This window comes from Pseudanabaena sp. UWO311 (assembly GCF_006937785.1).
Classification (GTDB): Bacteria; Cyanobacteriota; Cyanobacteriia; order Pseudanabaenales; family Pseudanabaenaceae; genus Pseudanabaena.
This window is the reverse complement of sequence record NZ_SJEE01000022.1, coordinates 1-57,671: the sequence shown is the minus strand read 5'-3', so window position 1 is coordinate 57,671 and position 57,671 is coordinate 1. Positions and strand designations below refer to the sequence as shown.

At 41.7% G+C, this 57,671-nt stretch carries 49 protein-coding genes and 1 pseudogene (1 of these 50 running past the window's edge); 19 read left to right on the top strand and 31 right to left on the bottom strand.

Annotated features, from left to right (window positions below):
- A protein-coding gene (locus tag PseudUWO311_RS16380; RefSeq protein WP_142656318.1) for a SpoIIE family protein phosphatase crosses the window boundary here: on the top strand, positions 1-307 show its 3' portion. 830 nt of this gene lie to the left of the window's left edge; the window shows 307 of its 1,137 coding nt (coding positions 831-1,137); the start codon falls outside the window, past its left edge; it ends in the stop codon at positions 305-307.
- Between the two features lie 201 nt (positions 308-508).
- Here PseudUWO311_RS16380 and PseudUWO311_RS16375 read toward each other — a convergent pair whose 3' ends face one another.
- The 13 genes from PseudUWO311_RS16375 to PseudUWO311_RS16315 form a co-directional block, all read right to left on the bottom strand.
- On the bottom strand, positions 509-826 hold the full coding sequence (locus PseudUWO311_RS16375; protein ID WP_142656317.1) for an STAS domain-containing protein: 318 nt from the start codon (positions 824-826) through the stop codon (positions 509-511).
- A 38-nt stretch (positions 827-864) separates the two neighbouring features.
- A complete protein-coding gene (locus PseudUWO311_RS16370) occupies positions 865-2,859 on the bottom strand; it encodes a glycosyltransferase family 2 protein (protein ID WP_142656316.1) in 1,995 nt (664 codons plus the stop codon).
- Between the two features lie 64 nt (positions 2,860-2,923).
- Positions 2,924-4,009, bottom strand: a complete 1,086-nt coding sequence (locus PseudUWO311_RS16365) for a hypothetical protein (protein WP_142656315.1) — start codon at positions 4,007-4,009, stop codon at positions 2,924-2,926.
- A gap of 146 nt (positions 4,010-4,155) precedes the next feature.
- Positions 4,156-8,169 carry a DUF3131 domain-containing protein gene (locus PseudUWO311_RS16360; protein ID WP_223807611.1) on the bottom strand — a complete coding sequence of 1,338 codons (4,014 nt, stop codon included), beginning with the start codon at positions 8,167-8,169 and terminating at the stop codon, positions 4,156-4,158.
- Positions 8,148-9,659: a DUF3131 domain-containing protein gene (locus PseudUWO311_RS16355; RefSeq protein ID WP_142656314.1), complete on the bottom strand. Its 1,512-nt coding sequence runs from the start codon at positions 9,657-9,659 to the stop codon at positions 8,148-8,150. Before PseudUWO311_RS16355 ends, PseudUWO311_RS16360 begins: the two co-directional genes overlap by 22 nt.
- Before the next feature lie 102 nt (positions 9,660-9,761).
- The gene (locus PseudUWO311_RS16350) at positions 9,762-10,952 is read right to left on the bottom strand and encodes a hypothetical protein (protein WP_190303535.1); all 1,191 of its coding nucleotides are present in this window, start codon (positions 10,950-10,952) and stop codon (positions 9,762-9,764) included.
- A 23-nt stretch (positions 10,953-10,975) separates the two neighbouring features.
- Positions 10,976-12,244 carry an SGNH/GDSL hydrolase family protein gene (locus tag PseudUWO311_RS16345; RefSeq protein WP_142656312.1) on the bottom strand — a complete coding sequence of 423 codons (1,269 nt, stop codon included), beginning with the start codon at positions 12,242-12,244 and terminating at the stop codon, positions 10,976-10,978.
- Positions 12,231-13,511 carry a DUF3131 domain-containing protein gene (locus PseudUWO311_RS16340; RefSeq protein ID WP_142656311.1) on the bottom strand — a complete coding sequence of 427 codons (1,281 nt, stop codon included), beginning with the start codon at positions 13,509-13,511 and terminating at the stop codon, positions 12,231-12,233. Before PseudUWO311_RS16340 ends, PseudUWO311_RS16345 begins: the two co-directional genes overlap by 14 nt.
- 2 nt (positions 13,512-13,513) lie before the next feature.
- Entirely contained in the window at positions 13,514-14,665 is a 1,152-nt protein-coding gene (opgC, locus tag PseudUWO311_RS16335; RefSeq protein WP_142656310.1) for an OpgC domain-containing protein, read from the bottom strand.
- A 78-nt stretch (positions 14,666-14,743) separates the two neighbouring features.
- A complete protein-coding gene (locus PseudUWO311_RS16330; RefSeq protein ID WP_142656309.1) occupies positions 14,744-15,361 on the bottom strand; it encodes a pentapeptide repeat-containing protein in 618 nt (205 codons plus the stop codon).
- 371 nt (positions 15,362-15,732) lie between these two features.
- The gene (locus tag PseudUWO311_RS16325) at positions 15,733-16,914 is read right to left on the bottom strand and encodes a hypothetical protein (protein ID WP_190303534.1); all 1,182 of its coding nucleotides are present in this window, start codon (positions 16,912-16,914) and stop codon (positions 15,733-15,735) included.
- 110 nt (positions 16,915-17,024) lie between these two features.
- Positions 17,025-17,369, bottom strand: a complete 345-nt coding sequence (locus PseudUWO311_RS16320) for a hypothetical protein (RefSeq protein ID WP_142656307.1) — start codon at positions 17,367-17,369, stop codon at positions 17,025-17,027.
- A 73-nt stretch (positions 17,370-17,442) separates the two neighbouring features.
- Positions 17,443-17,802, bottom strand: a complete 360-nt coding sequence (locus PseudUWO311_RS16315; RefSeq protein WP_142656306.1) for a hypothetical protein — start codon at positions 17,800-17,802, stop codon at positions 17,443-17,445.
- Between the two features lie 251 nt (positions 17,803-18,053).
- Between PseudUWO311_RS16315 and PseudUWO311_RS16310 the strand changes: the two genes are divergently transcribed.
- Entirely contained in the window at positions 18,054-20,012 is a 1,959-nt protein-coding gene (locus PseudUWO311_RS16310) for an ABC1 kinase family protein (RefSeq protein WP_142656305.1), read from the top strand.
- A gap of 33 nt (positions 20,013-20,045) precedes the next feature.
- On the opposite strand, the gene PseudUWO311_RS16305 is transcribed toward PseudUWO311_RS16310, so the two are convergent.
- On the bottom strand, positions 20,046-20,918 hold the full coding sequence (locus PseudUWO311_RS16305) for a hypothetical protein (RefSeq protein WP_142656304.1): 873 nt from the start codon (positions 20,916-20,918) through the stop codon (positions 20,046-20,048).
- Positions 20,919-20,985: 67 nt separating this feature from the next.
- Between PseudUWO311_RS16305 and PseudUWO311_RS16300 the strand changes: the two genes are divergently transcribed.
- Positions 20,986-21,696, top strand: coding sequence for a DNA alkylation repair protein (locus PseudUWO311_RS16300; RefSeq protein ID WP_142656303.1), 711 nt, complete (start codon positions 20,986-20,988; stop codon positions 21,694-21,696).
- Between the two features lie 23 nt (positions 21,697-21,719).
- Here PseudUWO311_RS16300 and panB read toward each other — a convergent pair whose 3' ends face one another.
- The gene (gene panB, locus PseudUWO311_RS16295) at positions 21,720-22,490 is read right to left on the bottom strand and encodes a 3-methyl-2-oxobutanoate hydroxymethyltransferase (RefSeq protein WP_142656302.1); all 771 of its coding nucleotides are present in this window, start codon (positions 22,488-22,490) and stop codon (positions 21,720-21,722) included.
- 154 nt (positions 22,491-22,644) lie between these two features.
- On the opposite strand from panB, the gene PseudUWO311_RS16290 reads away from it, so the two are divergent.
- The 8 genes from PseudUWO311_RS16290 (at position 22,645) to PseudUWO311_RS16255 (ending at position 29,472) form a co-directional block, all read left to right on the top strand.
- Complete coding sequence (locus PseudUWO311_RS16290; protein ID WP_142656301.1) at positions 22,645-22,839, top strand: DUF2862 domain-containing protein; 195 nt, start codon at positions 22,645-22,647, stop codon at positions 22,837-22,839.
- 48 nt (positions 22,840-22,887) lie between these two features.
- Entirely contained in the window at positions 22,888-23,196 is a 309-nt protein-coding gene (locus tag PseudUWO311_RS16285; protein ID WP_142656300.1) for an HU family DNA-binding protein, read from the top strand.
- Positions 23,197-23,282: 86 nt separating this feature from the next.
- The gene (locus PseudUWO311_RS16280) at positions 23,283-24,344 is read left to right on the top strand and encodes an ArsA family ATPase (protein ID WP_142656299.1); all 1,062 of its coding nucleotides are present in this window, start codon (positions 23,283-23,285) and stop codon (positions 24,342-24,344) included.
- Between the two features lie 391 nt (positions 24,345-24,735).
- Positions 24,736-25,092 carry a ComEA family DNA-binding protein gene (locus PseudUWO311_RS16275; RefSeq protein WP_142656298.1) on the top strand — a complete coding sequence of 119 codons (357 nt, stop codon included), beginning with the start codon at positions 24,736-24,738 and terminating at the stop codon, positions 25,090-25,092.
- Between the two features lie 7 nt (positions 25,093-25,099).
- Complete coding sequence (locus PseudUWO311_RS16270; RefSeq protein WP_142656297.1) at positions 25,100-26,029, top strand: FTR1 family protein; 930 nt, start codon at positions 25,100-25,102, stop codon at positions 26,027-26,029.
- Between the two features lie 88 nt (positions 26,030-26,117).
- Positions 26,118-27,611, top strand: a complete 1,494-nt coding sequence (locus tag PseudUWO311_RS16265; protein ID WP_142656296.1) for an Ig-like domain-containing protein — start codon at positions 26,118-26,120, stop codon at positions 27,609-27,611.
- A 153-nt stretch (positions 27,612-27,764) separates the two neighbouring features.
- Positions 27,765-28,328 carry a Uma2 family endonuclease gene (locus PseudUWO311_RS16260; protein ID WP_142656295.1) on the top strand — a complete coding sequence of 188 codons (564 nt, stop codon included), beginning with the start codon at positions 27,765-27,767 and terminating at the stop codon, positions 28,326-28,328.
- A complete protein-coding gene (locus PseudUWO311_RS16255) occupies positions 28,312-29,472 on the top strand; it encodes a beta-ketoacyl-ACP synthase (protein WP_142656294.1) in 1,161 nt (386 codons plus the stop codon). The genes PseudUWO311_RS16260 and PseudUWO311_RS16255 overlap by 17 nt, the downstream gene beginning before the upstream one ends.
- A gap of 15 nt (positions 29,473-29,487) precedes the next feature.
- Here PseudUWO311_RS16255 and PseudUWO311_RS16250 read toward each other — a convergent pair whose 3' ends face one another.
- Both PseudUWO311_RS16250 and PseudUWO311_RS16245 read right to left on the bottom strand, forming a co-directional pair.
- Positions 29,488-30,192, bottom strand: a complete 705-nt coding sequence (locus PseudUWO311_RS16250) for a hypothetical protein (protein WP_223807610.1) — start codon at positions 30,190-30,192, stop codon at positions 29,488-29,490.
- Positions 30,189-30,431, bottom strand: coding sequence for a DUF4926 domain-containing protein (locus PseudUWO311_RS16245; protein WP_142656293.1), 243 nt, complete (start codon positions 30,429-30,431; stop codon positions 30,189-30,191). The genes PseudUWO311_RS16250 and PseudUWO311_RS16245 overlap by 4 nt, the downstream gene beginning before the upstream one ends.
- Positions 30,432-30,651: 220 nt before the next feature.
- Here PseudUWO311_RS16245 and PseudUWO311_RS16240 point away from each other — a divergent pair, with 220 nt between their 5' ends.
- A complete protein-coding gene (locus PseudUWO311_RS16240; protein WP_142656292.1) occupies positions 30,652-33,117 on the top strand; it encodes a BsuBI/PstI family type II restriction endonuclease in 2,466 nt (821 codons plus the stop codon).
- Here the strand turns inward: PseudUWO311_RS16240 and PseudUWO311_RS16235 are convergent.
- The 3 genes from PseudUWO311_RS16235 to PseudUWO311_RS16225 form a co-directional block, all read right to left on the bottom strand.
- Positions 33,108-33,485: a hypothetical protein gene (locus tag PseudUWO311_RS16235; protein ID WP_142656291.1), complete on the bottom strand. Its 378-nt coding sequence runs from the start codon at positions 33,483-33,485 to the stop codon at positions 33,108-33,110. The two genes, PseudUWO311_RS16240 and PseudUWO311_RS16235, sit on opposite strands and share 10 nt — an antisense overlap.
- A 64-nt stretch (positions 33,486-33,549) precedes the next feature.
- Complete coding sequence (locus PseudUWO311_RS16230) at positions 33,550-33,795, bottom strand: DUF433 domain-containing protein (RefSeq protein WP_142656290.1); 246 nt, start codon at positions 33,793-33,795, stop codon at positions 33,550-33,552.
- A gap of 57 nt (positions 33,796-33,852) precedes the next feature.
- A complete protein-coding gene (locus PseudUWO311_RS16225; RefSeq protein ID WP_142656289.1) occupies positions 33,853-34,104 on the bottom strand; it encodes a type II toxin-antitoxin system ParD family antitoxin in 252 nt (83 codons plus the stop codon).
- A gap of 155 nt (positions 34,105-34,259) precedes the next feature.
- Here PseudUWO311_RS16225 and PseudUWO311_RS16220 point away from each other — a divergent pair, with 155 nt between their 5' ends.
- Both PseudUWO311_RS16220 and PseudUWO311_RS16215 read left to right on the top strand, forming a co-directional pair.
- Positions 34,260-34,478 (top strand): hypothetical protein, encoded by a 219-nt coding sequence (locus PseudUWO311_RS16220; RefSeq protein WP_142656288.1) that lies wholly within the window; start codon positions 34,260-34,262, stop codon positions 34,476-34,478.
- The gene (locus tag PseudUWO311_RS16215; RefSeq protein ID WP_142656287.1) at positions 34,478-34,738 is read left to right on the top strand and encodes a Txe/YoeB family addiction module toxin; all 261 of its coding nucleotides are present in this window, start codon (positions 34,478-34,480) and stop codon (positions 34,736-34,738) included. The genes PseudUWO311_RS16220 and PseudUWO311_RS16215 overlap by 1 nt, the downstream gene beginning before the upstream one ends.
- A 6-nt stretch (positions 34,739-34,744) precedes the next feature.
- Here the strand turns inward: PseudUWO311_RS16215 and topA are convergent, their stop codons facing one another.
- On the bottom strand, positions 34,745-37,015 hold the full coding sequence (gene topA / locus PseudUWO311_RS16210; RefSeq protein WP_142656286.1) for a type I DNA topoisomerase: 2,271 nt from the start codon (positions 37,013-37,015) through the stop codon (positions 34,745-34,747).
- Between the two features lie 37 nt (positions 37,016-37,052).
- Entirely contained in the window at positions 37,053-37,253 is a 201-nt protein-coding gene (locus tag PseudUWO311_RS16205) for a hypothetical protein (protein ID WP_142656285.1), read from the bottom strand.
- Between the two features lie 109 nt (positions 37,254-37,362).
- On the opposite strand from PseudUWO311_RS16205, the gene PseudUWO311_RS16200 reads away from it, so the two are divergent.
- Positions 37,363-39,273: a DNA polymerase III subunit gamma/tau gene (locus PseudUWO311_RS16200; protein WP_142656330.1), complete on the top strand. Its 1,911-nt coding sequence runs from the start codon at positions 37,363-37,365 to the stop codon at positions 39,271-39,273.
- A 315-nt stretch (positions 39,274-39,588) separates the two neighbouring features.
- Here the strand turns inward: PseudUWO311_RS16200 and PseudUWO311_RS16195 are convergent, their stop codons facing one another.
- The 5 genes from PseudUWO311_RS16195 to PseudUWO311_RS16175 form a co-directional block, all read right to left on the bottom strand.
- Positions 39,589-40,188 carry a MotA/TolQ/ExbB proton channel family protein gene (locus PseudUWO311_RS16195; protein WP_223807608.1) on the bottom strand — a complete coding sequence of 200 codons (600 nt, stop codon included), beginning with the start codon at positions 40,186-40,188 and terminating at the stop codon, positions 39,589-39,591.
- Between the two features lie 25 nt (positions 40,189-40,213).
- Positions 40,214-40,618 (bottom strand): 30S ribosome-binding factor RbfA, encoded by a 405-nt coding sequence (gene rbfA / locus PseudUWO311_RS16190; RefSeq protein ID WP_142656283.1) that lies wholly within the window; start codon positions 40,616-40,618, stop codon positions 40,214-40,216.
- A 74-nt stretch (positions 40,619-40,692) separates the two neighbouring features.
- Complete coding sequence (locus PseudUWO311_RS16185; RefSeq protein WP_142656282.1) at positions 40,693-40,983, bottom strand: DUF6464 family protein; 291 nt, start codon at positions 40,981-40,983, stop codon at positions 40,693-40,695.
- Between the two features lie 70 nt (positions 40,984-41,053).
- A complete protein-coding gene (locus tag PseudUWO311_RS16180; RefSeq protein WP_142656281.1) occupies positions 41,054-41,257 on the bottom strand; it encodes a DUF751 family protein in 204 nt (67 codons plus the stop codon).
- Between the two features lie 52 nt (positions 41,258-41,309).
- On the bottom strand, positions 41,310-42,050 hold the full coding sequence (locus tag PseudUWO311_RS16175) for a DUF4337 domain-containing protein (protein ID WP_142656280.1): 741 nt from the start codon (positions 42,048-42,050) through the stop codon (positions 41,310-41,312).
- A gap of 271 nt (positions 42,051-42,321) precedes the next feature.
- On the opposite strand from PseudUWO311_RS16175, the gene PseudUWO311_RS16170 reads away from it, so the two are divergent.
- Both PseudUWO311_RS16170 and PseudUWO311_RS16165 read left to right on the top strand, forming a co-directional pair.
- Complete coding sequence (locus tag PseudUWO311_RS16170) at positions 42,322-45,582, top strand: CHAT domain-containing protein (protein ID WP_142656279.1); 3,261 nt, start codon at positions 42,322-42,324, stop codon at positions 45,580-45,582.
- Complete coding sequence (locus tag PseudUWO311_RS16165; protein WP_142656278.1) at positions 45,579-47,231, top strand: leucine-rich repeat domain-containing protein; 1,653 nt, start codon at positions 45,579-45,581, stop codon at positions 47,229-47,231. Before PseudUWO311_RS16170 ends, PseudUWO311_RS16165 begins: the two co-directional genes overlap by 4 nt.
- Positions 47,232-47,278: 47 nt before the next feature.
- On the opposite strand, the gene PseudUWO311_RS16160 is transcribed toward PseudUWO311_RS16165, so the two are convergent.
- Positions 47,279-51,589, bottom strand: coding sequence for a hypothetical protein (locus PseudUWO311_RS16160; RefSeq protein ID WP_190303533.1), 4,311 nt, complete (start codon positions 51,587-51,589; stop codon positions 47,279-47,281).
- A gap of 288 nt (positions 51,590-51,877) precedes the next feature.
- Here PseudUWO311_RS16160 and PseudUWO311_RS16155 point away from each other — a divergent pair, with 288 nt between their 5' ends.
- Entirely contained in the window at positions 51,878-52,510 is a 633-nt protein-coding gene (locus PseudUWO311_RS16155; protein WP_142656276.1) for a Uma2 family endonuclease, read from the top strand.
- Between the two features lie 12 nt (positions 52,511-52,522).
- On the opposite strand, the gene PseudUWO311_RS16150 is transcribed toward PseudUWO311_RS16155, so the two are convergent.
- From PseudUWO311_RS16150 to PseudUWO311_RS16145, 3 genes are read right to left on the bottom strand one after another with little or no spacing between them, the layout of a single operon-like run.
- Positions 52,523-56,260, bottom strand: a complete 3,738-nt coding sequence (locus PseudUWO311_RS16150) for a hydantoinase B/oxoprolinase family protein (protein ID WP_190303532.1) — start codon at positions 56,258-56,260, stop codon at positions 52,523-52,525.
- A gap of 33 nt (positions 56,261-56,293) precedes the next feature.
- Positions 56,294-56,437: a hypothetical protein gene (locus PseudUWO311_RS24095; protein WP_190303531.1), complete on the bottom strand. Its 144-nt coding sequence runs from the start codon at positions 56,435-56,437 to the stop codon at positions 56,294-56,296.
- A 29-nt stretch (positions 56,438-56,466) separates the two neighbouring features.
- The gene (locus PseudUWO311_RS16145) at positions 56,467-57,342 is read right to left on the bottom strand and encodes an alpha/beta hydrolase (RefSeq protein ID WP_142656275.1); all 876 of its coding nucleotides are present in this window, start codon (positions 57,340-57,342) and stop codon (positions 56,467-56,469) included.
- Between the two features lie 142 nt (positions 57,343-57,484).
- Between PseudUWO311_RS16145 and PseudUWO311_RS16140 the strand changes: the two are divergent.
- Positions 57,485-57,671 (top strand): annotated as a pseudogene (locus PseudUWO311_RS16140) (transposase); the annotation flags it as partial.

Below are 57,671 nucleotides of genomic sequence, written 5' to 3'. Positions count from 1 at the left end.
TCCTCAAATTCAAGAACTGCCGAGTTTAGATATGCCTGTAGGATTTTTCCCAGATGTTGAATACACTAGTGCGGAGATATCGGTTCCTCCAGATAGTAGGCTCTATATTTTTAGTGATGGTATTTTCGAGGTTACTCAAGAAAATGGCAAAATTTGGGGTGTGGCAAAATTTTTCGATCTCTTGAAAGAGAAATTTGCCGTAGATGAAGAAGTCAACGCAAGTTTAGTTCTTCAACAGATCCGTACCGAAACACCAACTGCTAAGTTTGATGATGATGTTTCATTATTGAAAATAGATTTCCTATAGAAATAGATAGAGCAGCGCTTTGCACAGTCAAGTCAAAATATAGTTGCAGCAGCAACTATATTTTGACTTGGCTGACAAAACTGTTGGAATCCGCATTTTACCGTAGGGGCAGGTTTTGCTAAAAGCTTTGCTGTAAGCCAATCACGGATCTACTAAACCTGCCCCTACAGCGATCTGTCAGTCAATCAGCTATTTCGACTTTTAGGCGATCAATGCATCAAATGCGGCGCGGTCTGGCAAAATATCAAAAACCTTATCCATTTTGGTTAATTCCAAAATGATTTTGATCTGATCGTTGAGAGAGCAAAGATATAACTTAGCTCCTTTTGATCTAACTCGTTGCAGTGTCACCACCATCGCCCCCAGACCAGAACTATCCATAAAAGAAATATTGGTAAGGTCAATCAAAATTGTCTCAACTCCAGCCTCAAGGCGATCGCCAACATCTTGACGAATTTGATTACCACCAACACTATCGATAATACCTTCTGGCTGAAATACACTGATCGATTCATTCATTACTTAATCCTCACTAAATCAAGTGGCGTAAAAACTGCTTATACTTTTGGAGATTCTTCTTTCGGTTGCCACACAGCTGCCTTGACAACGACACTGAGTAAGCAAACATTATATATTGCCCAACCACTATTGAGAAGGTGAACCCAAGGGTCAGACAATGTACCCATCATAAATCGAATTAAGCTCCATGTCATTCCCAAAACAGAGAGAGCAATAATTGTTAATTGTGGCACAACAAGGTAAAGATAATTACCTGACTGACGCTGTTTTGGAGTGACTTGAAAACTCAGTGGGGTTCTAGAAAAAACACTCCAAACAGATTGAATAAACAAAGGGAACAGGGCGATCGCATATTGCTCAGAGCGCCATAGCTCTCCCGCAGGAATCCCCCAAGTTGCCGCAAGGAAGGTTAGGCGATTAATCACGAAAGCAGGAAAGAAATGAATTGCAAAGTCAGCGCCATAAGAACTGACAGGAGCAATATCTGTAAAGAAAAAGATAATGGGACAACAGATAAAAATTACGGTGAAGAATCCAGAAAAGTAGCTATACATGGTCTGGAAATATTGCAGTCGCTGCCAAAAAGATAGCCCAGGCTTAGTTATTGGATTTTCTTGCAGAAGTACCTGAATTGTTCCTTGTGCCCATCGCAGCCGTTGCTTCAGGGTCGAGACTAGATCGTCAGGAGCCAGCCCTTTAGCTAATAACTCATTATGATAGACAGATTTCCAGCCAGCACTATGCAATCGCATGGCAGTGTTCATATCTTCGGTAATGCTGCTGCTGGACATCCCACCAATTAAATTAAATTCGTTAATGCGATCGGCATCTTTGTCTAAAGATTCTGAGAAGTATTGTAAACCGACGCTTAGTAACGCTTCTCGGCGCAAAATTGCATTTGTGCCTGTATAAAAAGCTGAGTTCAAGCCATCTTTACCTTGCTGAATTGGGCCATAGAACAAATGTGCTGAATGTCCATAGGGATCACCTTCAGGCAAGTTGTAAAAATCTTGAGGCGTTTGTACAAAGGCGATCCTATTACTGTCGTATTTTCCATTCCACTGATTATAACTAAAGAAGTAAGGGAGAATACGCTTGAGAAATTGGGGTTTAGGAATATGGTCAGCATCAAGAGTAAGAATAAATGCACCATGAGTTTCTCCAGAAAAGATGGCATGGTTGATATTACCTGCTTTAGCATGGTGAGCCTTGCCCTTTGCTTTGATGCGTCCAATGTAACGACAACGGGCAAGATCGCCTAGTTCTCTTTGCTTTTGAGCGATCGCTTTTTCTAGATGTTTTTGTTCGCTGGCTAAGCGATCGCTGACACTGACTTCACTCTTAGTCGCGCTGCTGACAATCATTAGAGAATCTCGCATTGTTTGCAAGAACTTCACCGCAGGATGAGAATCGGGGGGATTTTGAAGAAACAATTCAGCGGATTGAGTATCAGGTAAGAGACTTTGTAATTTCTGGAGTTTTTGCTCTAGGTCATTAAGTTCGCTGCCCAGCCTTTCGGCTTCTACTTGATTTTTCGGCGATCGCAAATCGGCGATCGCCAGCATTTGCGCCATATTTCTCATATCGTCTGACCTGCCATCATCGAGGATGTATACTCGCAGCTTACTCACTGGATAGTCCATAGCTAAGGCAGCTTTTGCCGTTTCTTCAACCATTTCGACAGGTTCGTTGTAGCAGGTGATGAATATATCAACAGTAGGGAAATCATCTGCTGGTAACGCAGGACGCATTTGGTCAAGTGATCGCACTTCGCGTTCGAGCGGTCTCCATAGCCCAATAGTGAACATCGTGCCGCCGATAAAACTATAAAGCTCTGCCAGAATTAAAGGAATCGATATCCAGAGCGCATTGAAATTTATAGAATGGCTAAATCGCCAAGATATATACCAAGCTCCTAAAATAATATTGATTTCAGCAAGATAGCGAAATAGTAAAGTGCGATCCTTTAGACGCGATCGCATGTTTCCGATAAAGCTTGGGGCGTTCTCAAGAATCGTAGTGGGTGAAGTCATAAACTACCTGCATTTAGTAATTAAAAAATTAAAAAAGATCTGACAAGTAAAAAATTGGAGGGATCTAGAACTTGATTAGCGATTGAAAAAATTGGGACATATTTTGAGGCTCGATGTATCCATATGTTTTATCAGCGACACTTTCCCTATAGTTTCTAGTCGTGTTTTGACTTTGAGAGTTTAAAGCCCAATCACACTCTTTTTGGATATTGAAATAGATGATGGCTTGTACAGATTGAGAAGCAGCAAAATATTTGTAAGTGTCATATAACCAATTGTCTTTGGCTATGTTATTGGAATTTTTAGGGCTTGAGTAGCTACTAGAAGCAATTTGGGTAATAAAAATTGGTTTATTTGGGGCAAGCTTTTGCATTCTCTTGATAAAAGGCTCATAGACATGTTCAGGTTTGTCCCAGAGTTTTCTTTGATTAAGTGGGCTCTCACAATATCCCCAGTTATAACCACTAAAACCGACGATATCAACTTGGGCATCACTCGGATAATAGTTCTCGAAGTCGTGATTGCGAACTCTGCTAAAACCATTGGGAGAAAACACCCAAAGTACAGATTTTGGAGGGATGTCGAATTCCGCAAAAATTTGCTGAAATCTTTTATAAGCAAGTTTGAAATTTTCAGGATCGAGGCTATAAGCTTCACCACTGATATTCATTTCTTGCAATGGAGCAATGAACATCATCCGTTCATCACCTTTTTTTGTCCAATCAGCAACAGCATTTGCTACTCTGCGTATGTCTTGATCTAAATCTCCTCTGGCGATCGCCGCAGCATTATAAGTAGATTTGAGATTGATGAATGCAGTATAGCCATTCTCTCGAAGGAGTTCCAATCGATGACCAATGTTGTAGTCAGGATTTTCGTCTTGAATGTCCATAAAGATACCCACGATCGCATGTTTTTTACCTGCCCATTCCTCTAATTCACGAAGTTCACGATTAATCACGCTTTGTTCTCCTACATAACCACTGGGATAAAGACCAAGTAAAATAGGAGGCTTGATGGCAGCTTTAGCTGTTGGTAAAGCTTCGATTGCTTCCTTGGGAGAGGAGTTAATATGAGGTCTAGACTCAGCATCACTAACTCCATATAGAAATAGGCTCAAAATCGGACTAAAGAGAAAGGATAGTTTCATCAATCGATTTTGCGACTGATTTTTTTTATGGAAGGTTGGAGATAATTTAAAAGATTTAAACATAGTGATTATTGAAAACTTTATTAGTAGAGTAAATCAAGCAATTTTGACCATGAAGTAATAAATTGAACTCTCAACCAATACTTTTAGACAATAAGTGGAACCCTGCCTCTCGCCTTGAACAATATGCTTTCTAAAACGATCGCATTAGTATTGACATCCGCTATGTTGTTCACTCCTAAGTTAGGGTCTTCATACCTCCCAGAGAGATAACCGAGATTTTTGTCAGCTAGAAAACTTACAGTTTCGCGTAGCTTAATAGCATAGTCATCAGTTTTGAGAACGCTCCAACCAAAGGCTGCCTTGGTGCTGGCAAATTTTAATTCAGGATGGGGATTGCCTTTGCTATCAATAGCTTGCCAAGGTTGTCCATTGACAAAAGCACTGTAGTAAAGGAAGTAAGGCGGTCGATTAATGGAATCTTCATTGATGCAGGTAACAATTTTGGTTCGTTCATAGCGTTGCTTTTGCAGTTGATATAGAGTCTCGGCTTGGCGCTTACCCATTTCATTCCAGCCAATTTCTAAGCCCCATAAGACATAAGGATCATTAGTGAGATGATTGCTTGCACCTGAGCTTTGAAGATCGCGTCGATCTGTATCTAAACTGATGCCATCGACTTGTACAGTTTTGATCGGAGGATTATTAAGTGCATTCTTGGCTTCGATATCCCAAAGTTTGAGACAGCTTGCAGCATATTGCTCATAGCCGAGTCGTCCCTCTTGAAGATATTGCAGGCGATCGCTAGAGTCGGGATGTCCACCATAAAGTAAACCATCTCTGACTAATTTGGCTAATTGCCAACGCTTGACGATGTTGTTAATGCGCTCACTATAGATAGGATGATGAACCCGCATGATATGCATTGCACCCAAAAAACGCGCTGTATCCAGAGCCGACCATCCGCTGATGCCATTAGGGTCAGGGGTATTGTCGAGCTGAAACATAGCAGCAGAGATAGTGCTATAGGCTTTGTTTGGTAAGCCATGTTTAGGCAATGACAGTTTTTCGAGGGTGTTAAGGAGCGTATTAAGACGCTGCTGAAAAATTTCTGGCGAAATTATGCCAAGCTGCTGTGCAGCATGTAAGCCGAGTAAAGCACTGCCTTGATCCCAAAGTGTTGTCCATGCATAGCCATTAACCGCATTGACCAGTCCTGTCTGCGGATTGGAGTTATTCTCAAAATATTTCCATGCTTGCCTTGCGGCGATCGCATCGCTGTCAGATAAAGAGATCGGTTGAGCTTTAAGCGGCGGCGGTATAACTGGATCAACTACTGGTTTGACGGTTATAGGAACGGGTTGTTTGATGACAGCAGGAATATCTGGTGGTTTTGGAATGCTTGCAACTTCAACATTTAGTGATACCCAGAAAGTATTAGTTCCATCGGTAACAAGTTTTGCAGTTGGAATTTTGCTGTTTGGTAATCCTCGGCTCATATCGTCGGAGGCGATCGCTTGCCACCAAGGAGAATTATTTGACGTAGGGCGTAAAAGCGGCTGGCGATTGGTCGCCCGATAGAGCATCGCTTGCAAAATCAAGCTATTGGTATTGGCGGTTTGATTGTTTTCGCGATTGCCAGAGCTTTCGTAAAAACCCTCGTAAAATCCAAGTTGCGGATTATAAAGATCGGTAACAGATTGCCAAAGTTCTCGACTATAGGGATCGTCAGGAAAAAGCGCATACATCGCAAAAGCTACACCTGTACTGACGAGGCGATCGCTCTTTACCGATTTACCCTCATCATCGAGGTTTGCCCAGCCCTGACCATTACCGACGATCGTGCTATGCAAAACAAATGGAGGGGTATTGATTGCCGCCGTATTGGCTGCGGTGAATAACTTCGTGCGTCGATAGCGTTCTGCTTGCGCTTTAAAAATCGGCTCAGCTAAAGCTCTCATCTGCGGATCAAAGCCAAATTCTAAGCCATAAAGCAAAAATGGTTCACTAACCGTATAAATTGTCTCCTTTGATTTTGGTGCATCATTTCGTTGCACAGGTACTTCCATGCCTTCGATATTGGCTTTGGTATATTGAGTTCCGACTACGGAACGATCAACATCAAAGCCCCATAACTGAAATGCTCTGGCGGCATATTCGCTATAGCCTAAACGAGTTTCAGGTTGTGCCCGAGCCAAGCTGCGACCTGCATTATCTCTAGTGACAGTGCCGCTAACTAAAGCGCGATCGCGAACTACACGCAAATATGACCAATCTAGTAAAGTGCGATCGACAGCATCAGTGTATTGAGGGTAGCAGGACTTTAAGCCATGCAAAGCCGATAGAAATCGACCTAGATCGGCAGCCGACCAGCCTGTCCCATCGGTTGGATTGCCTCCATAGTCTACAGGTTGCAGTGACCAAGGATCGTAAGCGCGGTTAGGTAGCTCGCCGCCAACTAAGGGAAGTTGCTTGACCGTTCCCAGTAATTGCCTCACATAGCGATCAAATTCATCTTGAGGAATGATCTCTAAGACCCTTGCCGATCGCAGAGCCGCAAGGTAATCTCCCAATCCCCAGAGAGTTACGCCCTTAAAATCACTGCGATCGTTGATTAAACCCGTTGCTTGGGAATTAGTGCGAAAATATTGCCAAGCAGCTAGAGCATAGCGTCGTTCAGAGATCGACAGAGGTTGGTTCAGCTTAGGGCAAGGTGTGGACTCCGCAGGAACTGGCGCGATCGGTTCTGGTATTGCTGCCGCAGTTGCATTAGCGTTATCGCCTGTCTCTGAACCTGTGGCGGCTGGAGTTGGTTTTAAATCTCCGCGATCGACGATGGGACGATTTCCTCTTGCTTTGTAATAAAGGATTTCTAAAATCAACCCATTCGTATTTCCTGTTAAAGACTTATTAGGAATTTTTGAGGCTTCATAGATACCTGCATAAAAACCTTCGCCTTTTTGACTGCGTAGCCCTTTGACTGCATCAAAAACCTTTTTCGCATAGGCATTGGTGGGATAGAGATAGTGCCAACCAAAAGCAGCTTTAGTACTGATACTGCGAAATTGTGGGATCGGCTTATTCTCATCGGTAATCGCCGCAAAGTTTACCCCATTGGAATAAACCGTATTGTAAATAAAGTAAGGCGGCGCATCAAGGTTATCTTCGGTTACGGCAGTCAACTGCCCCGTATTGGAATAGCGACGACGTTGTACTTCCAATACTCTACCCGCATAATCTGCTAGTTCTGCATCCCATCCAAACTCAATTCCATCAAGGATATAAGACTCGCTGACCACATAATTATTAGCATTGGTACTTTGGAAGTCACGTAAATCCACAGGGATCTTGATGCCATAGATATCTACAAATTTAAATGGATGATTGGATTTGGCTTTGTCTGCTTTAAATCCCCATAGTTCGTAACCGCGCACGGCATATTCTTCATAGCCTAGTCTTCCTTCTTGGACTAGCATGGTTTTGCCGTCGGGTGTTATCGTTGCTCCGTAGAGTTGATCGTTTAGGAGCGATTGTGTCAGCTTCCAATTCCCCAAAATCCCCTTCATCCAGTCATTATACTTAGGATGACAGGTACGAATAATATGAAACGCTGCCAGAATTCTGCCAATATCTAAAGCTGACCAACCAATACCACGTGGGGTCGGATTGTTGCCATAATCTACCATTGCACCATTAGCTGAGTTGTAGACCTTGTTTGGCAAAGTACCATCAAAGAGTTTAAGTGAACCTAAACCTACTAGGAACTTATTGAACTTTTCATCAAATTCTTTTTGAGAAATTAAGTCCAGCCAACGGGCTGTATTTAAGGCAACTAGGTAATTTCCATAATCCCATAATGTCCCCGAAGGATATCCTCCCGTCGCATTCACAAATCCTGTGGCAGGTTGATAGTTCTTCGCAAAATATTGCCAAGCGGCTCTAGCATATTCCTTCTCTTCACTATTGAGTAGTGCTGGCAAAACTGCACAAGCGTTACCTGAACTACTAGGGATCGTCCGATCGCGATTACGTTGATTTTGGGCGATCGCTAGCTCAATCTGAACTTGCGAACATAAAATCGCCAGCATCACACCAATAATGAAACCTGATACTAATCTGACCCAGCGTGGATAGATGCTTAAGGAGAAATTCCTGCCCATACACTTAACGGTTGTCCCACTTTTTTATAGAGCAAACTTTCTAAAATCACACCGTTGTTATTAGCTGTCAGCGACTTGTTAGGTTCACCTAATGCCTCATAAAAACCGTTATACCAGCCCAGATCGGCTTTGAGATTTGCGGTCACAAATCCAAATAGCTTTTGGGTATAGGCGCTGTCATAAAGCACATGCCAGCCGATCGCAGCCTTAGCACTCAAGAAGCGCAAATCATTGCGAGTTTCGCGAGTATCGGTAATGGTCGCCCATGCGCTCCCATTTACAAACAAAGTGCTGTAAACAAAATAGGGAGCACGATCTAAATTATCTTCAGTAACAGCCGTAAGTATCTTAGTGGCTTTATATCTCCCTTCTTGGGCAGCCAATACGCGATCGGCATAGGCTTTGGGTAATGACTGAAAACCAGTTTCTATGCCATCAAGAATGAAGGGCTCACTCAAAACATAGTTGTTTGCCTCGGAGTTCTTATAGTCCCGCTTGTCATAGGGAACCCCCTGTCCATAGAGATCAACAAAGGCTACCTGAGATTTTGCATCAATTGCCTTAGATACATCCAGACCCCAGAGTTTCAACCCATAGGCAGCATAGTTTTCATAACCCAATCGACCTTCTTGGTTATAAGACTCCTTGCCCTTATCAACACTAGTGCCGTACATCTGTCCATCTTTGGTGAGACGCTCCACTTTCCAGCTTTTCCAAACTGCTTCCGCATCTTCAGTGAGACTTGGATATTTGGTTGCAACGATCTTCAGCCAGATCGCCATTCTCCCGATATCCAGAGCTGACCAGCCAATTTCTTCTGACTGATCTAACTTTCCATAGTTAACAGGAATCAGGGTTTTAGAGTTATAGACTTTATTGGGTAATTCGCCTTTGTAAAGTTTTAACTTAGCTAAAGTTTGCAATGAGCGCCGCATCTTTTTCTCGAAGTCTGCTTCAGTCACAAAGCCAAGTTCCTTGGCGCTAACCAAAGCTGCGATCGCTGCTGCCTGATCCCATAATGTGACTGCGGGAAACCCATCAGCAGAATTGACTAAGCCCGTGTCTTCATTCCAATTCTTTTCAAAATAACGCCATGCTTGCTTAGCTGTCGCCATTTCTTCGGCAGTGAGTTTACCAACTTTGGGCGCGATATATGGCGGATTACTAATTTCTTGTTGTTCTACAGCTACGGCTTGTCCAGCTAATTTCATAGATTCATTATCAAGTTTCGTGATCGCCTGAATTTCCTGCGCCGATAATGGCTTTGCAGTAGAAGTAGGGGTTGGGGTTGGCAGCCTTACTGGCTGAGTTGGTGGCTGAGTTGCTTTTTCGGTTGGTGTCGCGATCGCTGTTGATGAAGACAGTAAAGGCTGCTTAAGATTGCTGGAAAGTTGTTCCATCCCGAAAATAATTGCGATCGCGGTGGCTACTCCCCCAAAAGTTGCTAGCAAGACCCATTTTTTTGGTGGTGGCTCAAAATCGTTATTCATATTTGAATTCCTGTAATACCCCATAAGAACTTGGTAGAAATCGATAAACGTCGCATTGCGTCGCTAACTATAATCATAAGGCTAAAGATCATTAAAGTATCATTAGAATTTCATTCGCAGCTGCCCAGAAATGGTTTCGTTTTTTGAACTATCCCCTGTATCAGACTTACGCACATTACTAAAGGCATAGCCTAAATCAGCCTCAATATTTGGAGAAACTTTGACTACACATTTCGCTTGATAGCTACTTGCAGGAGAAAAAATAGCGTCTACCCTTTGTTCTCCACTACTAATGGCTAATCGACAGTTTAAGAAATTAAATATATCTCCTTGCCAAGATAGTTCACCAGTGTATACGAGAAAATCTCGTGGTGAAAAGTAGGTATTTGGCGTAGCTTCTCGTTCGTAAAACCAAGTAAATAAATTGGCAGCGATCGCAAACTGACCAAACTTACGTTCTAATCGGCTAAAAGACTGTTGATCGGTATTACCATCATTGTAGTCACCCCACCGATATAGAGAAAACAAAGCTGTATTTGGATCGATTTGCCAATAAATATTTGGTCCAAATCTGCGAATTTTGATTTGATTCTCAAGCGTGTTTACATTTGATTTATAAGGTCTTTGCTCAAAAAAGCCAAATAGGGTTACACCATTTAAGACAGGAATACTCGCATTTACTTCTATATTTGCTGTTGTTGCTAAGCGATCATAAATGTCGATTCCAGCACGCAAATTAAGGTTGACAGAGCCTAATTTTTTCCCAATTCCAAACTGTAATGGGGTATTATATATTGATCGTTTTTTCGATAAGTTAAAGGAATTAAATCCTGTTTGAAAACTGATAACAGTATCGTCTTTAAAACGCAATTTCCAAGTTGGTTCAATAATTTGATTATATTGACCATTTTTATCATCATCGGTTTGGTAATTGATAATCATGCTCTCAAGTACTGCATAATCCGTCATTACTAGTTCTTTTTTGGGTGATGCGATAAACTCTTCGATAGGTAATGACTTTCGATCTGACATTTTCATGCTGGGGCTTACGATTAATATTTTATCTGCTATTTTGTTCAAGTCTTCAATCTCTTTTAGAGTGGCAAACTGCAAATTATAAATATCCTTATTTAAGAGAGTTTTACTTTCTTGATTTTCGTCAGAATTTATTTTTTCAATATTTTCAATATAAAGCTGCTGCTCTTGTGCAAATAATGATGCTTCTGTAATACTAATAAATAGCCAGAAGTAGAGCGTAAAAAAAGTAGATTTTAGTAGTTTAGAAAGCCGCATCGATTTATTAAAGGGAAAACATTTTATGAAGTCCATATAGCAAGCTTGTGATCATCAGCACGAATACTACTAGACTTAACATCTGAAATTGACATGTCTTGCTTTATTTCGATCGCTAAATGATGAATTGCAGTCGTCTCAGTAGACTGCGAACCCAGACAATTTCCGTCAGTCCATACCGCCAAGCGATCGCCTTCTAAAACCCACCAACGCGGAACTTTTGTTTCGGTAATGTCCTTAGATACAGCAAATTTAGGTGTGCGATAAATTAGCTCGTAGCCGCCACGTCCATCGGGACGCATGAGAGCGAATCTAGCTTGACCAGAAGTCAGCCAACGCGCTGAAATAGATCGAATAACTCCAAAAGATAGCGGGCGATCAACGTCAATCCGCAAAAATCCGCCAGATAAAGCTTCTCTGGCTTCGGGTATGTTATTCCCACCTTTGGCCATGGGAGGAGGAGTCACAACCCCTATATCGATAAGCTTTCCTGCTATATAGGAAGCCAACGCAGCATGTCCAAGATTATTTAAGTGCAGTCCATCAGCGGAATAGTTGGATAACTCGTCAATGGGAAAGGCTTCTTGTCCTGCATCAATAAAATTAGCCCCAATCTTATTAGCTCCTTCTTTTAGAGCAAGGTCATAAGGCGATCGCCGATCGCGAGTAGCTTGATTTGGCTGTGGGGTGACAACGACTAAGCGATCAGGGCGCAACACTTGAGCCATACCTGTAAGCATAGTTTCCAGATCGCCGCGAAAAGTTGCTGGTTTGGGGTTAACCTCATCGCCCAAGGGCAATTTCCAATAGGCATCATTGACTCCGTATAACATCACAACTAAATCAGGATGTCGCGGTGTGATCGCTTCACGCCAACGCTGCACAGCCGCTGTCGTGCGTAAAGGCTTGCCATCGCGAGATGCCTTCGATAAAGTGGAGCCAGAGAGACTCTCATTGATCTCCTGCCAGCCCATATAGCGAGAAAGTAAAGTACTCCAACGGCGATCGCCTCTGGATGCCCATAGTCCCACAGTTGTGCTAGAGCCAAAAAACACGACTTTAGGTGGCGTAGTCATTTGATTAATCGGGAAGGCTTTGCTCAAAACTTGAGAATTTATAACAGGATTGGAAATTCCCTTTTCAACAATCCCCAACTCGCAAGCAAAACTTAGCAATAGTCCTAATACTAAAATTTTTAAGACCCTTTGCTTTGAAGTATCTCGATCCCCCAAAAAATTGTGCAGTAATCTTTTGGGGAATTGAAGTACCTGAAACAATTTAACGAGGTGCATGAGCCCATTCCTCCAATGGTTTACCGACGTGACTATATAGTAATGCTTCTAAAATGATGCCATTGGTATTTATCGTAAGCGCTCGATTTGGTTCTTGGCTTTCTTCGTAGTATCCAGCAAATACGCCACGCTCTGGATCAGCTAGCCAGCGCATCCCTTTATAAACTCGCTCAGTATAGCTAGTACGAAATAGCATATTCCATCCGACCGCAGCCTTAGTGCTGCTACCACGAAAAGCAGAAGCATCTTTACCTGAGGAGTCGAGAGTTTTCCATGGCTGACCATCGACAAAGATGTTGTTATAGACAAACCAAGGAGCGCGATCAAGATTATCTTCTGACCAAGCAGTTAGCTGATTGGTTGCCCAATAACGTCGTTGCTGCACTTGCAATATACGAGCCGCAAACTCGGCGGGCAATGCCTTAAAGCCACTTTCTAGTCCGTCTAAAACATAAGGCTCGCTGGTCACGTAATTGTGATAGGTAGTACGGCGATCGACAGGAACAGCAACACCCAGAATATCAAAGGTAGTCATTTCTGTATTTGGATTTAGGGATACTGTTGGCTGAAGCCCTAATTTTGCTAAACCGTAAGCTCCATATTGTTCATAGCCAAGTCTTCCTTCCTGTTGCCATTCTTCTTTGCCATTACGTGCATCAGTACCCATCAGTTGTCCCTGCTTACTTAAGCGAGTGAGATTCCATTGGGACGTTACTGTTTTGATGGCACTGGCATGCTGAGGATAGCGAGCAGAGATTATATCAAACCACATTCCCAATCGCCCCATATCTAAAGCTGAAAAGCCAATTTCCTGATAAGTATCGAGTTTGCCATAGTTAACAGGTTGAAGCGTCGCAGCATTGTAGGCTTTATTCGGAAGTTCGTTGTTGTAGAGTTTTATTTTAGCTAGAGCCTCCAAAGACTGAGCCATCCAACGATCAAATTCATCGGCAGGTAGCAATCCTAATTCACGGGCAGCCGTCATGCCAGCAAACTGACTGCCGACATCCCACATTGTGGTTGCAGGAAAAAATGCGGCTGAGGAGACTAACCCTGTCGGTTGGCGATTTAGTTCAAAATAGCGCCATGCACTTCGAGCCAGTTGGCGATCTTCTTCGCTTAAGGGAATACGATGCACTACAGGTTTAGGTACGGCTGTGCTTTGATGCCAAAGTATAATTTGGTGAGTTCCCCAAGCTGCCAGAAAAATAAAGCCACAGAGAATGAAAGACCAAAAACGTTGACCTTGAGAAGATAAAACTTTCATGATTAGCGAGGGATAACATTGAATAGGACTTTATATTTCACAGCAAACCAGAAACCCGCGATCGCGATCGCCTGTAATAATGTCGTTAGCCAAGCACTGCCTTGAACAAGTCCAGGAACTAGAAACCAAATCACGGTTACGGGAACATGTGTAGTGTAGATGTAAAGAGAGTTTTGCCCTAAAGGAACTAGTAAATTTCCTAGGGTTTTATAGAGTGGTTGCCAACAAGCATCGATGAATGAAAATAGCAATGAGAATAATGCTACGAGCGTTACTAGGCGAACTGGCCCGTTGATACTGCGATCAGTGAGGTTTAGCCATAATGCGCGATCGTTAACTTTGGTTGGCCAAGTGCCTAGCTGCAAATCATATTGAGCCGCCACGATCGCCCCAATAGCGATCGCTCCCATCGCTAATAAAAATGGAATTTTAGGAATCCGATTCCAAATCTTGCCCACAGATTCTTTGTGATAGCCCATTGTCAGACCATGCACATAGAGCAGTTGCCAAGTGGCAAAGGTGAAGTAAGGATGATCGCGATCAATAGGATGAAAACTAAATACATGGGGATGAAACTGATTTAGTCCCCACAATGACCAAGATATAGCCAGAAGCGGCATCCAGAAACCTCGTCTCAGCAACCAAAACATGACTGGAGAAGCAAGTAAACAGAGCACATAGAGCTGCAAAATATCGATTACTGGAGGAGCTAAATGGAAAGTTGCCGCCGCCAATAAAATTTGCCACCAAGCGCCTGGAGCTTGCTCAAAACATGGCAATGTCCAACCTGGAGCAATAATGCTTAATAATCCTAAAACTGCCATCAGTGTAAAGCTGGTCACATAGAGAACTAGCGATCGCTCTACTAGTTTTTTCATGGCTTCTGTCAAGCCCAATTTGCTAATCCGCTTTAAAGTAACCATTCCCAGTACAAAACCTGAGAGGAATACAAACCCTTCGGCAGCGCTGGCATAGATATGCCCCTGTGTCACATTATTGAAATAAGAATTACTCTCTAAATGGTTTACGACCATAAAGACGATCGCAATTCCCCGTAAAAAATCAAGGCGAAAATCACGCTTTTCATCCATCGTTGGATCATAGCGCCAAGGAACACGAAGGAAGTCAAAAGGTGTTTTAGGTAAATTAAGCATAGGAATCAAGAAATAATAATTGGTTATTTAGAGATGCAAATTTAATAAAGATGAGTTTCTATATCCTCAAAGTTCCGACTAATCTAGTCCTTTCGTACCAGTTAGATTAGCTCCTTGAAAATTAGTGTTATCCAATTTGGCTCCACGTAAATTTGCATCACTCAGATTTGCCTCGCTAAGATTGGCTCCATTTAAGTTGGCTTCACTTAAATTAGCTCCATTAAGGTTCGCCCCAGTCAAATTACTGCCGCTTAAAACAACTCCACTCAAATTAGCTCCACTTAGATTAGCTCCAACCAAAATGGTTCCAAGCAGAAGTGAGCATCCCTTTAAATTGACTTTAGTTAAGTCAGCCTTGCTAAGGTTTGACATACTTAAATTAATGCCTACCAAAGTTGCTTCACTGAGGTTTGATTCTACCAGATTTGAGTCTACAAAAGTAGCTCCGCTCAAATCGGCTTTACTGAAATCGGTCTCCTTAAAATTGGATTGGATCGCAGAAGCTGCAATCAACTGAACTCCTGACAGGTTGGCTTTGCAAAATTCAACGTTATTGAGCTTTGCGCCCATAAGATTCGATCCAGATAAATTTATCTCATTCAAACAAGTGTTAGACAAGTCTACTCCTACTAAATTTATGCCAACAAACTCTCTTGCCCCCAACTCATATTGTTCTTTGATCTTTTTGTCATTCATATTTGTTCTTTATTACAAAATGATTCTTATAGAACTTACGCAAAATCTGCATCGCAATGTATAGGCAAGACATGAATTGCCTTTACAATACATTTTCTTGTGTAATACCAATTCACAAAAGTGTGACGACACTTTTGTAAATTAAAAACCAAATCCAGTAAGGGGTTTAAAAGCACAAAATGTCTACGCCATTTTGTGCTTTGGTATAAGTTCTGTTGCAATTGGCTAGCTTGCGTCAGAATTAGTGGGCTTATTATTAAAGAAATAGCTTAGTCAATTAATACTATTCCCTTAATATTGATAAATTGCGTCAGCATTTTTGCTTACTACCCCCCCCTTTTTTTTTGTTTATTTCCACTATTTTATCTTGTCTAAAATTTCATTCTGACCTGCCCCGATACTGACTCGCTATTAGAGCTAAGTCCTGTATCTGGCTTGCGGACATTGCTATGTGCATATCCCAAATCCGCCTCAATGTTTGGGGAAATCTTTGCAGTACACTTAGCTTGGTAACTATTTGCAGGCGAAAAATTACCTGCTCCTCTCTGTTCTCCAGCATTTAATGCTACCCGACAATTTAAAAAATTAAATATATCCCCTTGCCACGATAGTTCACCTGTATAGACTAGAAAATCTCTTGGTGAAAAATAAGTATTGGGTGCAGATTCTCGTTCGTAAAACCAAGTAAATAAATTAGCAGCGATCGCAAACTGTCCCCATTTCCGCTCTAACCGACTGAAAGACTGTTGATCCGTGTTGCCATCGCTATAATCACCCCATCTATACAAAGAGAATAAAGTAGTATAGGGATCAATTTGCCAATAAACATTAGGTCCAAATCTGCGAATCTTGATTTGGTTTTCGATGGTATTTACGTTTGACTTATAAGGCTTTTGTTCAAAAAATCCAAACAAAGTCACTCCGTCAAAAACTGATAGATTAGCATTCACTTCTATATTTGCTGTGGTTGGTACGCGATTAAAGATATCAATTCCCCCTCGCACATCAAGATTCACTGGTCCAATTCTTTTTGCAACTCCGAACTGTATCGGGACATTGTATATAGACTCTTTTCCAGCTAATTTAAATGAATTAAAGCCTGTCTGAAAGCTAATAACAGTTCCATCTTTAAACCGCCATTTCCAAGTAGGTTCAAAAATCTGGTTGACTTGTCCGATTTTATCATCATCACCTTGGAAATTTGTCGTCATGCTATCAAGGACAGCATAATCAGTCATTACTGACTCCAGTTTAGGAGGCGAAATGAATTCTTGAACAGGAATTATCTCTGGTTCGGGTGTTTGCAAACTAGGATTCAATCTACTAGGTAATGCTAAAATTCTATCTTGGCTTCTATTTAGTGATTTTTCAATCTCTTGAAGTGGCAAGATGTTTGAGCTATCTTTAATACCGAGAAGATTGACCTGATTGTTTTGTTCTTGATATGTCCCTTTCTTGTCCTGCATATCTTCTGCTCTCAATGCAGGAGATATGCTACTCATTGAGGCGCAAATTAAAATTGAGAAAGATAAAAGTTTAGAAGAATTACTCATTATTGTTTTGCCAATTCCTTGAGCCTCTCATTCCTTAGCACTAGACTTCTCTTATAGAAATTAGCTCTCAAAATACAAAAAAAATAAAAAATAAGGGTTGTGATGAAATACTAATATTCAATAGTCATACTTTCGTAGGTTGTCCCATGAGTTGTTTGAATTCTCTCAGTAGGCTTGGCTTTAATCTTATTCACAAATTGCGCTTCAGTCATCTCAGCATTTACAGCACTATTCTCAACGTCAAGATCTAGTTGAGCGAGGTTGCGATCAAGTTCAGCAAGGCGATTTACTATTTGTTGCTGGCGATCGCATACTCGCACTAATTCTTCTTGCAGACGCTCTTTTTCATTGGCGAGTTGATGCATCTGAATATATAACGCTGAAGGCGTTTTACGCAGTGGCATCGAACGTAACTTCGGCTGGATTGGTCTTCTAGATGCTCGAGAAATAGTCATAGGATTTAGTCCTGATGGGCATGGTTTGGAAGGTTAAGAATGTGCGGCGCAAAGCGCCGCACATTCTTAATTATTATGAATTAGTTGGACTTGGCTCAAAGAATACTTTATATAAAATAAATCCGACTAGCGCCATAATGCCGATGGAAATCGCAGCTGCAACTAGTTTAAAGATAAAACTCAGGATTGTAAAGGAAACCAAGCCGATTACTACTATCGCAGCGACTTTGGTTGCTCCAGTTAGGCTATTGACCCAAGCAATCAGGCTGCCTAATCCAGTTTTAGCTGCATCAACGCTCTGACCAATAGCAATACGTTCTGGCTCAGCACGTTTGTTGGGGTCGTGAGTTTGACCACTTGCTTGTTGTTTATTGCCCATCACTTCGCGCTCTAGCTCACGAAAGCGTTCTTCTAGGTTATCGGGTTGACTCATAGCAGCAAATGAATAAAAAACTATGTTTCATTCTACTGCATACCTTGGAATACCTAAAATTTAAGATAATCCTATAGCAATTCAAGAGATAGTTAGAATATAAAACCCAAATAAAAGAGGCGATTTTATTTGGGTTTTATATTCTAGGAAAATATTGCAAACATAAGTCTAGAGAGCTATCCCGAATTTTGTTACAAATTGTTAAAATAATATGTAAACTAAAGTCTACAAGATGAGTCTCCAAAAATCCTATGCCTGCAACCAAAAAAGACTTTGCGTTAGATCGTTATGATGTCGATGCGATCGCAGACTACTATCGCAACCAACCTTTGCGAGTCTGGTGGCGGTGCATAGTGATTTTTGTGCCATTAATCTGGTTGTTTCTGAGACTGCGCCTCAATGCTAAAGCTTCAGCAAAAGAATTAAAAAAATTAGCGATCGAATCGCGTAAGCTGCTTACCCGTTTGGGCCCTGCATTTATCAAAATCGGTCAAGCACTTTCCACTCGTCCTGACATCGTGCCGCCTGTGTTCATGGATGAACTCGCTGAACTGCAAGACCAGCTACCACCGTTTCCTAATGAAATCGCCTTCCAATTTATTCGTGATGCACTGGGAGCCGATCCATTAGAAGTTTATGCAGAGATCTCCGACAACCCGATCGCAGCTGCTTCCCTCGGGCAAGTTTATAAAGGCAAGCTCAAAACAGGTGAACTCGTTGCTATCAAAGTGCAGCGCCCTGACATTGCTGCGGGTATCGCCCTTGACATGTATATCCTGCGCGGTATTTCCGTATGGCTCAAAAAGACCTTTAAATTCGTTCGCACAAATTTAGCAGCGATCCTTGATGAGTTTGCTAGTCGCATCTTTGAAGAAATGGACTACACCTTTGAAGGTCAAAATGCCGAGAAGTTTGCTAAGTACTATGGAGGATTAGACGAGGTTTATGTTCCCAAAATCTATTGGCAATATACCGCTAAACGGGTATTGACAATGGAATGGATTGAAGGCATCAAATTAACTAATGTGCTTGCAGTAAAAGAAGCAGGCTTTGATAGCCGCCACATCATCGAAGTTGGCGTGCAGTGCTCTCTGCGTCAGTTACTTGATTATGGCTATTTTCATGCAGATCCTCATCCAGGCAACTTATTAGTAATGGGTGATGGCAAACTCGCCTATTTAGACTTTGGGATGATGAGCCAAGTTTCGGCTGAACAGCGCTTTGGACTAATCGAAGCGATCGTGCATTTAGTCAATCGTGATTTTGTGGCTTTATCTAAAGACTATGTGCGTCTAGGATTTTTGACAGAAGATATTGACTTTGAAGGAATTGTACCTGCTCTATCGGAGGTCTTTAATCCACCTGAAGGTCAGAGCCTGACTCAAATGGATTTCAAAGACATGACCGATCAACTTTCGCAGATCATGTATGACTATCCTTTCCAAGTACCAGCCTATTATGCACTGATCATTAGATCGCTAGTTACTCTAGAAGGGATTGCTTTGAGCGTCGATCCCAATTTTAAAGTTTTAGCGGTCGCCTATCCCTATGTGGCAAATCGTTTGCTAAATGACACTGCCCCAGAATTACGTATGGCTCTGAAGGATTTACTATTCCGCGATGGTGAGTTCCGTTGGAACCGTCTAGAGAATTTGCTGAGCAATGCTCAAGAAAACCCTGACTATAACTTGAATGGAACTCTCGACAAGGGCATTGATTTCTTACTGTCAGATCGCAGTGAGTTCATGCACGATCGCATTATTGATGAAATCGTTAAAGGTATTGAAGTTGAGACTAGCAAGCGTTTACCAGAAAGATTGCGTTCTTCTCTAATTGGCGATATTGTGATTGATCCTAAAGTCAAAGTATCAATATCTACAACTGAGGCTCCTTCAAGTTTGGGTTATATTGCCAGACTATGGACAATTCTTCAAAAAGATAAGGCGATCGCACCGTTCGATATTTTGCCTTTAGCGACCCGCATACTCAGCAAGCGACAGACTCTCACCATTGGACGTGATGTAATCTCTAAACTAGCTCAGCGATCGCTAGTAAGAGTAGTGCGTGAAGTGTTATTACGCGACGAGAAGAAATATCAAGATGATCAGCAGCAGGATTTGGTCAATAATTCTATTCGCAATCCTCAAGGTGAAGAGCGAGAACTAGTTGGCTCTGGTTTAAGACGACCTGTAAATGGTCGTAGTTGGTAAAACAAAAGGAGCGCTAAACGCTCCTTTTGTTTCTTAAAAGAAAAGTTTTATTCCTGACTCTGTACAAGCAGTCTCCAGCAAATCACTTAAACTCAGCTCCCCAGACCATTTTTGCAAATAATCAAAATCAAGGCGATCGCCCTGAATTTTTAGCACACCCAAAACATCGCGCCATTGCCTCTGTGATTCATTCTTAGTCATCCGATACCAGACTAGTTTTTGCAAAATGATATCTTCAGGAGTGGGCAAGACTAGCATTTGATCGGGGTTTTGCCGAACTAGTTGCGATCGCCGACGTTGAAATTCAATTTGAGGAAAAGGATTATCTTTAAGTACAAAAACATCTATTTTCCCCAGAGAGTCATTATCAATAAGATTAAAAGAACGTTTAAACCTAATTGCATCTCGAACCGCATCTTCAGACACATAGAATCTCGGTTGAAGAGCTTGCAGTAGTGGAATTAGTTTTCCTATTTCTAAATCAGCAACAATATCCACATCTTCGGTTGCTCTCGGCTCTCCCATCAATGTACTTGCAACTGAGCCACCGACTAAATAGGGAATATCTAAATTATTAAAAACAGTGGCTATATCCAGCGCTAGTGAAATTGGATCAGTAAGCATAAGCGGTTGAGCGTATTCAGAAATATTTTGATAGACAAGATCGGAAAAATTAGATTTTAATGTAGCTTTAGCAAATTCATATCGCAATTCCTCTAAGCTTGCTTTTGGATAACGTTGTTGAAGACCAATTAAACAAAGTTCTAAGCATCCTTTTGTCCAACTGGTTGCCCTTTCAGCTTTTTGAATTAGAGTTAGTGCTTTTAACCGACTAAACAGATATATCTCTGCATCAATGCTGGTGTCAATGGATTGGGTTTTGTATCCTACAGGAGCGCTTAGCATGTGATTTTACCTGTCCATCTGACTAGGGCAAACAAAGGTTAATATAAACGAAAACACCCTGTAAATTATGCTAACACAAGACGATCTAAAGAGTGAGCTAGATGCATTGGCTAGTCCAACAAAAGCGATCGCGCTTTCTCGCTTTTTTAAAACTGGTAAAGGCGAGTATGGAGAAGGCGATCGCTTTTTAGGTATTACCGTGCCAGAGCAACGCCAATTAGCCCAAAAATTTATCAGTCTAAGCTTTGATGAGATAGAACAACTTCTCCAAACTGATATTCATGAATACCGTCTTACTGCGCTGTTGATTCTCACCTATCAATATCCTAAAGTCGATGTTTTTAAAAGAGAAGCAATATTTAATTTCTATCTCAAACATACCAAGTGGATTAACAACTGGGATTTAGTAGATGTCACCTGTCGTCAAATTTTGGGCGTACATTTACTTAATCAAGACCGTAATATTCTTTACGAATTAGCCCGATCGCAAAATCTTTGGGAACAGAGAATCTCAATTGTTTCTACCCTAGAATTTATCAAACATCAACAGTTTGCCGATACTCTCGAAATTGCCATAATTCTGCTAAATCATTCTCACGATCTCATTCATAAAGCAGTTGGCTGGATGTTGCGTGAAGTTGGCAAACAAGATCGTCAGATTTTAGTAGGTTTTTTGGATATCTACTATCAGCAAATGCCCCGCACGATGTTGCGCTATGCGATCGAGCATTTTGATGAACCAAACCGAAAAGCATATTTGTCAAAGCCCAAGAATTGAGTGACGGCATTTCGTGCCGTCACTCAATTCTTGGGCTTTCGCACATCTTGGCAATATTGTTTAACTGCTTCCGTAATTATGCTGTTTAGGTCTACATACTTGTTTGCAAAAGGCGGTTGCCAATCGGATAAGCCCAAGACATCGTGGGTTACAAGGATCTGTCCATCACAGCCTTGCCCCGCACCAATGCCAATTGTAGGAACAGGAATCAGTTTCGTAATCTGGGTCGCTAACTCCGCAGGAATATTTTCTAATAAGAGTGCAAAAATACCAGCTTCAACTAAAGCTTTGGATTGATGTAAAATTTCTGAGGCTGCATCAGGAGTACTACCTTGAACCCGATAACCGATTCGATGTACAGATTGTGGCGTTAATCCTACATGCCCCATCACAGGCATTCCCGCTTGCACTAATTTGTGAATAGTTGCCACCATATCGGGATAGCCACCTTCGAGCTTAATACCCCGCGCATCGGTTTCTTTAAAAATACGCCCAGCCGATAGCATCGCTTCTTCAGTACTAACTTGATAGCTAAGAAATGGCATATCGACAATTAGAAAAGCATTTTCGACCCCGCGCCCAACAGCTTGAGCATGATGGATCATTGCATCAAGAGTAACGGGAAGCGTGTTTTTATATCCAAGCGTCACCATCGCCAAAGAATCACCCACCAAAATCATATCCACGCCAGCTTTATCAAGCAGTTTAGCGATCGCATAGTCACTTGCTGTCAGCGCCGTGATCGGCTTTTTTTGCTGTTTCAATTTTTGCAATTGGGCGATCGTTACTGACATCGGGGCATTCCTCGCAAGTATTAAAGAACCAATTTGTTGTTGCTCTGCCGCGCCACAACAAATTGGTTCTTTATTTTATAGGGCTAACATCTAATGTAAACTTTTTAAAGCAAACGCAAAAGATTTATCGAGTTCGGTACGAGAAGCAAACATTATGCAAGTTGGTCAAAAAGTTCGTGTTCGTAGTTTCAAAGATGGTAGCGGTAAGGCGATCGCTAATAAAGTCGGCGAGATCGGAGTCATTAAAGAAGAAAAGATTATGGATGGTAGTAAATGGGGCTTCGTTGTCAAATTCCCTGACAGTACCAAGTCTTGGTTTTTTGCAGATGAGTTAGAATCAGTAGTCTAAAACTGTCATGATGTCGCGCAATGCGCGACATCATCGTTGATAAGCCCTATGGCAGATATTAATCGTCAAGATATTATTCGGGGCATGATGGCTGAGGTTGATGGATTAAGCTATAGCATGGCTTCAGCTAGTCTTGAAGCAGCTTTAGCTTGCGTCACCAAGGCTTTAGCCGACCACCAGTCAGTCATCTTAAGTGATTTTGGCAAGTTTGGAGTGCGTCATCGTCGAGCCCGTTTAGGTATGCATCCTCGTACCCATCAGCCAATTCAGATTCCCGAAGTTAATATTCCCCATTTCACCCCAAGCCCTAATCTAAAAAAGCTGGTGCAAAAGCCTAAGGAAGTGGAGGTAAAATAAAGAACCAATTTTTAGTGGCTTGGCTTTGCTAAGCCACTAAAAATTGGTTCTTTATTAAATTTCAAAAGCCTAACTAAGAAGATCCAATGAGCCTAATTCTGACATTTATCGGTAAGGGCGGCGTTGGCAAAACGACAACTGCGATCGCTGCTGCGCGTGCTTTTGCCGCCGAGAACAAAAAAGTTTTATATGTTGGTCAACAAGCTGGTGATACTCTCAGCATGAGGCTCGGCGTAGATCTGAGCAGTGAGCCACAATTGGTCGCGCCAAATTTTGCAGCCGTACATTTGCAATCAACTGTTTTGCTGGAAAAATATTGGGACAAAATGAAAGGGCTGGAAAATCAGTACCTACGTACTCCTTTTTTTAAAGAGGTTTATGGTCAAGAACTTGGCATTTTGCCAGGTATGGATTCAGCTCTAGGCTTGAGCTTTTTGCGGGAACGTGATGCCGAAAGCAAATATGACGTAATTATTTACGATGGCATGGGCGATCTTGAAACCTTAAGAATGTTAGGGATGCCAGAAATTTTAGGATGGTATTTACGTCGTTTTAAACAGGTATTAACAGGTTCTGCGATCGGTCAAGCAATATCACCTTTTGTTGAGCCAATTTTAAGAAGCATTCTGCAAGTTTCTAGCACCGATGATATTTCGCAACAGGCTGGTGAAATGTCTTCAGTATTAACACGCGGTCAAAAAGCTGTGAACGATCCGAGTCGCGTAGCGGCTTATTTGGTCACAACTGGAGATCCCTATGCGATCGCTACAGCCAAATATCTATGGGGCAGTGCACAGCAAATTGGCTTAACCGTTGGTGGTGTATTTTCTAGAGATCAGATTACCGATTCAGATTTTGAACCTCTTGCAGTATGCCAAGTTCCCGATCAGGTGACTGAGTTAACAATTCCTGAGAATCTTGCTAATCTTGCACCAAAACCCATTGAAATAAATGCAGTAACTAAGCAAGTCAAGTTGTTTTTGCCAACATTCAATAAAAAACAGGTCAAACTAATCCAGTTGGGGCCAGAAGTCACCATCGAAGCAGGCGATCAACGCCGCAATATTTTCTTGCCAAACGAGCTGTCAGGCAAACAAGCTACAGGTGCTAAGTTTCAGGATTCCTATCTCATCATTTCCTTTGGCTAATACTGCCTTCTCAGTGAATAATTATGCGTGCACGGCAAAGCCGCGCACGCATAATTATTCACTTTAATAATGACCATTTTTTTGGGTGGGAAGGGAGTAGCTTCGTGCTGCCCCATCTTTTTAGACATAAAACCCAAAGGATAGTTGCAGCACTTCAAACGCAACTATCCTTTGGGTTTTGATTTGTCCTAGTACACTTGGCGACAGCTACACATAGATAAAGATTTGCAATAACTAAAATAAATTTATTGAAACTATTGCAAGTAATTCTCTTTAGTGTATAAATATAGTTAACCAGCAAATAATTTGATTAATGCTCCTAACAATCGATTTGTGAGCAACAAAGACAAATTTCTAATACTAAATTTTTTTACTTGGCATATTTTCTGTGATGAAACCCATTTTTTTTTATGCTCCTCTAATACTTTCAGGGCTTGTTTTTTGTTTAGTGACGGGCTGTAGTGGCACAAGCACCCCAGAAGCTGCTAAGTCTGGAGCTAATACTACTCCAGCGTCACCTACTGCGGTAACGCCTACGGCATCTAAATCCAGCAAAATTGATATCAACACAGCTCCAATTGCGGAACTTGACAAATTAGAGCTTCCAGGAACAAAACCTTCGTTATCGGAAAGGATTCAAGGTGGCAGACCCTATAAACAAATTGATGACCTCGTAACGAAAAAGGTGATCTCCGTAGAAGAATTCAAGCTAATTCAAAATCTAGTTACCACTGAAACCACCAAGTAGAAAAAGTATGGATTTTAGTAGCGCACTGCCGACTTTCTTAATCACCCTTAGAGAAGGAACAGAGGCAACTTTGGTTGTGGGAATAGTGTTAGCTTACTTGATACAGGCAAAGCAATCTAACCTACAAAAATGGGTTTATTTAGGGGTGGCGGCAGGTTTGTTCGTCAGTAGCATCATGGGCGCGATCGCTCAGAAGCTCCTTGGTGGCTTTAGCGGTACGATCTATTATTTGACTAAAGGTATTTTTTCGCTAGCGGCGATCGTGATGCTGAGTTGGATGTTGATTTGGATGACTCAACAAGCTAAAACTATGCGCCATCAAGTTCAAGCCAATCTCGAAAAAGCAATTAACTCGACAGAAACGCGCAAAGCAGGTTGGGGCGTATTTACCTTAATTGCGGTTGCAGTTTTGCGAGAAGGCGCAGAAACAGTTCTATTTATTACAGGTACATTGTCTCCTGACCAAACTGTATCAGGGATGGCTCAGTATGCACCAGCGATCGGTTGTGTTGCAGGAATTTTTGCTGCGATCGCAATCGGGCTAGCTATTTTTAAGTTTGGGGTCAAGCTAAATATTCGCGCTTTCTTTCAAGTTTTAGGAGTTATCCTGTTACTAATTGTTTCAGGATTAGTCATTACTTCTCTTTCAGCATTTGATCTGGCAAATACGATTGACAAAGTTTTCAATCCCATAACTCAATCCTATGAGTTTCTCGATCCACCTCGTCGAGTCATAGAATGGTTTACCCTAGGCTCACAGGTTACAGATACTTCATCAATATTACCTGCCGATAAATTTCCTGGGATTATCTTCTCAACTTTATTTGGCTATTCTGATAAGTTATACGCCAATCAGGTTGTCAGTTATTGTATATTTCTATCAACGATGGGAACCATATATTTCCGTTCTCTAGAAGGTAAAAAGCTTTTTCGCTAAAACAAAAAAAATAAAGGGGGGCGCGATGCGCTCCTTTTTACGATTTACTTTAAATAATATCCGTGTCTTTTGGTATAAATAAGCTGACATGCAACTTAGCCCTCGATTTAAATGGTTTTCTCAACCGCTCGATCGCTATGCGATTGGGCTAGCAGCATTGTTAGCAGTAGCGATCGCCATACTTTTATGGGTAGGCGATCGCACAGCACCACAGGTGAGAGAGTTTAGCTGGCAGGGACAGAGGATTGATGCTACTAATATCTCTTTTTCTCTAACATTTAATCGTCCAATGGATCGCGATAGCGTTGAGAAAAACCTCAAATTTGATCCACCGCTCTCAGGGAAAACCAGTTGGTCATCACGGCGGATGTCCTATACGCCCTTAGCGCCAGCCACCTATGGTAAATCCTATACAGTTAAACTAGAAAATGCCTATGATCGCTTTGCTAGTGAATCTGGTAATAAAAAAGTGATCGAACCATTTACTGGTAGTTTTACGACACCAAATTCTTATTTTGCATATATCGGCTCACAGGGAGAAGAAAAAAGTCGCCTTATAATTTACGATGTGCTACAAAAGAATAAGCGCATTCTAACACCTGCTAATCTGGCTGTTATAGATTTTCGGATTTATCCTGATCGCCAAAAAATCCTTTTTGGGGCGATTGAATCGGTGGGGCAAAGCTTACTTGATCAAAAACTTTATCTGGTAACAACGGGAATCGATCGCGAAGATCGCTTAACGCCAAATCCGCCAGAAATCAAACCTATACTTGGTAGTGATGACTTTCAAAACTTTAAATTCGATCTCTCGCCCGATGGCAAAAACATCTTGGTGCAGCGCCTTAGCCGCCAACAAGTCGGGCGATATGGACTCTGGCTTATCAAAGATAACGAACAACCAAGATCGCTTGATAATCAGCCAGGAGGCGATTTTATGTTTACGCCCGACAGCGCGTCGGTGGCAATCGCTCAAGGCGAAGGAGTTGCGATTTTGCCTCTTGAGCCACAAGCCCCACCGCTGGACTTTCTCCCAAGATTCGGTACGGTTTTAAATTTTGGTAGAAGCGGTACGCAAGCAGCCACGATTAAATTTAATAAGGACTATACGCGATCGCTATATTTGGTAAATAACCAAGGAGTACAAAAGGAACTCACGAAAATTAATGGGTCAATTCTTGGTGCTCAGTTTGATCCTCAAGAAAAGACTATATATTGCTTACTCACTGATGTTGAACAAGATACTGCCAAAAATATATTCCGTGAGAAGCCATATCTCGCTGCCATTAATTTAGAAACAACTGAATTGCGAAGACTTTTAGAACTTCCACCACAAAGAGAAGTTCAATTTAATATTGCTCCTGATGGTCAATCAATCCTCTTAAATTCTGCAATTCCCAGTGACAAAAACACCTCTAATTCATCACCTATTCCCGAAGATTCTGCTCAAGCTTCTAGAAACACCCGCGCTCCGCAAGTGCCAACCCAGTTAATTATGTTGCCGATTAATAATCAAGGAGCAAATCCTCTGCAACCCGAAGTATTGCCCATGTTCGGCACAGTTCCACGCTGGTTGCCATAGACTACGGCAATTTTCGGAACGAAATAAAAGAAAATCCTATAAAGTGTTGCTTCGCAACACTTTATAGGATTTTCTTTTTTCTGGGTTGAGCGCAAAGCGTTGTAACAGCATAATTTAAGGTTAAAATACAATCAGTTCCACGGAGGTAAATATATGCCAGCTACATCAGTACTTAAGCGCCTCTTCAACGTGAAAGAATATGATCGGATGTCTGAATCTGGAGTGATAGCTGACGGTGAGCGCGTAGAACTAATTAGAGGAGAAATAATTAAAATGTCACCCATTGGTAGAAGACATGCAGCTTGTGTAATTCGATTGTCTGATGTTTTTACAAGAAAATTAGGTGATCGCATTTTACTAAGTGTGCAGAACCCTTTAGCTTTAGATAACACTTCTAAGCCTGAACCAGATGTAGTGTTGTTAAAGCGTAAATCTGATTGCTATGAGTCTGGACTACCACAGCCTGCTGATGTATTTCTATTAATCGAGGTGGCGGATAGTACTGTTGATAGCGATCGCGAGTTAAAAATTCCTCTCTATGCTGAAGATGGAATTACTGAAGTTTGGTTAGTTGATATTAATAGTGCTTGTATAGAAGTTTATCGTCAGCCCACTGCGAATGGTTATCAAGAAATCCAGAAATTCTATCGTGGTCAAAACTTATCTATTCTTGCTTTTCATGAGGTAAGTATTACTGTCGATGAAATCTTGGGATAGAGAAGCTGATAGAACAACAGTTGTTGTGACAGGTATTGGCATGATGACAGCGATCGCATCGGGTCGTGAAAATACTTGGCAAAAACTTTTAGAGAACAAATCAGGAATTAAGTTTGACCATCAATTACAACTTCCTGTTGCCAGAATTAATTGTTTAGAGAATTCTCATTCATCGCGATCGCAAGATTTATTAGAAAAAGCTACTTTAGAAGCGATCGCTGATGCAAATCTAGAAATTCCATTACTGAAATGCGGGGTAGTCATTGGTTCTAGTCGTAGTAACCAAAGAGAATTAGAATTACTTCTAGATAAACCTGACCAGATCTTAATTGAGAATAAATGGTGGCAATGTCAGCCAGCGAATTTATCAGCACAAATTGCTAATTTATTGCAAACTCAAGCTCCTGTATTCGCGCCGATGGCAGCCTGCGCAACTGCTAACTGGGCGATTGCTCAAGCTTGTCAATTAATCCGTTCAGGTCAATGTGAAATGGCGATCGCAGGTGCAACCGATGCGGCGATTACACCACTCACGATCGCAGGATTTCAAAAAATCAATGTATTAGCTAAATCAGGTGTGTATCCCTTCAGTCAGGAGCGTGAAGGTTTTGCTTTAGGGGAAGGAGCAGCCGTGCTAGTACTAGAGTCGTTGGAATCTGCAAGGCAGAGAGGTTGTAAAATTTATGGTAAAGTTTTGGGTTGGGGAATTACTAATGATGCTTATCACGCCACTAGTCCTAATCCTGACAATAAAATGGCGGCGATCGCAATTAAAAATTGTTTAACGCGATCGGAAATTAGTGCTGGTGATATTGGTTATATCAATGTGCATGGTACGGGGACGCAAATGAATGATGCCCGTGAAGCAGAATTAATCCAAAGACTTTTTCCTGAGAGTAAAGTGAGCACAACCAAAGGAGCCACAGGGCATACGCTGGGTGCAACAGGGATGATCGAGGCAGCATTTTGTCTATTAGCTTTGCGCGATCGTATTTTGCCTCCTACTTTAGGAATGCAAACTCCTGCTTTTGATTTACAAATGCTTCGACAAGCTGAGCAATCGCCTAATCTTCAATATGCGCTTAATTTCAGCTTTGGCTTTGGAGGTCAAAATGCGATTGTTGCTTTCGGTCAAAATTTATAGAGATGACGCTTCGCGTCACGCGTCATCGACAGGGGCGATCGCAATGCTGGATAGGTCAGTGAAGCTTTTGGGATTAGTGGGGTCAAACTCTCTGATTTTTTCGACAGTACCGCGATTGCAGCTTAGGCGAATGGGAAGATTTCGATTAACTGGAAACACTTCAAAACTAAATCCTTTGCGGTTCCATTGTTTTGATTCTTTTACTTCTTTGACTTCTTCATATCCCAATCTTGCCAAAGCAGAAGCTAGTAATTTAACTGATTGCGAATCGCCGATATTGAGATAGATGCTATGTTTTTGGAAGACTTGAGGGGATGGTAGATGGGGCTGGAGCGCGTTAATGGTGGTAGCGATCGCTAGGTTATGTTGTGGTTTGGCAAGCAATTCCGCTAATATCTCAATCCTTGTCCAAGCAGTTTCTAAATCGATTTGGGTGGATTCGTAGGGAAATGTATCAAGGGGTTGATATAGATAAACGCGCCATGACATTGACTGGAGTTGTAATGCCCATCGGGTTGCTTCTTCGACGGTGGCGGTGACGATGAGTAATGGTTTAGTTTGTTGTTGACATAGGTGGGTGCTAATCAGTCCTTTGCCTAAGCGTGATAGTCCTGATAGGGATATGCTTTTAGCTGTTGTCAGTTTCTCACCTATTTTTGTGGCTATAGGCGATCGGGCTATGTTCTCTAGGACTGCTGTGAGGGTCATGGGTATAGTCATGAATAGACTAATTCAGGTTCATTGATGAGGCGTAATAGCTTGACAGGTTCGATTGTTTCCATAGCGAAGGTATTGCCTTTTTTATCGGTAAAGTCGATTAGGAATGCTTTGTTATCAAAGGACATTAAAACTGTTCCCATTTGTCCTCGTCGCAGTAGAATTTGCTGATGAGTGACTTTATGAGTAGCGATCGCCTCTTCTGTTAAAGCAACAAGATCATATTCTTGGATTTCGTTCATAGTTGTTTTCTAATCAATAGGGTAATTTCATTGGCTAGGATTTGAAGATTGTGGGTCATGCTTATTGTAGCAAGGTTGTTATAGGCGATCGCACAAGATTAAGCTTTGACAGAGCGAAAATACCCTTAGATATATCTAGGATTTTTATGAGTGCTGCATTAAGTTGTACTATAGCTATAGGCAAAGTGATTAGGACATAGTAATCAAATAAATTGACTAAATGATGTATTTCCTTACTGACTCTACTGATATAAATAGAATTCATTTATCCTCAAAGATAAACATACAGAACCGTAGCCAATTGGGACAGTTTTTAACACCTGCTCCAATTGCTCGTTTTATGGCAAGACAATTTAATAATCTTTCAGGACATATCAGTTTGCTTGATGCAGGAGCAGGTGTTGGAGCATTATGCGCAGCTTTTGTAGAGCAATTGTTAGTTACTACTAATCCAATAGAAAGTTGTTTTATAACTGCCTATGAGATTGAGCCAAGTTTTATCCCAACTTTAAAACAGCAATTGATCGAATGCTGTGTTGCTTTAGAGCATAAAGGAATTAAGTCTGGTTATTGCTTATATGAAAAGAACTTTATAGAAGATTCTGCTCAAATAAATTCACCACTTCTGACTAAATTTAAAAGCTTATTTAGTCATGCAATTCTAAATCCACCTTACAAAAAAATTAACAGTCAATCATCTGAAAAAAAAGCTCTCTTAAATCTTGGCATTGATACGGTTAATCTTTACAGTGCTTTTGTCTGGATTGCGATGTTGCAACTTGCAGAAGATGGAGAGATGGTTGCTATTACCCCAAGAAGTTTTTGTAATGGGATGTATTTTCGTCCTTTTCGTAAAGCGATTTTACAAGATATGGGGATTCACAAAATCCATATTTTCAAGAGTCGTTCAACTGCTTTTATCGATGATGATGTATTGCAAGAAAATATTGTTTTTCAGGCTGTCAAAACAAAACTTAAACCTAATTTTATAGAAGTTACTAATCATACTGGAAATACTTTAGATGAATTTTCAGAAATAAGAAAAGCTCCCTACGATCAAGTAATTGATATGAATGATCGTGAACAATTTATTCACATTATCACTAACTCTCTAGAAGATGCATTAAGAATACAAATGCATAAAATGCCCTGTACTTTAAACGAACTTGGTTTAGATATATCAACTGGTCCAATTGTTGATTTTCGGCTCAAGGCTCATTTAAGAAGTTACTTAGATAATAAAAATATTCCTCTTCTCTATCCAGAATCAATCAAAGCAGGTATGGTTGACTTCCCTCCAAAAAACCCGCGTAAAGCGATCGCAATCGAACATAATTCTGCAACCCAGCAATGGTTAATCCCCAAAGGGTGGTACGTTATGACCAAGCGATTTTCAGCAAAAGAAGAAAAACGTCGCGTTACGGCTGCGGTTTGTCCTCCTATGGATGAACCGTTATTGGGTATAGAAAACCATCTTAACTACTTTCATGCTAAAGGGAAAAGCTTGCACCCTGATCTCGCAAGAGGTTTAACAGCTTTTCTCAATTCAACATTATTTGACAATTATTTTCGTCAATTTAGTGGTCATACACAAATCAACGCCACAGATTTGCGTAGAATGAAATATCCTTGTAAAAATACTTTGATGTCTTTAGGGAGTCAAATTGATGACTCCATACTCGATCAAAAATCTCTCGATAATCTTGTCCATAAAACTCTGTCAATTATGAGCGAAGTAACTAACGCAATCCAAGCTAGTCAGCGCATTGAAGAAGCTCTTGCTATTCTCAAAAATATCTCTGCACCTAAAGAACAGCAAAATGAACGCTCAGCGCTTTGCTTGCTGGCATTGGCAAATATTCGTCCCGATCATCTTTGGAGTCAAGCGACAGCCCCAAGCCGCAGAATTACCGAAATGATGGATTGGTTTCGTGATTACTACGGTAAACAATATGCACCTAATACAAGAGAAACAGTAAGAAGACAAACGATGCATCAATTTGTACAAATGGGACTAGTAATAGAGAATCCAGATCGTCCAGATAGACCAATTAATAGTCCTAAGTGGTGTTATCAACTTCATCCACAAGCTCTTTATCTTTTACAATCGTATGGTTCTGAGCAGTGGGAAGAATCTCGGCAGAATTATGCTATTTCAGTCAGAAATATATTGCAGGATAAGGAACGAAATATATCGATGATTCCAGTTACATTACCTGATGGTAGCTCAATTCAGCTTTCGGCAGGCGGACAAAATTTATTAATAAAAGACATCTTAGAAGAGTTCTGTCCTAGATTTACACCGAAAGGAATCGTTTTATACGTTGGTGATGCGGGAGAGAAATTTATTGTTAATGCGACTCAAAGATTTAAAGAACTTGGTATCGAACTCGATCCCCACGGTAAAATACCAGACTTGGTAGTGCATTATGAAGATAAGGGCTGGCTTGTATTAATAGAAGCTGTAACTAGTCACGGTGCTGTTAATCTAAAGCGTCGCAATGAATTAAAGCAAATTTTTCATTCCAGCCGAGCTGGATTAGTTTTTGTTACCGCATTCCCAAGCCGAAAAGAAATGACAAAATATCTAGCCGAAATTTCTTGGGAAACGGAAGTTTGGGTAGCTGATCAGCCAGACCATATGATTCATTTCAACGGAGAAAGGTTTCTTGGTCCCTATGAATAACAGACAGCATTCAAAGCAGGGATTAATCCACGCATCACCGCAACCTGCATTGCCTTAGCTTTCCGCACTGAACCATGACGATAAACCTGCATTAACTCATTCAGCTTTTTAACTTCCTGTGCATTAAGCAATCCTTCACTATTTCGAGCTTGTAAATCACTAAAAAGCCTTTGCTGCTGTCCACCCATTTGCAAATTACAAAGAGCCAGAACCTGTTCATCAGGCAGTGCCTCTATGGGAATATCATTAATTGTGCGATCGATCCATTCAATCAGCATTTCTTCAATCCCCTGACGATTGAGCGCAGCAATTTCCCTAACTTTTTTTGCCAAAGGTTCGGGACGTTCTAAAGCGATCGACTCAGACATATTGCCTCGTAGACAACACTAAATTTTGATTGATTAAATACAGTATAACCGTCAAAAACCGCACCTAAGCAATCTCCGCCAAAGGCATAAAACTTGCACTTTCCAACGCACGAGATGCAAACAGCAAACAAGCCCTAATATCCGCCTCAACCAAACCTTCATACTCATCCAAAATCTCCGTCACAGTTGCACCATGAGCCAGCAGATTTAGAATGTACTCAACAGATAACCGTGTCCCTCTAATGACAGGCTTTCCCACCATCACTCTAGGACTAGAAGAGATCCGATTTAACAAATTTTGTTCTTTCATATTTTCTAAGAATTTAACTTGACTTATCACAACCATCATACATAACCAAACTTCTGATTACTTTTTGCGAAGTCTCTCTAGAAGTTGAATTCGTTTTTGTTGCCACCAATCATCATTAATCTCGATCGCCTCACCACTATCCAAACCCTCTAACAGCAAAGTTTCCAAACGCGCTTGAGCAACCCTCTCCGCCTCTTGACGCAGCAACTGCCGAATATATTCACTCGTAGTACTGTAGCCACCCTTAGCAACCTGTTCATCTATAAAAGTCTTCATAGAATCAGGAACAGAGATATTTACTGTAGTCATAGCTAGTAGTTATGTATATTTCTGACTATTCAATTATGGCAAATATTGCCAACTTTTGTCAAACAGCGATCGCGATTCAGGGTAGAGATGATAAGATATCAAAGTATAAACCTCAATGTGAAAGTGATTTATACACAGAAATTAGGAGTTAACTTATGCGGACAATCACCCTACAAATTGATGATAGCGTTAGCGACAAATTTCTATGGTTACTTGATCGCTTCTCTAAAGACGAAATTAAAATTTTAGACCAATCCGATTATGTCAGCGATGATGAATATCTTAGAGGAATTGAAGGAATGGTTCAAAGTATCAAGATAGCCCGTGCTGAACCCATTGAACAAGGCGTAACTCTAGATAAACTGGATTGGTAATGTACAAAATAATTTTCATGACGCAAGCTCAAAAAGATGCCAAAAAGCTTGCTTCCAGTGGATTGAAACCCAAAGTTCTGCAACTAATCAAGATTATTGAAGAAGACCCATTACAATATCCGCCAGATTATGAATTTTTAAAAGGAGACATGAAAGGGCTAATCAGTCGCCGCATCAACAAACAGCATCGGATAGTTTACGAAATCTTTGAATCAGAAAAATTGATCAAAATCTATCGGATGTGGAGTCATTACGAATAGCTCTATTCAAGCGTCTCGCTTTTTAGGACTAGGCTTAGCCACTTTACTAGATCGCTTTGGCTTCCCCTGAGCAGCTTTCTTTTCTTTCCCAGTAGCAACCTTACCCAAATTCGGCTTAGCCGCCTCATCAAGATCGCCAAACTTCTTCGACCACCACTTCTCCTGAGAAGACCAGAAAAAGACCACATCCGCATGATCCTTGCGTTGACGCGCCTGAACATCCGCACACTTCAACATCACCTTATTCACACCTTCCTTAGTATAGGGAAACTTAGCCAAAGGCTTACCACAGACTGGACAAGCAAAACTAGTAACCTCCGCCGTCACTGCATTCTCGCCCTTCGGTTGAGGAATCTCCCACTGATTACGGCGATCGCTCCAAAACATGACCAGATTCTCACAGCCATGCTCGCACTTGAGAAAATGCCCACCACTCACCTTCTTAGAAGGAATCTTACTGAGCGGATGGTTACAAGTAGGACAAGCCACATCCGAAAGCTCATTTTTACGATCGCTTGGCTGTAAATCCGCACCGAGATTTGTATAAGCCCGCGCCAACATTGGCTGAAAATAGGACTGATGCCAACCAATCAAATAGCTTTGCCATTCCAACTTACCCACCGAGATTTCATCCAAAGTCGTCTCCATCCCTGCGGTGAAATCGGCTCTGAGCAAATCGGGAAAAGTTTTATGCAACACATCATCCGTAGACATTCCCAAAGCCGTAGGTTCGAGAACCTTACCCTTGAGTAACACATAGGTTCTATCCTTAAGCGTCTTGACGATCGCTGCAAACGTACTCGGTCTACCCACACCCTGACGCTCTAGCACCTGTACCAACTTTGCCTCGCTATACCTAGCAGGAGGTTGAGTTTGTTTCTGCGTAAACCCCGCATTTGCCAAAGCCAAGGTCTGACCGCTCGTTAACGCAGGAATATGTTTATCCTTACTCAAATCATTCCAATAGCGCGTATAACCCGCAAAGGTGAGAATACTACCCCTAGTCTGCCAAAGCGTCGAACCTGCCTGAATAATCACCCGACTTTTCTGAATCAAAGCATTCGCACATTGAGAAGCCACGGCTCTGCGCCAGATTAACTCATACAGTTGATGTTGTTTCGCACTGAGATGGTCTCTCACCGTTTTCGGCGTAATACTCAAATAGGTAGGACGAATCGCTTCATGGGCGGATTGAGCATTCGCCTGTTCGCGATGACGAGTAGTTTTCTTGGGCACATTATCAGGATCGTGTTTTGATAGCCATTCCTTCACCTCCGCACAAAACTCAGGAGCGAGACTAGTGCTATCAGTGCGGTGATAGGTAATCAAACCCTTGCGACCTTGGGGCAAATCGACACCCTCAAACAACTCTTGAGCCACCTTCATCGTCTCTTCAGGCGATAGCCCTAATCTTACCGAGGCAGCTTGCTGGAGTGAACTGGTAATAAAAGGCGGCAACGGGGATTTTTGAGCAGTGACACCCGAAGCTTCGCGAACAACATGGGGATGATTACGGGCTACTTGAATAATTCTGGTAGCTTCCGCTTCCGACAAAACCCGTTTTGACTCAACCGTAGATTCCGCATTCACTTCCGCCGCATCATCGGTGACATCGTTATCGTCAAGCACAGGCTCAATCTCACTGCTACCCGCATAGAAAGCTGTGAACCCTTCAGCATATTCTGTCCATACCGACCAGTAAGTAATCGGCACAAAGGTATTAATCTCGCGTTCCCTCTGACAGACGATATGCAAAGCCACCGACTGCACCCGCCCAGCCGAGCTACCGCCGCTAGTACGACGCACAAGTGGTGAAACCTTAAACCCAATCAACCTGTCCAAGCATTGTCTAGCACGTTGCGCGGAAATCAAGTTCAAATCTAACTGATGAGCATTGGCGATCGCCGCTTTAACTGCCGTAGGCGTAATCTGGTTATAAACAGCCCGTTTAGGATTACGAAGATGGAGTTGCTGTTGTAAATGCCATGCAATCCCCTCACCCTCGCGATCGCCATCGGTAGCCAGCACCACTTCTGAAGCATTCTTCACCGCCGCCCGTAATTTGGTGACTACCTGTTGACCCTTACCTTCCGTCAATTGATAACGGCATTCAATTTTGTTGGTATCTTTGTGCATGGTAAAGCCCAAACTATCTTCACCATCTTTAGCCAGTTCCGTAAAGTGACCAAAAGAAGCTTCCACTTGCCATTCACTGCCAAGGATGGCTTGGATGGTTTTGCATTTGGATGGAGATTCAACGAGTAATAGCTTTTTCATATTTTTATACCTGTGTAAACTTTATCGCCAAACGGACTTATTTCTGATTTTCAAGAGGTTTGGTTTGCTGTGCATTCAACATGGCGACAGCCCTACTGATATTGGCTGCATCTCGATCGGTAACATTAGATTCAATGATTTTGCCTTGCGACTCCACTAGGATCGAATTAACAGGACGATCCTTTGCCTTTAAAGTCATCGGATACTTCGCTAATCCATCAAACATCGACAGAGCCATAGATTGAATCTGGGATGACGCGAAGCGTCATCTATATAAAACTAAGAGTAATCGCTATACTGGTGAATGATATATTTGACCAGCAGTGCTTGAGCATCATCGTGTTCCTATGGGCTATGAGCCACTACACCACAAATATCGACCGCAAATCTTTGCTGACCTCGTTGGGCAAGAGGCGATCGCGCATACTCTTAGCAATGCCTTAAACACTAAGCGTATCGCACCCGCATACCTATTTACAGGCGCAAGAGGTACAGGCAAAACGTCCAGTGCGCGAATCATGGCAAAGTCGCTCAATTGCCTAAGCTCTGACCAACCTACTCCCAACCCTTGTGGCAAGTGTGAACTATGCCACAGCATCGCTAATGGTAATGCGCTGGATATTACCGAAATTGATGCGGCAAGTAATACTGGTGTTGATAATATTCGAGAATTAATCGAACGCGCCCAGTTTGCGCCAGTTAAGGCAAGATTTAAGGTTTATATTATTGACGAATGTCATATGCTCAGCACAGCAGCGTTTAACGCACTGCTAAAAACCCTTGAAGAGCCTCCCGATCGCGTTACTTTTATTCTTGCAACTACCGATCCACAGCGCGTATTACCAACGATTATTTCGCGATGTCAGCGATTTGACTTTCGGCGGATTCCACTTGATGCGATGGTCAAGCATTTAGGGAAGATTGCTGCAAATGAGAATATTAATATTCATATTGAAGCACTAACTTTAGTTGCTCAGATTGCTCAGGGTGGATTACGTGATGCAGAATCTCTACTCGATCAATTGAGTCTATTGGATGGAGAGATCACAGTTGAAGCAGTATGGGATTTAGTAGGTTCAGTTCCTGAACAGGATTTACTATCATTGATCGAAGCGATCGCAGCCGATCATTCCATTCAACTAATTGATTATGTGCGACGAATTATGGATCGGGGTCGAGAACCCTTGATCGTTTTGCAGAACTTAGCGAATGTATATCGAGATCTATTAATTGCGAAAACAGCCAGCGATCGCAGTGACCTCGTTGCCATGACTAGTTCTGGTTGGGAAAGGCTGAGTCAACTAGCTCAAAGTTTACCCATTCCTAATATTTTGCTAGGTCAACAACATTTGCGATCGGCAGAATTGCAAATCCGTAACACCACTCAGCCTCGCCTATGGCTAGAAGTTACACTCATGGGTTTACTGCCATCAGCACAGGGTGCGATCGCTCAGCCACAATCACCACTCCCTTCTTCGGCACAACCATTTATTCCATTGCGGACCCCTGCAACTCCGCAAGTTGCCACCCAACCACCGAAAACAAATCCTGCTGTACAAGCTCCACCTCAAGCTCTATCAATTCCAATACAAGAATCACCGCCAATCCCTCAAACGTTGAAAGTGGCTGAACCCTCTGCACCTTCAATATCCCCCCTACCTGCTATTGAAACGCCGATATCATCTGGAAGTGATGATATTGAGAACTTTGCTTCAGTTGGATATGATTTAGAGCAGATGTGGCAAAGCATTTTGTCAATGTTGCCAACACCTACAAAATGGGTTTTTATCCAGATACAGGCTCATATTCTTACGATCGATAGTAGTAGTGTCAAAATCGGCTTAGCTGGGAAGCGTGATGAAACCACAAAAAATATCGTGGTTCAGAAGCGCCCAGAACTAGAAGAAGTTTTTGCCAAACATTTGCAGCGCCCGATTAAGGTGATGTTTTCATTTGTGTCTACACCTCCACAAGCTGAAACAGTAAAAGTTGCGGCTCCACTTCCTGTTAGTCCTGCGATCGCACCGCCGCCAGTCACTTACCAAAATCCAATCCCACCTTCAGTTTCCAATACTCCAGCTACACCTCCATCGACAGTTCCACAAATAAACATTGCGCCGCCTAACCCTGTTAACCCACCTCAGAGCCAACACAAAGGTTATGTTGGGATGTCGGAAGATGATAGGGTGATCAAAAATTTGGCAGATTTGTTTAATGGACAGATTGTTGATCTTGATGAAGAAGCCGATGAGCAGTAGCTAGCTCTAGGTTCAAGTAATACCAATTCTTAAAAGTGTGGCAACACTTCTGTGAATTAAAACCCAAACCCTGTAAAGGTTTTAAAAACACAAAATGGTGTAGCCATTTTGTGTTTTGGTATAACATCTATAGCAACGTAAGAGATAGCTAGGACAAATCAAAAACCAAAAGACGAATGGCGGCGCGAAGCACCGCCATTCGTCTTTTGGTTTTTTGTCCTAAGCAAAACTTACATTGCTATATATAGAGACGTTAACTGCGCCAAAGTGAACAATTACGATTCTTTACCATTTTTACTTTTTACTTTTACCTTTTTACTTGGATAACTTGTGTTGACATTGCTTGCGGTAGATTAGCTCTAATTGATTGCCAACCTTCATGAATAGCTTGGTTTGCTGATCTTGCAGTGCAAGGAATAGGCGATGAAATGCCGAAGCAAAAATGGCAATAATTAAACCTGTCGCAGTTGTAATTAGTGCCTCTGCAATACCTTCGGTTAGTGATCCCGACTTCGTATTAGCCGCAACATCACCAATTTTGAGAGAATAAAAGGAACTGATTAACCCTATTACAGTTCCTAGTAGCCCCAATAAAGGCGCGATCGTAATCACTGCTTCGAGCAGCTTTTCACCCTTGAGCATTTCTGTTAATTCTTCGTCGGCAGTACTTTCAAGCGCCAGCCGAAATAGTTCAGGGTCTGGCTCCTCTAGGGCTAAGGGAGCATAGAGAAACCTTGCCACAGGAACCTTTAAGGATTGCTCCGCTGCCACTGCTGCTAGTTTCAGGTCTTGGCGAGCGATCGCCAAAATGTTTTCGGCAGTTTTTCGTTCTTGCTTGATGATGGCAAACCAAAAAATTAGCCGCTCCATGATCCCAGCCAACGCAAATACTGATAGTGCCGTGAGTGGGTACATAACTAGTCCCCCCGCCTTGAACAACTCAATCACTTGAATTGGACTCCTTTTCTTCTGCGGTTGACTCTCGTTCTTCGCGTTCTCGACTTAGTTGATTAATTAGCGACAGCACTTTGACACCACGTTCAAAGGATCGATCTTCATGGAAGACAACTTCGGGAACGCGCCGTAATGATAACCGTTGCCCAACTTCGCGCTTGATAAAGCCAGTGGCTGAAGCGAGAGCCTCCATAGTTTGCGCTCTAGCTTCTTCAGTACCATATATACTGACAAAGATTTTTACATGTTGGAGATCGCCTGATAGCTCGGCATCGGTAACACTAACCATACCCATGCCCACGCGATCATCTTTAATATCTTTAAGCAACATGTTACTGACTTCTCGCTTAATTAATTCAGCAACACGAGCAACTCGTCTTGTAGTAGCCATAGATTTGTACTTATCACAATAAACTTTAAGTTTTGAACTTTTTGATATAAAGTCCATCTCGGATGGACTTTATATCATAGGCTGTCGTAATACCGACAATCCTGACAGGGACCACAGGGGTTGACCGCACAGCGAATGTAAGGCGATCGCGCATTATATTTGCAGCTGACTTTGCCAATCACATAACCAAATCCATCAATGCAGGTCATCTCGGCTGGTACTGGTGCTTTGAGCTTTAAGGATATAGGCGTGGAGATCGCCGCCGAATTTATTTGCCGATAATGAGCTTGAGTACGGTGAAGCACCCACAGGGATAGGATTGGTGGCGCTACACCCACTAATAAGATGATAATGATATCTAACATAATGCTTAACATGGTGATAGTTCAACATGTGGCGAAGTTGAAGCTCAAATCAAATCTGCGTCAAGATTCACTAAGCGATGTCTAGTCCTAGCATAGCTCTTAATACTAGTGATACACCAATAAAACCACTAATGATTGCTGAAATCATAGCGATCGCAGTCAGAGGATTGTTGAATAAAGGAATAATTGGCGCAATCACTACAGAGAGAACGCCACCGGTGATTAGGGCGAGGAATTTGGGGTATCGCAGCAGGTTTTGGATAAAGTTTTTCATTGTTTAGTTAGTTTAATACATTAGTAAAAAATTCGCTCAGAACCTTTTATGTCTATGGATTTGAGCTTTTTAGCTGTGGGTAAGGCAAGGTCGAGATTTTGTGCTCGGCTTTGTAAGTAGTATTTTCTGACAAATATTTTGTCAAAGCTTCAGGATGATAATCCCAGTTTAATAGACCAGCTAGCCCCATAAACAAACCGAAAGCGGCAGGAACCATAGCTGCACCATAAAGCCAACCTTTTTGGGTGAGAGATGTCATTGCTAGCAAGGCGATCGCAAGGGCAAACGCAGCTTCTGACAAGTCAAACTGGTCATCATGGACATTCAACTGCTCGTAGAGTTTTTCAGTATCTAAGGCTTGCTGCTGTAGTTTGTCTTTTTCTTTATCTTGTTTAGCAGCGATCGCTTCATACTTGGCAATTTCTTTACTGTACTCAGCAAGGGCTTTGGTCTGCTGTGTCGCCAGAGCTTGTAACTTTAATTGAGCAACTGTCGATTTGGCAATTTCCGCGCGAACATTTCGAGCTTGATAAAATGCCCATGTATCAATGCGATCGGCTTGAGCTTTTTGCATGGCTTGGACTACATTGTCACTTTTAACTTTGCATACGCCCATAAAGGTAACAAACAAAACTACTGTGATCGCCACGTAATTATTAAGCTGATTCTTATTTTTGTTTTTTTGCTCTTTTGGCGAATCATTTTGCTTTTGAGAGCTGTCTTGATCTCCTAATTCTTTAGGTTCATCTTCGTTGTTTTCCTCAATAATCTCAGAGATATCAGATATTTCCATAACTTTTGGCTGTGTCTTTCTGTAAAAATATTTGCTAAATTAGGACAGTTAAGATACGAAGTGCAATTCACCGTATATCTTATTCAGCTGTTAGATTATATGACAACGTGATGGGTGATCTAGTTCTAGAAACTATTTAAGAAATAAAATCTGTCGTGATAAAGCTTTAAGGGATTCCCCCGATCCCCTTTCTAGTAGGAGATCCCAAAAAATTCTTAAGTAGGTACTTAGCGAAATTGTGAAGCAGAAATTTACATTACAGGAAAAATCTATGCCAAAAAAAATTATCAGCGCTCGCCTATCACGCTCACTTGTTTTAGGGATGATGCTGGCTATATCAGAAGTTGGCATCAAGCCTTCCTATTCCAATGCTTTGAAGGATATCCCCACTAAAATAATCACGATTGAATCTATTGATCGACCTAAAAATATATCTTCCGAACCAACTTCTACATCAGCGGATGTGCTTTTACAAAAAGCCGAAAAACTTTTTGATCAGGGTAATTTTCAAGAATCTTTAAAGCATTACCAACAAGCTTTAATTAATCATCGTAGCCGAGGCGATCGCCTTGGTGAGTCAATTGCCTTAACTGGGATTGGCTCAGCACAGATTGGACTATGGCAAGAAGCCCAATCTCTAGAAAATTTGCAGCAAGCACTCGCGATTCAACAGTCACAGCAGGCAAGTTCAACATCTGCGGATAAGAAGCTTTTTCTGAAGGCGGAAGGTGAAACTCGATATCAATTGGGCAAGGCTTATATAGGTCTAGAACAATATGCTAAAGCTCTGCCATTGCTGGAGGAGTCATTAGCAATTCGCAAAAGAGTAAAAGATAGCTATCGTGAGGGAAAAACCCTTGCCACGATCGGAATTATTTTTGTAAAGAAATTTGATTTCCAAAAATCGCTCCAGTATTTTGAACCTGCTCTAGAACTTAGTCGTGCTGAGGGAAATCGCGCCGCAGAAGCACAAAATCTCTTCTATTTAGCTTCAGCCTATGGGTTACTCGGTCAAAAGGATAAATCTTTGGCGATGACTCGGCAAAGCTCGATCGCATATCAGCAGCTTGGCAATTTTTTAGGAGAGGCAAGTGCTCTGAATCTGGAAGCAAATATTTTAAACATATCATTTGAATATACCAAAGTATTGCAGCTAAATCTTAAAGCTTTAGAATTGGTGCGAAAGGCAGGCGATCGACCTCGCGAAGCTGAGCAGCTCAACGCTGTTGCCCAATCCTATCGTAATCTCACCGAATTCCCTAAAGCAATCGAAATCTATCTCCAAGCTGAAAAAGTCTATCAACAACTAGGAGATCGCGCTGGGGAAGGACGCAATTTAAAAAATATTGCTGAAGTCCGTCTTGCTCAAGGACAGAATCGCGAAGCTTTGGTTCTCTTTGAACAAGCGAGTACTATTTATCGAGATCTGACTAATACTGCTAATGCTAAACCCAGCGATCGCAATACTCTCGCGAGTATTCTCGTTGGTCAAGGGAGCCTCTACACTTCACTTAGTCAATATCCAAAAGCCCTTAATACACTTCAAGAAGCCAGATCAATCTATCAATCGCTAGGTGATGTCACTGGTGAAGGAGTAGCATTAATGTTTACAGGAGCGGTTTATTCTCAATTGGGGGAGCCTGAGAAAGTATTAGAACTTTTTAAAAAATTGCCTAAATCAATTACAAGCGTCCCCCAAATCCAAAAAATGCAGCAATTCTTAATTGCGGCATTAAGAACCAATCCATCTTCAAAAGATCCCCAAGCCCAATTAAAATCCACATTGAGTTTATTGGAGTTTTTTAAACAATCGGGCAATCGTGCTTATGAAGCCTCAATGCTTTCACAGTTAGGCTCTATATATTCGGAGCTAAATCAAGCGGCTCAAGCGATCGCCTCCCATCAACAGGCATTAGATATATATCGAGCCATCGGCGATCAGGCTGGTATTGGTTCTGCTCTTTATAGTCTTGGTTTAACCTATACCTTGTCAGATCAGAATGATAAGGCTTTTCAGGCTTTTCAAGACTCAATCCCCTATGCTCGTGAAGTTGGCGATCGCAACCGAGAAAGTAAGTTAGTCGGGAATTTGGGCTTGTTGATCAGGCGACAATATCCTGAACTAGCGATCGCCTTCTACAAACAATCAGTTAATTTGACTGAATCCATCCGCAAAGAACTGCGTGCACTGTCTTTAGAGCAGCAAAGATCCTATCAACAGACTGTTGCTGCTAACTATCGTGTCCTAGCTGCTCTTTTATTGGAAAAAGGACGAGTAATGGAAGCATTACAGGTTTTGGATTTGCTGAAAGTACAGGAACTCCAAGACTACTTACTAAACGTCAAGGGGAATGAGCGAACTGCCCAAGGCATATATCTATTTCCTGAAGAAAGTTCACAAGTTCAATTAATTACGGCTCAGCCGATAAATTCTATTAAACCATTGGTAGATGGGAATCAAAAGATCGTCCAACAATTGCTTCAAATGGCACCCGCAGAACTCAATCGCGTCCCTGACTATTTGCAAAAACTACCTCAAGGTCATGCTTTGCTCTATCCACTGCTTTTAAGTGATCGCATAGAACTGATTTTATTTATACCTAACAAACCACCAATTCATCGATCTGTGGCGATTAAAGAAGTAGAGATCAACCAACTAGTTATAGATTTTAAAGCAGGGCTACGCGACACTGACTCGTTGGATGTGATTGAACCTGCAACTAAACTCTATAATTTGCTAATCAAGCCTATCGAAGCCGACCTTGCAAATACGAATACCATTCTCTATGCCCCTGATGGACTCCTACGCTATATCCCAATTGCTGCACTCTATGATGGCAAACAATGGCTGGTTGAGAAGTACCGCGTTAACAACTTAATTGCTTATAGTCTCAGTGACTTTACACAAAAGCCACAAAGGCAACTTCGTATCTTAGCGGGAGCATTTGGCGGTGCTCAAAATACTACTAAGTTTGGACAGGTTGCTCTGCCCGCTACAGTTACCGAAGTTCAATCTATTTCTGATGCTTTGCCTGATACGACAAAACTAGTGGCAAACGATTTCAGTCGCAAAGCTACTGAAACCCAAATGCAAAATAAAAATATTGTACACTTAGCGACTCATGCCGAGTTTAACTCTGGTAAACCCGAAGATTCATTCTTGATTTTTGGTAATGGCGATAAGATTTTGCTCAGTGAAATGAAGGATTTACCAATGTCCAATGTTGACTTGATCGTTCTCAGCGCTTGCCAAACTGGAGTCGGGAAATTAGGTAATGGCATTGAAATTTTGGGATTTGGTTATCAAGTGCAACGGGCTGGTGCAAAAGCAGCGATCGCATCTCTCTGGCAAGTAAGTGATGAGGGGACGCAAGCGTTAATGCAAGCATTTTATAATGATGTCAAGCAAGGCGATCGCTCTAAGGCTGAGTCTTTACGACAAGCGCAAATCGCGACAATTCGCTCTAAAAATTTCTCGCATCCCTTCTATTGGTCAGCATTCATTTTAATTAGTAATGGTTTGCAACAATGAAATTATTTTTAATCTTTGGGATTTTTTCAGCCGCAACTTTCCTTTTATTTGTCCACAGCCTAAATGCAGAAGCAGTTTCGACCGAAAATCTAAGCTTTGAACAATGGTGCTTGCAAAAAAAATCACTCTCTCCTGAAACTAAAAATACAATTGATGTACTACTAAAAAAGTCTGGTACTCAAGACTGCAAAGCGGCTGATAAAAATCTCAATAGTCTTTCTGAACTTAAGCTCGAAAAGAATCAGATCAGCGATATTAGACCGATCGCTAGTTTGAAAAATTTAACGAAGCTGGGTCTTGACAACAATCAAATTAGCGATATTCAACCAATAGCTAGTTTGAAAAAACTAACTGGAGTCTATTTATCAAGTAATCAAATTAAAGATATTAAAGCTCTAGAAAATTTAGTTGCTTTAAATGAGATTAATTTGAATAGCAATCGCATTAGTAATATTGAACCGCTTAAAAATTTGACTAAACTAATCATACTCAATCTGCATGGCAATAGCATCACTAATGTTCAGCCTTTACAGAAGTTGAAGAATTTGAGCGTGTTATCGTTGTCTAAAAATCAGATCAAGGATATCAAGCCGATAGCAGGTCTAATTAATTTAAAAGTACTTTGGCTCTACGGTAATCAGATCAGTAATATTAAACCCTTAGCAAGTTTAAATCGTTTATCTAGACTTGAACTTCACCAAAACCAAATTAGTGATATTAACTCTTTACAGGATTTGAAAAGCTTGACGCTTCTTTCTCTCTCTGAAAATCGAATTAGCAATATTAAGTCTTTATCAAGCTTGACTAATTTGATCTCACTCTATCTCTCCAATAATCAAATCAGTGATATTCAAGCTCTAGCAAGTATGCCTGGTTTATATAGACTCGAACTGCATCAAAATAAAATTAGTAATATTAATCCACTATCAGGTTTATTTACTCTCAGGTCACTAACTCTTTTTGATAACCAAGTTAATGATATTAGACCTCTAGAAAAATTGTATAGTCTAACAGAGCTTTGGCTATCTAGTAATAAAATCAGTAATATCAAGCCTCTAGCTAATATTATTAATTTGAACACACTCTATCTCTCCAATAATCAAATTAGTGATTTGCAGCCTTTGTCTAGTTTGATTGGATTGAATAAGCTATATCTGTATAATAATGAGATAAGTGATTTAAAACCTTTATCTAGTTTAACTAAATTATCTGAACTTGGTCTAATTAGCAATCAAATTGGAAATATTAAACCTTTATCTAGTTTGACTAATTTGACTCTTTTAGAACTCAATGACAATCAAATTAGTGATATAAATCCCCTAGCCAGTTTGACTAATCTCAACCATCTTAGTATTAGTAAAAATCAAGTTAGTAATATTAAGCCAATATCAAGTTTGGCTAAATTAAAATTCCTTAATCTTTTAGGAAACGAAATTGTTGAAATTACGCCTCTAGTAGATTTAACCAATCTAATTGAACTTGATTTAAGTGGCAATAGAATCCAAGATATTAAGCCCCTATCAAGATTAACTAAATTAACTAAAGTTAGTCTTCAAGGCAATCGAATTAGCCAACAACCTTGCCCAATTCAGCCAGAATCTATTTGTGATTTTTTAGCACCTGCTTCTCTTCCAAACCCATTAAATTAGTACTTGTTGTGATGAGAGGCGAGCGTTTGGCTGAGTCATTTCTGATTCTATTCCCATGCTTCCAACTCGATCGCAACATTACGAAATAGCGCCAGAATGCGATCGCGTCGCACTTCAAAATTAGCGGCAACCAGAATAAACCCAATCCCCGCAAAGATACCAAGCGCCCACATCAGGAAAGAATATTGGGTGACTAAAGTTACGGCTTGGGAGATCACTAGCAAAATAAAAGTGAACGTTCCCATAAATAGATAGGCTCGGACTCGAAATGCCAGCCCTGCAATGATGAAGGCAGCACTTAATCCCCAAGTTGAGAGCGCAATACTGGGATTAGTAAAGGAATAAACAAAGGCAATTAGTCCCATGCCACCACTTAAAAGACTTCTAAAAGCATGGCGTAGATCTTTAGTACGAGGCGATTGCAGGTTTGGTTCGACTTGAGCAAAATATAGTCCAGTGAAGCCAATCACACAAATATTGATCAAAAATTTGAAGCTAGAAAATTCATTGAGACTCTGGGATATATTCTGAAAAATCGCCCAATCCCATAGAAAAACAGTGATGTAAGTGGCGCGGATTTGGTCTTGGACTTTGGCATAGATAGCATAGAAAATTCCGACGATGACTAGACATGGTATCGCGATCGCACTTTGAGTCATAAACGTAAAAATCAATGGCAATGCGAAAGCGGAATTATGCCAAGGTCGTTCTTCCCAGCCCCATTCTTCCCAAGGTGGCTGATAGAGAATCGCCGCAATAATACAGGCGATCACGGCGGCGTAGGGTTGAATCACGTTATTAATCAACCAAGGATTTGGGAATGCGAAGAAAATGAAATAGGCGATCGCGCCGATCGCAGTAGTTATACCTGTATAAATCCAAAGTTCTGATCCCCCTAAATCCCCTTTATAAATGTAACCTGAATCCATTCCCCCCTTTACAAGGGGGGCTAGTGGGGATCTCTTGCCCTGCGCGATCGCATAGGCAGCCAATGCGATCGCAACACCGCCGCCGAGCACACCGCTAGTTGTGGCAGGATTTAAGAAGCTTCCTAATAATAGAAAGATTGCGCTTGCAGTCCAATGTAAATGCGCGGAAATGCCAATCTCTCTATATGAGAGCCTTAAATATGGCGCGATCCAGTTAGCGAATAGCTTGTAGGCATAGGCGATCGCGCAACCTAATACCGCGAGAACAACTAAACCATCGCCAAGGCTCCCACCTTGAGGACTAGACAGCATTTGATAGAAAAGCAGTTCGTAAGCAGAGAATGTGGCTACGACCATCGAGAGATAGGTGAGCGCTTTGAAAACAGGATTAGATTGAGAAGATCTGCGTCCGATGCCGATGCCAATCAGTGATGTACTCAGTGAAAATAAACCTGTGAGACTGCTAAAGTTGCCAATCCTTAATAACGAACCCATCACCCCATAAATTAAGGGAATGATATCCCAACTGCGGGGATATTCATCTTTGCCTGTGCGTTTCATCCACCAATCGCCGCATAGCTGCGTTACGAATCCAAGCGCAATATTGGCGATCGCTAGCTCAATTGCTGAGCCATTGCTGATCACAACTGCGCCTGATGTGAGAAGTTCAACACTCCATGCGATTCCCCATTCTGTCCAAAAAGGTGATTTGCCTGTATCCTGCCAAATCCTATAAACTAGTCCTAAAGTGACTAAAACCGTACTGGGTAAAAGATTGACAAATAATTGATCGTTTTGATTAAAGCCAAAAACAAGTGCTGCTTGAGATGTTTGCAGAAGCAGTAATGCCGTGGAGAGAATCGCTGCCCAGATATCAAAAGCTTGGGAATAGGATTGATTTAAAGGTAAATTGAGGTTAGCAACATGGCGATCGCGGCGGTATTTGAGCCAATGATTGAGAACATATAAAAGTAAGACGCTGACAACTGCTCCATTAATTCCAAAGGTTAACTGAGCAACATATCCATCTCCAAATTTGAATTGCCAGAGTAACGAAGCGATAAACAGTAATCCATAACCAACTGTATTAAAGGTGGTCAGGAGCGATTTGCTGCGACGAGTATTAACCAGCATCAGAGCAAAGGCAATACCCAATCCAATCACCCGTGAACCATCGCCATTCCATGTTAAAAACTGGGCGATCGCTAGTCCAGCAATGCTCAGTTTAATCGCCAAATCGCGATCGGTAAATTCGCGCCAAGACCCTAAAAAAGTGAGAGAGATTGGAACAGATAGCCAAGCTATACCCCAGTAGCCTGAGGCAACTAATAATTCGCTGTTGTTAACTAAATTGTTACCAACAAGATTTCGTCCTGCCACAGAAGAACTCCACAGCAAGATATAGCTGAGCGCTGCTAAACTTGCGCCGATATGCCATGCGCTATCACGCCATGCTTGTAGGTGAAGATTTTCTTCTTGGGGACGCAGGCTCAGCTTCCCAATCACCAAAACACCACTCCATTCAACTAACATCGTGACTAAGAGAAACCCAGCCCATGCAAAGATAGCTGTGGAACGAGTGAAGAAGTATATGCCAGAGACGATCGCACTGAGAGTAACGATATGGGTGAAATAAACCAGACTATGCAAGTCTTTGCTAGTAGGCGATCGCCTTGCTTGGACGATGAATAGTGTGACTGCGGAAAGTGATAAATTAACAAATATAGTGGACGGATAGCCAACGCTAAGAATGGTCAGTAAAACTCCAAATCCTAAAGCTAGTAATTCACCCGTATTTGCTAAGTGATGCTTTTGGCGATCGCGATAAATTGCAGAGATCACTAAAGTGATAATCAAATAGGGAAATAATAAAATTCCAACCAAATTTATTTCAGCTTGAGTTTGGAATAAAGTTAATAATTGCTGAGTGAAATTCCCTTTCCAAGCATCAGGAATTAGCCTTTGAACTAACCAAAGAATTTGTAATCCCCAAAAGAATAAGTAAGTTAAATCACTCGATTCTTCGCGTTTAACTAAGCGATCGCACAGCATCCATGCAATCAATAAACTAATCGTAAAAGTCTGCCAAGGGTATTTGTCCCAAACCGATACCAGCCAACCTAAACCGAGGAGGATTTGACCGAGATTAGACTGAAATTTAATCGCTGATGGATTTGTTGTGGTTAAACTTGATGCTTCAGAAGATGACCCTGAAGGCGATCGCAACTTTTCGGCTTTGTTAGTAATTTGGACTAAAACCCAGCCGCAAACTCCAAAAGCTAAGCCTAATTTAAAAACGGAAACATTCCCAAATAAAAGCGCCCGACTAATTAGTAATACGGTACTATAAGCACCAGTAATCAGCGCAAGTGGAAATGTCGAACTGTCAGCAGTATTTAAACTTTGGCGGCGATTGAGAAAGGTGGAGATGGCAATAGCAATGATGCCTAGGTAGACGGCGATTAATGGATAGTATGGTGATAAGAACCAGCCAAGATGTAGCCAACCCAGAAATAAAATTGCCAAAATTGAGATTTGGCTAAGTTGCCTTTTTGTACGTTTTCGCGGCTTATTAGTTGACGAATCTTCAGATAAAATCTGAGCTTCTCGAAAGACAAAAGATGTTTCTAATAGAAAAACAGCGATCGCTGAAAGTAAACATCCTGCGATCGCACTGAGCCCAATTCCCGCAGGATTTTTAAGTAAGCCTAAGCCATCCATTGCCCAGAAATTAGCTGGCACTAGTAGCAATGTCACTAATTGCAAAGCACGAGTGGTCATCCGTAAGCGATCGTTTTTGCTTGTCCAGAAACCCACGCCAAAAAAGCCGAGGGTATAGGCAAGCAGCAATAAATATTGTATTTGTGGCGAAAAATTATCCCATTGACTAGCGGCGAGTAACCCCGATGAAACCACAACCAGAAACACACCTAAAAATAGCAACCACATGGTGCTGAATTCAGAAAGCAGCGATCGCACTGTTTGCGCAACTTTGCTTGGCTCTTGTGGGGCTTTGACTTTTGCGGGTATTTCAACAACACGAGATCGCGGCAATCTAGAGCCAGAAATATTCGCTGGAAGCAAAGTTGTTTCTGAATTTTCAAAACTATTAGCGGTCAATCTGGAAAGTACTGACTCAGCCGCTGTTGCTTTGATTTCACAAACAAAGCGAGTTTCACCAATTAGCTTGACTGACTTTTGAGTAATTAAGCCAAGCTCAAGGAATAAGTCCAGCCCTTGGAGAATCTGATCATTTTGAAATGCCACGATCGTCAGCCGATTTGCCGAACTTCGATTATTACGCCATTTAAAATCTATTTCAGAAATTAATCCCCACTCAAACCAAACCTCAAGTCCTTGAAGAACAACGCTATATGGCAATGAAATTTCCAGATCTAGGCGTAAATACTGCACTGGTTCAGCTGGCATGGGCAATCGCTCCAAGTCAAAATTCAGAGATCGCATTCATTATATGTTCAGTTGAAAATTACCAAATGCTAAGTACCAAAAAATTATTAGTATGCCTATAGTGCTTGGCACTCAAACCCAAACCGAGATATTTTTTGAAAGTTTTGCGAAGCAAAACTTTCAAAAAATATCTTGTGGTTCGTTTGATCGATAATTGCTGTAAAAGACTTAATGGCGAATTGAGTGGAACAAGGCTCATCATCAGATATTTCCTGTTAAAATATGTACAAGCATCATCTCTAAACAGCTATGGTTATTGCGAACTCTCAATCACCAGTAACTATTCTCGAAAATGGCGATCGGCTCGGTCGAGAAGAATTTGAGCGGCGCTATACTGCATCTAATATCAAAAAAGCAGAACTAATCGAAGGAATTGTACATGTGGCTTTGCCCTTACGCTTTACATCTCATGGTAAACCCCATAGTCAAATCATTGGCTGGTTAGTTACTTATCAATCAATGGTGACTGCGCTAGAAGTTGGTGTCGAACCCACAGTCCGCCTTGATGATGACAACGAACCTCAACCCGATGCCGTTTTATTCCGTATTGGTGGCAATGCTCAAATCGATGCTGATGGCTACATTACTGGAGCGCCTGAACTCATCGCCGAAATTGCCGCCAGTACTGTATCCTATGACTTATACAGCAAAAAACGTATCTACGAACGCAATGGCGTAAAAGAATACATTGTCTGGCGGACATTAGATCGTCAAATCGATTGGTTTATTTTAGAAAATGGCGAATATCAGAATTTAGAACCTGATAATTCAGGAATTATTCGTAGTCGAGAATTTGAGGGTTTGTGGCTAAATGTAAATGCAATTTTGCGAAACGATATGTCAGTAGTTCTTAAAACATTACAGACAGGAATCGCTAGTTAGAACAATTAGCGATTATCCATAACCACCACCACTAGGAGTTTCAATCACAAAGGTATCACCTACTTCCATTTGCACTGTGGCAGTACTTGGTAAATCGGTGATTTCTCCATTATTCCTAATCACATAATTCCGACCAGTTGCTCCTGATTCCCCACCATTTAGACCAAAGGGAGGAATGACTCGACTACTAGACAAAATCGCTGCTGTCATTGGTTCGAGAAACTTAATACGACGATTTACGCCATTTCCACCCTGATGCCTTCCATTGCCACCACTGTTCGCTCTGATTGCAAACTCTTCTAAAAGAACTGGAAATCGCCATTCCAAAATTTCGGGATCTGTCAATCGCGAATTAGTCATATGAGTTTGGATCGCATCAGTTCCATCAAAATCAATTCCCGCTCCAGATCCACCGCAAATCGTTTCATAGTACTGATAGCGATCGCTACCAAAAGTAAAGTTATTCATCGTGCCTTGCGAGGCTGCCATCACACCAAGCGCTCCATATAGAGCATTTGCGATCGCCTGCGAAGTTTCGACATTTCCCGCCACCACCGCCGCAGGATATATAGGATTGAGCATCGAACCTTCAGGCACAATTATTTCTAGAGGGACAAGGCAACCAGCATTAAGCGGAATATCATCATCAACAAGAGTCCGAAAAACATATAATACAACTGCCTTACAAACAGCAATCGGTGCATTGAAATTATTCAGAAGTTGCGCCGAAGTCCCCGTAAAGTCAATCTTTGCGGTTCTATCCTCAGTATTCAAACTAACCGACACCACAATCTGGCTACCATTATCAATCGGATAAACGAACTTCTGTTCATATTTTTCCTTTTTCCCTTTTCCTTTTTCCTTTCCTAAACTTGCGATCGCTTTACGAATGGCAAGCTCGGCATTATCCCGTACATGCCCCATATAGGATTGAGCAGTTGCGACACCATAATGGGCAACCATCCGCTGAAGTTCTTTTGCACCACAAGCATTCGCTGCAATTTGAGCTTGTAAGTCAGCAATATTTTGAGCAGGATTACGTGCAGGATATTGGCTAGAAGTCAGTAGAGCCAGAGTCTCAACTTCACAAAAGTGTCCACTTTCCACAAGCTGAAAATTATCAAATAAGATGCCTTCCTCTTCAATACTTGTACTATTTGAAGGCATCGAACCAGGGGTAATTCCACCAATATCGGCATGATGTCCCCGTGAGGCGACAAAGAAAGTAGGCATTTCACTAGCTCCAATAAAAACAGGTGTAATTACCGTGATATCGGGCAAATGTGTACCGCCGTTGTAAGGATTATTAGTAGCAAAAACATCACCAAGAAATATGCGATCGCCGCGATCGCGTATTAAAGCAATGACACTCTCGCCCATCGAGCCAAGATGCACAGGAATATGCGGCGCATTGGCAACTAGCTCACCCGCCCGATCAAAGATCGCGCAAGAAAAATCTAATCGCTCGCGGATATTAACGCTAGCGCTAGTGTTTTGCAGCGTAAAACCCATCTGTTCTGCGATCGATTGGAAGAGATTATTAAAAATCTCCAGCTTAATAGGATCAGGAGAACCCCCTGAATCCCCCTTGGGAAGGGGGACTTGAAGAAATTCTTCTCCCCCCCTTTCAAGGGGGGCTATGGGGGTACGCCTCAATATCAAACAATCATCATCCGTCAATTCCGCTTCCCAATTTGGCTCGATCGCATTAGTCCCCGTCGCATCAATAATCAACGCCGCCCCAACAATGCGATCGCCCACCCGCAAATCCTCCCGCTTATATATAGGCGTTTCCATCCACTGCCCACCCATATACACCCGCGCAGAGGCGATCGCAGCAGCCTCCCCAACTTTTTCTTTTTTTCTTTTTCCTTTTTCCTTAAACGCCTTCGGCATTTTCATAATCATCTCTACTGCAATCGCCTCAACGATCAACGCTTTATCTGAAAACACAAATCCATAACGCTCTTTATGTAAAGCAGCAAAACTAGTTTGCAAAAAGTTTAAAATTTCTTGAGAATAGAAACTCAAAGGATCAGCGATCGCAATAGTTAGTGACGAATCAGTACCTGCGTAGCGCAAACGTAAAGCTGTCTCGATTTGCAAATCCTGATCACTAGCACCATGTAAAATCTCATTTTTCGCCTCCTCGCTTAGCTCTAGAGCTAACATTTCTAATTCTGCAAGCAAATCTAAACTAAGCTCTGACTCGACCGAGCGATCGCGAATTGTCCGAACATCTGCCAAACCAATCCCATAGGCTGACAATACTCCCGCGTAAGGATGAATAAAAACTTGTGTCATTCCCAAGACATCTGCGATCGCACAGGCATGTTGTCCACCCGCTCCACCAAAACAACACAACACATATTCAGTAACATCGTAACCACGCTGCACCGATATCTTTTTAATCGCCATCGCCATTTTTTCGACAGCAATCTCCAGAAACCCTTGAGCGACTGCTTCGGGTAAAACTTGTTGACCTGTGGCTTGACCAATCGATTCCGCTAACTCTGTAAACTTTTGAATTACGATTTCGCGCTCAAGAGGCAAATCTCCGTCTTTCCCAAATACTTTTGGGAAGAAATCGGGCTGTAACTTCCCTAACATCACATTACAATCAGTCACCGCCAACGCACCGCCATTGCGATAACAAGCGGGGCCAGGAAAAGCTCCTGCTGATTCGGGCCCAACACGATATCTTGCACCATCAAAAAACAATAACGAGCCACCACCTGCCGCCACCGTATGAATCGCCATCATTGGCGTGCTAAGTCTCACCCCAGCGACTTCTGTAGATAGCGATCGCTCATAGCTACCTGCGTAATGGGCGACATCTGTCGAAGTTCCGCCCATATCAAAGCTGATAATTTTATCAAAACCTGCTTTTAGACTGGTTTGAACTGCTCCGACAATCCCACCTGCGGGGCCAGAGAGAATGCTGTTTTTACCTTGAAAAGAGTTTGCGTCGATGAGTCCGCCATTGGACTGCATAAACATTAGCTTTGTGGAATTATTGTCGAGATTACCAAGCTCAGCACTAACTCGATCTACATAGCGTCTGAGAATTGGCGATAGATAGGCATCGACTACGGTTGTATCACCTCGACTTATAAATTTAATTAAGGAACTAATTTCGTGAGATACGGAAACTTGTGTAAATCCAACTTGTTTTGCTAGTTTAGCCAAGCGCCGCTCATGGTCGGGATATCGATAACTATGCATTAATGCGATCGCGCAAGCCCTAATCCCTAAATTATAGATTTTCTGTAATTCTCTTAAAGCCAATTCCTCATCTAACGCAATGAGAACTTCTCCATGCGCACTATAACGTTCCTCAACCTCAATCACCTGTTCATAAAGCATCTCAGGCAAAATAATATGCCTTGCAAAAATATTCGGGCGGTTCTGATAACCAATTCGTAAAGCATCCCGAAATCCTTTCGTAATTAATAAAACTGTGCGATCGCCTTTTCGTTCTAAAAGTGCATTAGTCGCCACAGTTGTTCCCATTTTGATAGCCGTAATCTCAGCTACTGGAATAGGCTCAGACAGCGCAAGACCAAGAATATCGCGAATTCCTTGAATCGGGGCATCAATATAGCGATCGGGATTTTCAGAAAGCAGTTTATGCAATACAATCGCACCATCAGGCATCTGCGCGACAATATCGGTAAATGTACCGCCGCGATCGATCCAGAATTGCCATTTATTGTTGTCTTGGATCACTTCTACTGAACTATCACTCATTTTAATCTCAACATTCAATTCTCATCACTGACGTTACGTGGAAGTTTCTAAAGTAGGGGCGGGTTTTGCAGATAGCTCTTGCTTCATCACAGAATTATCAACTAAACCCGCCCCTACCGTATACACGATAGCCTGAGGGATAAGAGATGATGATTCCATCCACGTAACATCAGCCATCAGTATTTATAGCATTTCACAGAAATTCTCTACATGGTTTTATAAAATTGCTTGAGTACTAATCCCAAACGATAAGACCATGCTCTCTCATCATGACCGCCCTTCTTATCCTCATATTTAAACAGATCCTTACCAAGTTCATAGCCATATTGTCTCTCTAAAAGCTCAGACATCCTACGTCCCCATCTAGCAGCCTGTTGCTCAATCACAAAATTGTGGAAACCCTCTGAACGTTTGCATCCCCAGTCAATCCACAAATTAGGACGAAATTGGTTGTCTTGATGCAGATATTTATCCACAGTTTGCATTAAAGGAGAACTAGGCAAGTTAAAAACCCCACCCGCCCAAAATGATGGAGAGAGCGCGGCAATATTGCCAAAAAGATGGCAATTTAAACATCCCGTATAGAAAGCGGCTAAGCCACCATGAGACGAACCAAGAATAGTAGTAGACTTGCGATCGCTTATGGTCTTGTAATTAGTGTCGATAAAAGATTTCAAACGCGCCATATAATTAGAATATTCTGGCAGCCCACCACCTTCCTTTTTGAAAGGAGTTGTGAACTCTTCAACATGAAGATATTCGTAAGAACGATTGAGTGGATGAACAGCCACAATGATTACAGGCTGTATTTCTTGTTGTTGGTATAAATTGCTGATGACAATTGGTACTTCCCATGAGTAAGGACTCAATCCGCCAGCCCAGAAAGTAGTATTACCATCATTCATATAAACTACAGGGTAGCGATTATGATTGCCATAGGAGCGAGGCAGAAAAATATGTACTTTACGGGGCTGATCGCCTCGTTCTAACTGCAAAGCATCATAGGTATGAAAGTAGCCACTCTCATCTCCTTCGTCATGATAGTAAACTCTCTGTCCGCCAAGATTAAATTCATTAGCCATATGTAGATACTAAGCAGGGCTAAGGGATTTTACCACAAAGCACTTTTTCATAAACTTGACGAATTGCTTCAATAGACTTTATCGGAAATAAACAAAAGAAGTTGCTAAAATAGGTGCATTTCAGAAAATTGCAAGTTAGAAAATGCTGTCATACGCCAAACTAAAAAATAAACCTCGGATTCTACAAAGTTTGACAGGAATAAGTGTTGCCGAGTTCGAGGCAATAGTACCGAGTTTCGAGGCAGCATGGCAAGACTACATATATAAGCAATTCATTGAAGGTAGTGAAAGAAAACGAGAATATGGGGGAGGACGCAAGGCAGAACTAC

What these genes read in the sequence shown, in the direction of transcription:
- PseudUWO311_RS16225 (WP_142656289.1), bottom strand. Translation starts at nt 34,104, where the DNA reads ATGACTACAGTAAATATCTCTGTTCCTGATTCTATGAAGACTTTTATA.
- PseudUWO311_RS16180 (WP_142656281.1), bottom strand. Translation starts at nt 41,257, where the DNA reads ATGAAAAACTTTATCCAAAACCTGCTGCGATACCCCAAATTCCTCGCC.
- PseudUWO311_RS16275 (WP_142656298.1), top strand. Translation starts at nt 24,736, where the DNA reads ATGAAACCCATTTTTTTTTATGCTCCTCTAATACTTTCAGGGCTTGTT.
- PseudUWO311_RS16325 (WP_190303534.1), bottom strand. Translation starts at nt 16,914, where the DNA reads ATGAGTAATTCTTCTAAACTTTTATCTTTCTCAATTTTAATTTGCGCC.
- PseudUWO311_RS16145 (WP_142656275.1), bottom strand. Translation starts at nt 57,342, where the DNA reads ATGGCTAATGAATTTAATCTTGGCGGACAGAGAGTTTACTATCATGAC.
- PseudUWO311_RS16240 (WP_142656292.1), top strand. Translation starts at nt 30,652, where the DNA reads ATGATGTATTTCCTTACTGACTCTACTGATATAAATAGAATTCATTTA.
- PseudUWO311_RS16215 (WP_142656287.1), top strand. Translation starts at nt 34,478, where the DNA reads ATGTACAAAATAATTTTCATGACGCAAGCTCAAAAAGATGCCAAAAAG.
- PseudUWO311_RS16230 (WP_142656290.1), bottom strand. Translation starts at nt 33,795, where the DNA reads ATGAAAGAACAAAATTTGTTAAATCGGATCTCTTCTAGTCCTAGAGTG.
- PseudUWO311_RS16270 (WP_142656297.1), top strand. Translation starts at nt 25,100, where the DNA reads ATGGATTTTAGTAGCGCACTGCCGACTTTCTTAATCACCCTTAGAGAA.
- PseudUWO311_RS16260 (WP_142656295.1), top strand. Translation starts at nt 27,765, where the DNA reads ATGCCAGCTACATCAGTACTTAAGCGCCTCTTCAACGTGAAAGAATAT.
- PseudUWO311_RS16375 (WP_142656317.1), bottom strand. Translation starts at nt 826, where the DNA reads ATGAATGAATCGATCAGTGTATTTCAGCCAGAAGGTATTATCGATAGT.
- PseudUWO311_RS16150 (WP_190303532.1), bottom strand. Translation starts at nt 56,260, where the DNA reads ATGAGTGATAGTTCAGTAGAAGTGATCCAAGACAACAATAAATGGCAA.
- PseudUWO311_RS16310 (WP_142656305.1), top strand. Translation starts at nt 18,054, where the DNA reads ATGCCTGCAACCAAAAAAGACTTTGCGTTAGATCGTTATGATGTCGAT.
- topA (WP_142656286.1), bottom strand. Translation starts at nt 37,015, where the DNA reads ATGAAAAAGCTATTACTCGTTGAATCTCCATCCAAATGCAAAACCATC.
- PseudUWO311_RS16305 (WP_142656304.1), bottom strand. Translation starts at nt 20,918, where the DNA reads ATGCTAAGCGCTCCTGTAGGATACAAAACCCAATCCATTGACACCAGC.
- PseudUWO311_RS16245 (WP_142656293.1), bottom strand. Translation starts at nt 30,431, where the DNA reads ATGAACGAAATCCAAGAATATGATCTTGTTGCTTTAACAGAAGAGGCG.
- opgC (WP_142656310.1), bottom strand. Translation starts at nt 14,665, where the DNA reads ATGCTTAATTTACCTAAAACACCTTTTGACTTCCTTCGTGTTCCTTGG.
- PseudUWO311_RS16165 (WP_142656278.1), top strand. Translation starts at nt 45,579, where the DNA reads ATGAAATTATTTTTAATCTTTGGGATTTTTTCAGCCGCAACTTTCCTT.
- PseudUWO311_RS16160 (WP_190303533.1), bottom strand. Translation starts at nt 51,589, where the DNA reads ATGCCAGCTGAACCAGTGCAGTATTTACGCCTAGATCTGGAAATTTCA.
- rbfA (WP_142656283.1), bottom strand. Translation starts at nt 40,618, where the DNA reads ATGGCTACTACAAGACGAGTTGCTCGTGTTGCTGAATTAATTAAGCGA.
- PseudUWO311_RS16355 (WP_142656314.1), bottom strand. Translation starts at nt 9,659, where the DNA reads ATGAATAACGATTTTGAGCCACCACCAAAAAAATGGGTCTTGCTAGCA.
- PseudUWO311_RS16200 (WP_142656330.1), top strand. Translation starts at nt 37,363, where the DNA reads ATGGGCTATGAGCCACTACACCACAAATATCGACCGCAAATCTTTGCT.
- panB (WP_142656302.1), bottom strand. Translation starts at nt 22,490, where the DNA reads ATGTCAGTAACGATCGCCCAATTGCAAAAATTGAAACAGCAAAAAAAG.
- PseudUWO311_RS16155 (WP_142656276.1), top strand. Translation starts at nt 51,878, where the DNA reads ATGGTTATTGCGAACTCTCAATCACCAGTAACTATTCTCGAAAATGGC.
- PseudUWO311_RS16185 (WP_142656282.1), bottom strand. Translation starts at nt 40,983, where the DNA reads ATGTTAGATATCATTATCATCTTATTAGTGGGTGTAGCGCCACCAATC.
- PseudUWO311_RS16315 (WP_142656306.1), bottom strand. Translation starts at nt 17,802, where the DNA reads ATGAGTCAACCCGATAACCTAGAAGAACGCTTTCGTGAGCTAGAGCGC.
- PseudUWO311_RS16350 (WP_190303535.1), bottom strand. Translation starts at nt 10,952, where the DNA reads ATGCGGCTTTCTAAACTACTAAAATCTACTTTTTTTACGCTCTACTTC.
- PseudUWO311_RS16320 (WP_142656307.1), bottom strand. Translation starts at nt 17,369, where the DNA reads ATGACTATTTCTCGAGCATCTAGAAGACCAATCCAGCCGAAGTTACGT.
- PseudUWO311_RS16330 (WP_142656309.1), bottom strand. Translation starts at nt 15,361, where the DNA reads ATGAATGACAAAAAGATCAAAGAACAATATGAGTTGGGGGCAAGAGAG.
- PseudUWO311_RS16340 (WP_142656311.1), bottom strand. Translation starts at nt 13,511, where the DNA reads ATGAAAGTTTTATCTTCTCAAGGTCAACGTTTTTGGTCTTTCATTCTC.
- PseudUWO311_RS16205 (WP_142656285.1), bottom strand. Translation starts at nt 37,253, where the DNA reads ATGGCTCTGTCGATGTTTGATGGATTAGCGAAGTATCCGATGACTTTA.
- PseudUWO311_RS16370 (WP_142656316.1), bottom strand. Translation starts at nt 2,859, where the DNA reads ATGACTTCACCCACTACGATTCTTGAGAACGCCCCAAGCTTTATCGGA.
- PseudUWO311_RS16360 (WP_223807611.1), bottom strand. Translation starts at nt 8,169, where the DNA reads ATGGGCAGGAATTTCTCCTTAAGCATCTATCCACGCTGGGTCAGATTA.
- PseudUWO311_RS16280 (WP_142656299.1), top strand. Translation starts at nt 23,283, where the DNA reads ATGAGCCTAATTCTGACATTTATCGGTAAGGGCGGCGTTGGCAAAACG.
- PseudUWO311_RS16265 (WP_142656296.1), top strand. Translation starts at nt 26,118, where the DNA reads ATGCAACTTAGCCCTCGATTTAAATGGTTTTCTCAACCGCTCGATCGC.
- PseudUWO311_RS16300 (WP_142656303.1), top strand. Translation starts at nt 20,986, where the DNA reads ATGCTAACACAAGACGATCTAAAGAGTGAGCTAGATGCATTGGCTAGT.
- PseudUWO311_RS16235 (WP_142656291.1), bottom strand. Translation starts at nt 33,485, where the DNA reads ATGTCTGAGTCGATCGCTTTAGAACGTCCCGAACCTTTGGCAAAAAAA.
- PseudUWO311_RS16220 (WP_142656288.1), top strand. Translation starts at nt 34,260, where the DNA reads ATGCGGACAATCACCCTACAAATTGATGATAGCGTTAGCGACAAATTT.
- PseudUWO311_RS16345 (WP_142656312.1), bottom strand. Translation starts at nt 12,244, where the DNA reads ATGCACCTCGTTAAATTGTTTCAGGTACTTCAATTCCCCAAAAGATTA.
- PseudUWO311_RS16250 (WP_223807610.1), bottom strand. Translation starts at nt 30,192, where the DNA reads ATGACTATACCCATGACCCTCACAGCAGTCCTAGAGAACATAGCCCGA.
- PseudUWO311_RS16255 (WP_142656294.1), top strand. Translation starts at nt 28,312, where the DNA reads ATGAAATCTTGGGATAGAGAAGCTGATAGAACAACAGTTGTTGTGACA.
- PseudUWO311_RS16195 (WP_223807608.1), bottom strand. Translation starts at nt 40,188, where the DNA reads ATGTACCCACTCACGGCACTATCAGTATTTGCGTTGGCTGGGATCATG.
- PseudUWO311_RS16285 (WP_142656300.1), top strand. Translation starts at nt 22,888, where the DNA reads ATGGCAGATATTAATCGTCAAGATATTATTCGGGGCATGATGGCTGAG.
- PseudUWO311_RS16290 (WP_142656301.1), top strand. Translation starts at nt 22,645, where the DNA reads ATGCAAGTTGGTCAAAAAGTTCGTGTTCGTAGTTTCAAAGATGGTAGC.
- PseudUWO311_RS16365 (WP_142656315.1), bottom strand. Translation starts at nt 4,009, where the DNA reads ATGAAACTATCCTTTCTCTTTAGTCCGATTTTGAGCCTATTTCTATAT.
- PseudUWO311_RS16170 (WP_142656279.1), top strand. Translation starts at nt 42,322, where the DNA reads ATGCCAAAAAAAATTATCAGCGCTCGCCTATCACGCTCACTTGTTTTA.
- PseudUWO311_RS16175 (WP_142656280.1), bottom strand. Translation starts at nt 42,050, where the DNA reads ATGGAAATATCTGATATCTCTGAGATTATTGAGGAAAACAACGAAGAT.
- PseudUWO311_RS24095 (WP_190303531.1), bottom strand. Translation starts at nt 56,437, where the DNA reads ATGGCTGATGTTACGTGGATGGAATCATCATCTCTTATCCCTCAGGCT.